Annotated in this window: 40 protein-coding genes and 2 tRNA genes (1 of these 42 running past the window's edge); 8 read left to right on the forward strand and 34 right to left on the reverse strand. The window is 55.9% G+C overall.

Features of this window, described 5'->3' with window-relative positions; all coding sequences use genetic code 11:
* The 5 genes from FDY93_RS12420 to FDY93_RS12440 form a co-directional block, all read right to left on the reverse strand.
* Positions 1–8674 (reverse strand): LVIVD repeat-containing protein (locus FDY93_RS12420; RefSeq protein WP_220446187.1); only part of this gene is annotated, 8674 nt, incomplete at its 3' end.
* 31 nt (positions 8675–8705) lie between these two features.
* Complete coding sequence (locus tag FDY93_RS12425; RefSeq protein ID WP_138236086.1) at positions 8706–9425, reverse strand: DsbA family protein; 720 nt, start codon at positions 9423–9425, stop codon at positions 8706–8708.
* 20 nt (positions 9426–9445) lie between these two features.
* Positions 9446–9952 (reverse strand): hypothetical protein, encoded by a 507-nt coding sequence (locus FDY93_RS12430; RefSeq protein WP_138236087.1) that lies wholly within the window; start codon positions 9950–9952, stop codon positions 9446–9448.
* Positions 9953–11170, reverse strand: a complete 1218-nt coding sequence (locus tag FDY93_RS12435) for a hypothetical protein (RefSeq protein WP_138236088.1) — start codon at positions 11168–11170, stop codon at positions 9953–9955.
* A 5-nt stretch (positions 11171–11175) separates the two neighbouring features.
* Positions 11176–16620: a thrombospondin type 3 repeat-containing protein gene (locus FDY93_RS12440; RefSeq protein WP_138236089.1), complete on the reverse strand. Its 5445-nt coding sequence runs from the start codon at positions 16618–16620 to the stop codon at positions 11176–11178.
* A 369-nt stretch (positions 16621–16989) separates the two neighbouring features.
* On the opposite strand from FDY93_RS12440, the gene FDY93_RS12445 reads away from it, so the two are divergent.
* Positions 16990–19938: an FG-GAP-like repeat-containing protein gene (locus FDY93_RS12445; RefSeq protein ID WP_171018977.1), complete on the forward strand. Its 2949-nt coding sequence runs from the start codon at positions 16990–16992 to the stop codon at positions 19936–19938.
* Positions 19928–21943, forward strand: coding sequence for a multiheme c-type cytochrome (locus FDY93_RS12450; protein WP_138236091.1), 2016 nt, complete (start codon positions 19928–19930; stop codon positions 21941–21943). The genes FDY93_RS12445 and FDY93_RS12450 overlap by 11 nt, the downstream gene beginning before the upstream one ends.
* Before the next feature lie 75 nt (positions 21944–22018).
* Here the strand turns inward: FDY93_RS12450 and aceF are convergent, their stop codons facing one another.
* The 7 genes from aceF to FDY93_RS12485 form a co-directional block, all read right to left on the reverse strand.
* Positions 22019–23656: a dihydrolipoyllysine-residue acetyltransferase gene (gene aceF, locus FDY93_RS12455; protein WP_138236092.1), complete on the reverse strand. Its 1638-nt coding sequence runs from the start codon at positions 23654–23656 to the stop codon at positions 22019–22021.
* Between the two features lie 27 nt (positions 23657–23683).
* The gene (gene aceE / locus FDY93_RS12460) at positions 23684–26353 is read right to left on the reverse strand and encodes a pyruvate dehydrogenase (acetyl-transferring), homodimeric type (RefSeq protein ID WP_138236093.1); all 2670 of its coding nucleotides are present in this window, start codon (positions 26351–26353) and stop codon (positions 23684–23686) included.
* A gap of 768 nt (positions 26354–27121) precedes the next feature.
* Positions 27122–27745 carry a class GN sortase gene (locus tag FDY93_RS12465; RefSeq protein ID WP_246068569.1) on the reverse strand — a complete coding sequence of 208 codons (624 nt, stop codon included), beginning with the start codon at positions 27743–27745 and terminating at the stop codon, positions 27122–27124.
* Positions 27742–30069, reverse strand: coding sequence for a marine proteobacterial sortase target protein (locus tag FDY93_RS12470; RefSeq protein ID WP_138236094.1), 2328 nt, complete (start codon positions 30067–30069; stop codon positions 27742–27744). Before FDY93_RS12470 ends, FDY93_RS12465 begins: the two co-directional genes overlap by 4 nt.
* 520 nt (positions 30070–30589) lie before the next feature.
* On the reverse strand, positions 30590–31693 hold the full coding sequence (locus tag FDY93_RS12475; protein WP_138236095.1) for a phosphoribosylaminoimidazolesuccinocarboxamide synthase: 1104 nt from the start codon (positions 31691–31693) through the stop codon (positions 30590–30592).
* A 118-nt stretch (positions 31694–31811) separates the two neighbouring features.
* A complete protein-coding gene (locus FDY93_RS12480; protein WP_138236096.1) occupies positions 31812–32924 on the reverse strand; it encodes an AI-2E family transporter in 1113 nt (370 codons plus the stop codon).
* Between the two features lie 78 nt (positions 32925–33002).
* Positions 33003–33275, reverse strand: a complete 273-nt coding sequence (locus FDY93_RS12485; RefSeq protein WP_138236097.1) for a sulfurtransferase TusA family protein — start codon at positions 33273–33275, stop codon at positions 33003–33005.
* Between the two features lie 175 nt (positions 33276–33450).
* Between FDY93_RS12485 and FDY93_RS12490 the strand changes: the two genes are divergently transcribed.
* Entirely contained in the window at positions 33451–34977 is a 1527-nt protein-coding gene (locus tag FDY93_RS12490; protein WP_246068570.1) for a M48 family metalloprotease, read from the forward strand.
* Between the two features lie 199 nt (positions 34978–35176).
* On the opposite strand, the gene nadA is transcribed toward FDY93_RS12490, so the two are convergent.
* From nadA to FDY93_RS12580, 18 genes are all read right to left on the reverse strand, one after another.
* Positions 35177–36256, reverse strand: a complete 1080-nt coding sequence (gene nadA / locus FDY93_RS12495; RefSeq protein ID WP_138236098.1) for a quinolinate synthase NadA — start codon at positions 36254–36256, stop codon at positions 35177–35179.
* 183 nt (positions 36257–36439) lie between these two features.
* Positions 36440–36515, reverse strand: a tRNA-Lys gene (locus FDY93_RS12500).
* A gap of 87 nt (positions 36516–36602) precedes the next feature.
* Positions 36603–36678: transfer RNA gene (locus FDY93_RS12505), tRNA-Lys, on the reverse strand.
* A 94-nt stretch (positions 36679–36772) separates the two neighbouring features.
* Positions 36773–37456, reverse strand: coding sequence for a 7-cyano-7-deazaguanine synthase QueC (gene queC, locus FDY93_RS12510; protein WP_138236099.1), 684 nt, complete (start codon positions 37454–37456; stop codon positions 36773–36775).
* 57 nt (positions 37457–37513) lie between these two features.
* Positions 37514–38203 carry a 7-carboxy-7-deazaguanine synthase QueE gene (gene queE / locus FDY93_RS12515; RefSeq protein ID WP_138236100.1) on the reverse strand — a complete coding sequence of 230 codons (690 nt, stop codon included), beginning with the start codon at positions 38201–38203 and terminating at the stop codon, positions 37514–37516.
* A gap of 265 nt (positions 38204–38468) precedes the next feature.
* A complete protein-coding gene (ybgF, locus tag FDY93_RS12520) occupies positions 38469–39260 on the reverse strand; it encodes a tol-pal system protein YbgF (RefSeq protein ID WP_138236101.1) in 792 nt (263 codons plus the stop codon).
* A 57-nt stretch (positions 39261–39317) separates the two neighbouring features.
* Positions 39318–39797: an OmpA family protein gene (locus FDY93_RS12525; protein ID WP_138236102.1), complete on the reverse strand. Its 480-nt coding sequence runs from the start codon at positions 39795–39797 to the stop codon at positions 39318–39320.
* Positions 39798–39933: 136 nt separating this feature from the next.
* Entirely contained in the window at positions 39934–41229 is a 1296-nt protein-coding gene (gene tolB, locus FDY93_RS12530; protein WP_138236201.1) for a Tol-Pal system beta propeller repeat protein TolB, read from the reverse strand.
* On the reverse strand, positions 41229–42014 hold the full coding sequence (gene tolA, locus FDY93_RS12535) for a cell envelope integrity protein TolA (RefSeq protein ID WP_138236103.1): 786 nt from the start codon (positions 42012–42014) through the stop codon (positions 41229–41231). The genes tolB and tolA overlap by 1 nt, the downstream gene beginning before the upstream one ends.
* A 19-nt stretch (positions 42015–42033) precedes the next feature.
* Positions 42034–42465, reverse strand: a complete 432-nt coding sequence (gene tolR / locus FDY93_RS12540; protein WP_138236104.1) for a protein TolR — start codon at positions 42463–42465, stop codon at positions 42034–42036.
* A gap of 35 nt (positions 42466–42500) precedes the next feature.
* Positions 42501–43193 (reverse strand): protein TolQ, encoded by a 693-nt coding sequence (gene tolQ / locus FDY93_RS12545; RefSeq protein WP_138236105.1) that lies wholly within the window; start codon positions 43191–43193, stop codon positions 42501–42503.
* A gap of 4 nt (positions 43194–43197) precedes the next feature.
* The gene (gene ybgC / locus FDY93_RS12550) at positions 43198–43602 is read right to left on the reverse strand and encodes a tol-pal system-associated acyl-CoA thioesterase (protein ID WP_138236106.1); all 405 of its coding nucleotides are present in this window, start codon (positions 43600–43602) and stop codon (positions 43198–43200) included.
* Between the two features lie 151 nt (positions 43603–43753).
* Positions 43754–44773, reverse strand: a complete 1020-nt coding sequence (gene ruvB, locus FDY93_RS12555; protein ID WP_138236107.1) for a Holliday junction branch migration DNA helicase RuvB — start codon at positions 44771–44773, stop codon at positions 43754–43756.
* A 16-nt stretch (positions 44774–44789) separates the two neighbouring features.
* Positions 44790–45401: a Holliday junction branch migration protein RuvA gene (gene ruvA, locus FDY93_RS12560; RefSeq protein ID WP_138236108.1), complete on the reverse strand. Its 612-nt coding sequence runs from the start codon at positions 45399–45401 to the stop codon at positions 44790–44792.
* Positions 45402–45815: 414 nt separating this feature from the next.
* The gene (gene ruvC, locus FDY93_RS12565) at positions 45816–46346 is read right to left on the reverse strand and encodes a crossover junction endodeoxyribonuclease RuvC (protein WP_138236109.1); all 531 of its coding nucleotides are present in this window, start codon (positions 46344–46346) and stop codon (positions 45816–45818) included.
* Between the two features lie 139 nt (positions 46347–46485).
* Positions 46486–47229 carry a YebC/PmpR family DNA-binding transcriptional regulator gene (locus FDY93_RS12570; RefSeq protein WP_138236110.1) on the reverse strand — a complete coding sequence of 248 codons (744 nt, stop codon included), beginning with the start codon at positions 47227–47229 and terminating at the stop codon, positions 46486–46488.
* 102 nt (positions 47230–47331) lie between these two features.
* The gene (gene aspS / locus FDY93_RS12575; protein WP_138236111.1) at positions 47332–49110 is read right to left on the reverse strand and encodes an aspartate--tRNA ligase; all 1779 of its coding nucleotides are present in this window, start codon (positions 49108–49110) and stop codon (positions 47332–47334) included.
* Positions 49111–49142: 32 nt separating this feature from the next.
* Entirely contained in the window at positions 49143–49424 is a 282-nt protein-coding gene (locus FDY93_RS12580) for an FmdB family zinc ribbon protein (protein ID WP_138236112.1), read from the reverse strand.
* Positions 49425–49719: 295 nt separating this feature from the next.
* On the opposite strand from FDY93_RS12580, the gene FDY93_RS12585 reads away from it, so the two are divergent.
* The 4 genes from FDY93_RS12585 to FDY93_RS12600 all read left to right on the forward strand — a co-directional run bounded on the left by FDY93_RS12585 (position 49720) and on the right by FDY93_RS12600 (position 54096).
* Positions 49720–50160, forward strand: coding sequence for an HU family DNA-binding protein (locus FDY93_RS12585; RefSeq protein ID WP_138236113.1), 441 nt, complete (start codon positions 49720–49722; stop codon positions 50158–50160).
* 157 nt (positions 50161–50317) lie between these two features.
* Positions 50318–52048 carry a proline--tRNA ligase gene (locus FDY93_RS12590; protein WP_138236114.1) on the forward strand — a complete coding sequence of 577 codons (1731 nt, stop codon included), beginning with the start codon at positions 50318–50320 and terminating at the stop codon, positions 52046–52048.
* A gap of 415 nt (positions 52049–52463) precedes the next feature.
* On the forward strand, positions 52464–53024 hold the full coding sequence (locus tag FDY93_RS12595) for a lytic transglycosylase domain-containing protein (protein WP_138236115.1): 561 nt from the start codon (positions 52464–52466) through the stop codon (positions 53022–53024).
* A 34-nt stretch (positions 53025–53058) separates the two neighbouring features.
* Positions 53059–54096, forward strand: a complete 1038-nt coding sequence (locus tag FDY93_RS12600) for a helix-turn-helix transcriptional regulator (protein WP_138236116.1) — start codon at positions 53059–53061, stop codon at positions 54094–54096.
* 197 nt (positions 54097–54293) lie between these two features.
* Here FDY93_RS12600 and FDY93_RS12605 read toward each other — a convergent pair whose 3' ends face one another.
* Entirely contained in the window at positions 54294–54605 is a 312-nt protein-coding gene (locus FDY93_RS12605) for a c-type cytochrome (RefSeq protein ID WP_138236117.1), read from the reverse strand.
* 231 nt (positions 54606–54836) lie between these two features.
* On the opposite strand from FDY93_RS12605, the gene FDY93_RS12610 reads away from it, so the two are divergent.
* Complete coding sequence (locus tag FDY93_RS12610; protein ID WP_171018978.1) at positions 54837–55646, forward strand: HupE/UreJ family protein; 810 nt, start codon at positions 54837–54839, stop codon at positions 55644–55646.
* 2 nt (positions 55647–55648) lie between these two features.
* Here the strand turns inward: FDY93_RS12610 and FDY93_RS12615 are convergent, their stop codons facing one another.
* The 3 genes from FDY93_RS12615 to FDY93_RS12625 form a co-directional block, all read right to left on the reverse strand.
* The gene (locus FDY93_RS12615) at positions 55649–56125 is read right to left on the reverse strand and encodes an Lrp/AsnC family transcriptional regulator (RefSeq protein ID WP_138236119.1); all 477 of its coding nucleotides are present in this window, start codon (positions 56123–56125) and stop codon (positions 55649–55651) included.
* Between the two features lie 102 nt (positions 56126–56227).
* Complete coding sequence (locus FDY93_RS12620) at positions 56228–57421, reverse strand: pyridoxal phosphate-dependent aminotransferase (RefSeq protein WP_138236120.1); 1194 nt, start codon at positions 57419–57421, stop codon at positions 56228–56230.
* A gap of 188 nt (positions 57422–57609) precedes the next feature.
* Positions 57610–57671, reverse strand: partial view of an autotransporter outer membrane beta-barrel domain-containing protein gene (locus FDY93_RS12625; RefSeq protein WP_138236121.1) — the 3' end only. Its footprint extends 2128 nt past the window's final position; 62 of the gene's 2190 nt are visible here — the last part of the coding sequence; its start codon lies off the right edge, out of view; the stop codon is at positions 57610–57612.

The following is a 57671-nucleotide window of genomic DNA, read 5'->3' on the forward strand; positions in this document are numbered from 1 at the left end:
GTGCCACTCGATCGGCGTTATCCACGATGAGATGTCCGAACTGCTGCAGTGGGTCGAGGACATAAATAGTGCCCGCCCCGGAAGCATCACCAGCTCCAGACGCGGCATTCAGTGTGCCCAAATACGCTGTGCGATCTGCGGTGTAAATACTGATACGACCGCCGGCACCTGCTGCATAGTCATCACTGCTACTACTCGTATTACGCTGACCACCGCCTACGGCTGAAATCAACCCGGTGTTTTGTCCACTGATTGTTTCCGCTTCAATATGCACGGAACCACCGGCACCCCCCCGATAGTAGCCCCGCTCACCAGCCGCAAGAATCTGGCCATTTAGCTCAAGACTCGCAGCAAAAATTTCGACGACACCGCCACCACGGCTTGGATAGGAGGCATCATATCGATAGCCTGCAGCGCCCGCGAAACGTGCGCGCTCGTAGCGTCCATAGACGTTATCCCGATGGCGACGACTACCGCCATGGCTGCCGCCCCAGGACGTATTCTGGCTGAATTCCGGACCGTAATAGTCGTTCGCCGGATAGCCTTTGCCGGTAACATCTATTTTTGCCAGTTCGCCGACAGAAATATCACCGCCAACCGATAGCGTCAGTGGGTAAACCTGCTTTATTGAGGCATTGGTATACGGCACAGTCAGGACGGACTGATCCTGTAAAACAATATTTCCGGGCAAATCAATAACGGAGCTTTCCAGTACAGCTTCGCCAGACAGGTGCAGGTTTTGCGCGGTTACTGCCAGGGAGATAACACTGGCACTTCCAGCTATCGCCAGATCGCCGGCAACTTCCAATCCACCGTCAAAGTAAACAGTCCCCGAAGTCACCGTGAGCTGGTTAATACTGACTTTGTCACTGAAGCGCAAAGTGCTAGTGCCCAGATTATCTAGAAGTAGATTGGTAAGCTGTGGGGTGTGACGCAGTGTCACTGCTGCACCGCCTTCGCCTGCAAGCTGAATCAATTCCTGGCTGATCTCGCCCGCAAGCAGTGAACTGTTCGCGGCAAACTGCGAATTTACCAAATCCAATACAACCAATCGGTCTTCACCAATATCCAGTGAACTACCGCCCAGCAGCTGCACGCTGGCAAAGGTTTGCACACCGATCAGCTCTTTCCCAAGCGCGGAGTAAAGATCATCGCTGGTGTGAATCTCCAGCATACCTTCGCGGTTGCTGACAATCTGGTAGTGGCTACTGCCGGTCTCACTGGCATCCAGGTCGACCCAGAGCCCGTCTACACCATAGTCATAGGCATTGTCGGAATCTTTCCAGGGGGTACCGCTGACTTCGATCTTCCAGACACCATTGGTGGGCTGGTACACATCGACGATCTGATGACGGCCCACTGAACGCAGTGGTGTACTGCCGGACTGAGCCACTCGATCGGCGTTATCCACGATGAGATGTCCGAACTGCTGCAGTGGGTCGAGGACATAAATAGTGCCCGCCCCGGAAGCATCACCAGCTCCAGACGCGGCATTCAGTGTGCCCAAATACGCTGTGCGATCTGCGGTGTAAATACTGATACGACCGCCGGCACCTGCTGCATAGTCATCACTGCTACTACTCGTATTACGCTGACCACCGCCTACGGCTGAAATCAACCCGGTGTTTTGTCCACTGATTGTTTCCGCTTCAATATGCACGGAACCACCGGCACCCCCCCGATAGTAGCCCCGCTCACCAGCCGCAAGAATCTGGCCATTTAGCTCAAGACTCGCAGCAAAAATTTCGACGACACCGCCACCACGGCTTGGATAGGAGGCATCATATCGATAGCCTGCAGCGCCCGCGAAACGTGCGCGCTCGTAGCGTCCATAGACGTTATCCCGATGGCGACGACTACCGCCATGGCTGCCGCCCCAGGACGTATTCTGGCTGAATTCCGGACCGTAATAGTCGTTCGCCGGATAGCCTTTGCCGGTAACATCTATTTTTGCCAGTTCGCCGACAGAAATATCACCGCCAACCGATAGCGTCAGTGGGTAAACCTGCTTTATTGAGGCATTGGTATACGGCACAGTCAGGACGGACTGATCCTGTAAAACAATATTTCCGGGCAAATCAATAACGGAGCTTTCCAGTACAGCTTCGCCAGACAGGTGCAGGTTTTGCGCGGTTACTGCCAGGGAGATAACACTGGCACTTCCAGCTATCGCCAGATCGCCGGCAACTTCCAATCCACCGTCAAAGTAAACAGTCCCCGAAGTCACCGTGAGCTGGTTAATACTGACTTTGTCACTGAAGCGCAAAGTGCTAGTGCCCAGATTATCTAGAAGTAGATTGGTAAGCTGTGGGGTGTGACGCAGTGTCACTGCTGCACCGCCTTCGCCTGCAAGCTGAATCAATTCCTGGCTGATCTCGCCCGCAAGCAGTGAACTGTTCGCGGCAAACTGCGAATTTACCAAATCCAATACAACCAATCGGTCTTCACCAATATCCAGTGAACTACCGCCCAGCAGCTGCACGCTGGCAAAGGTTTGCACACCGATCAGCTCTTTCCCAAGCGCGGAGTAAAGATCATCGCTGGTGTGAATCTCCAGCATACCTTCGCGGTTGCTGACAATCTGGTAGTGGCTACTGCCGGTCTCACTGGCATCCAGGTCGACCCAGAGCCCGTCTACACCATAGTCATAGGCATTGTCGGAATCTTTCCAGGGGGTACCGCTGACTTCGATCTTCCAGACACCATTGGTGGGCTGGTACACATCGACGATCTGATGACGGCCCACTGAACGCAGTGGTGTACTGCCGGACTGAGCCACTCGATCGGCGTTATCCACGATGAGATGTCCGAACTGCTGCAGTGGGTCGAGGACATAAATGGTGCCCGCCCCTGAAGTATCACCAGCTCCGGAGGCTGCACTCAGTGCGCCCAAATACGCTGTGCGATCTGCGGTATACAGACTGATACGACCGCCGGCACCCGCCGCATAGTCATCACTGCTATTACTGGTATAACGCTGACTTCCACCATCAACAGATATCTGAGACGTACTCAGGCCACTAACACTATCGACTTCTATATGTACGGAACCGCCGGCACCACCCCGATAATAGCCCCGCTCACCAGCCGCAAGAATCTGGCCATTTAGCTCAAGACTCGCAGCAAAAATTTCGATGACACCACCGCCACGGCTGGGATAGGAAGCGTCATACCAGTAGCCCGCAGATCCTGCGAAGCGCGCGCGCTCGTGCCGTCCATAAACGCTATCCCGATGACGGCGACTGCCGCCATGATTACCGCTTCTGGTCGCGCTCTGATTGAATTCCGGGCCATAATAGTCATTTGCCGGGTAGCCCTTGCCGGTGACATCAATCTTCGACAGCTCTCCAACAACAACGGAGCCACCGACGTAGAGTGAAGCCGCATACACTGTCTTCGATGAAGCGCTTGCATGGGGTACGGTTATTTCTGACTCCCCCTCCAGCTGCAGATTGCCGACAATATTGAATCCGGAATCAAGCGCGAGCGAAAGCCAGGCGTTGTTTAATTGCACATCCCCAAGAACAGTCACTGAAGGCGCTTTAATCAAAGATGCTGCTGTCGGTTTTTCGGCGTAATCGAGAGACAGATCTTGTAACACCAACTCAGAGGCAGAAGACAGACGACCGCCATCCCGAATCGCCAGTTGAACGACAGGCTCACTAATCAAAGAGCCAACAACCTGTCCGTTATCACTAATCGTCGAAAGCGCAATGTCCTGAACAGTCAACCGGTCAGCACCCGTATCAAGGGAAGCTCCGCCGGTTACTGTCAAACTGGAAAATACATATTCACCAACCAGCTCATTACCCAATACCGAGATCAGGTCGTCCTCGGTATGAATTTCCAGAGTGTTCTCACGGTTCTCAACAATCCGATAAAGAGGGCCATCGGATTCACTGGCATCCAGGTCTACCCACAGACCGTCAACGCCGTAATCAAAAGCGTTGTCAGAATCTCTCCAGGGGGTACCTTCGACCTCGATCTTCCATATACCGGCTAGTGGCTGGTAAACATCGACAATACGGTGGCGCCCAACGGTGCGCAGTGGAGTACTACCGGTCTGCGCTACATGGCCCGCATTATCAACGATCAGGTGGCCAAACTGCTGCTGCGGATCCTTGATATAGATAGTGCCCGCACCGGAGACATCACCTCCAGCCGATGCAGCACTCAAACTCCCCAGGTAATTACTACGATCCGTTGTATACATGCTGATACGACCGCCAGCACCCGCGGAGTAGGTATCAGAGCTGCTACTGGTATAGCGCTGGTCACCGCCATTGGCTGCAATCTCACCGCTATTCAGCCCGCTGAGACTTTGCACTTCGACATGCACGGAACCACCGGCACCACCCCGGTAGTAGCCTCTTTCACCGTTGGCCAGAATTTTACCGTTCAAGTTAAGGCTGGCAGCAGTAAGTTCGATTACACCGCCGCCTCGCCCCACATCACCACTCGAGTTATAGCCCGCGGCACCCCCAAAACGAGCGCGCTCAAACCGACCATAAGTATTATCCCGGTGACGACGACTTCCGCCGTGTCCAGATGCATGGTCAGCACTTTGTTTGAATTCGGGGCCATAGTAATCATTGGCCGGATATCCCTTGGCCGAAACATCAAGCGCTGCACCTTCGGCAACGGTGATATTTCCCGTAACATTCATTGCCAGCTGATAAATCCGCTTATTCGCGGCACTGGCATAAGGAACCGTCAGGATTGCGTCATTAATGGAAACATTACCACCCACTTGCAGCGCTTCGTCCAATGCAAGAATGACGGTGAGAGTGTTTTCTGGATCCACACCGGAAATATTGACATCACCGGCCACGGTCAACGACGGAGCATCAATGGTTGCCTGGCCGGCTCCCGTCAGGCTCATTTCAAAAAGCTCAATCGCCTGTTCAGTAACAATTCCTCCGCCCTGCGTAAGAGCCAGTTCGATCACATTCTGTGGAAGCGTGTCTGCGGAAATCGTCGCACTACTGATATCCGAGTCCGCAACTTGCACAACCTGGAGACGGTCCTCCCCTATATCCAGCCAGGCACCATTGCGGACACGCAAGCGGTCAAAGATATGAACACCTACCAGCTCGCTACCGACATACTCCACCAGATCATCTGATGTGCCCACAACGAGGGTATTGGTACCATTTTCCAGAATACGATAGCGCGGCGCTGCCTCTCGCTCAGCATCCAGAACGACCCAACGCCCATCTATCCCCCACAGGTAATCCGTGCTAGACGCTTTCCAGGGGTCGCCTGCGACAGTAACTTCCCAACTATTCTCAGACAGTTGAATGACAGACTCGATACGGTGGCGCCCGACGCCCGCCAAAGGCGTACTCCGGGAAGCCGCGGTTACTGAAAAGTTGTCTACGATCAGCTCGCCGTAGTTATCCCCAGGTTTTTGAATAAACACCGTACCGGCGCCCGCGGCAGATCCCGTGTCCGCACGCAGTGCCCCGGAAAAACCACTGTCATCACCGACATAAAGGCTGATACGACCACCAGCGCCATGGTCACGACGACCATTTGCACCACGAACCTCGATAGAACCTGTACCGGACAGCTGTTCGGCTTCGATATGCACCGAACCACCAGCGCCACCGCCGTCATAGTCTCCCAGAAGGCCATTTGCCCGAATAGCGGCGCTGCCAGTCAGCTCGATAGATTGGGCTTTAATCTTGACTACGCCGCCACCTGCCGAGGTGTTGGTGGCATTCTGATAGTCGCCGGAAGCGCCCGGGAGAACAGCCTGTTGATAGCGACCATACGCACAGGTAGCACTTGCGCTCTTGGTACGAAGACCGCCATGACAGGACCAGTTCTGACTATTTGCGTCTGGGCCACCGGTATACTGATCGAGATACCCCTTGCCATTGAGATCAATACTGCCACCATCGGCGATTTTTACCGCGCCCGCCACATCCAGCGCCAGCGGATAGAACACATCACCACCCGCATTGGGAACAGTTAACTTCGCTCCGGACTGGACGATGACATCACCGGTAACGGTTACGCCATTGGCACTGCGTACGATTAACGTAGTGTTGGCATCTACGATCAGATCCCCACCGACAACCAGTTCATCCACAAAAATACTGGAACTTCCTGCACCAGTTATCAACAGGTCGCCAGCGGACTCCAGCTTATAGGAAGAGACGAATACCGCATCGTCCATCGCGATACTTGCGGCGAGAAGGTCATCATCGAAGTAATCGAGGGTTACATCCGTCCATTCTTCGGCAATGGCATCCAGCGGGTTTACTTGATAACCAATTTCTCCCGTACTACCGAGATTACCCGCTAGATCCAGCGCTTCAACACGGAAGCTCAACTGGTCGATCACATCAGGGACCTTATAAACAAAGGTATAAGGAGGGGTGACGTCGGTATGAACCAGTTCGTTATTGGCAAAGAAATTGACAACAGCCACACGCACATCGTCCTCCACCTCAGCACTCACCCGGTAGGGTCGGCTCTGGAAAAGCTCCTTACCAAACTCGGGCTGCTCCCAGGAAATCGTAGGTGCAATACCAGAGATATCCTGAAGCTCCCGGTACTGGTTAATGTAAAGTCGGTTGCGCGCGGTACAATAGGCATAGCTAAGGTCCGCATCGACTCCGGAACAGTCGTAATCTCCGTACTGGCTCATATCAATTAACGCTTGATAGAGCGGATTGTTCGGGTCCTTGATATTGACGATCGGTAATGCGCTCGGAAATATAATCTCAGAGTAGAAAGCGTGATCGCCTCGCACTACCACATCATTGGGAAGAAAGTCCCGTGGTGTTTCGTTAACGACCGGTACAGTGGGATTGGAAAAATCAATACTCGGGTAGTATGAGCTTGATCCACCCGCAATAAATGCATGCTCTCCTTTGATAGCCACCTGAGTGGCACCAGAAACCGTCACACGTCCCAATTCCGTCGGATTGGTAGCCACGGTAACGCCCACCGCGATGACCACATCCCCCGATATGACGACGGCTAGTTCACCCTCAACGGCCACAGATTTTAGGACAGAACCAAGCTGAAGACTGCCCAGCTCTGCAGCAGACTGCGGAGACGAAATATCGAGAATAACCAGGCCACGGGTTTCCGTAGCGAGATAGGCTTTGTTGTTTTCCAGAGCAATATCATTCACCTGCCCCGCTGCGGTATAAGTCGCCACTACAAAGGGCGCAGCGGGGTCATTGATATTGACCATTGCCAGACCAGATTCTGTCGCCAGGTAGGCGATACCACCCGCAACCTTGACGTCCTTAGCCGCCGCAACCGAAAGGTTGCTTGCTACAAATGGCGCTTTCGGGTCAGAAAGATCAACAATACTGAGGCCTTTTTGCGTCGCTACGTAAGCGGTAGAGCCTTCAACAGCAACATTGTTCGCCTGGTTTGTCAGTTCAATATAGCCGAGTGGCTGTGGGGTAAAGGTAACAACGGTAACCTGGACATCTTCGGAGAAATCTCCATTGGTCACGGTAACCGTAGCAATGCCTTCCTGACCGGCAAACACGCGGCCAGGCTCTATGCCGAAGTTGGCGATGTTCAGATCATTTGAGGTGTAGTTAGTACCTCGGGAAAAATCGGTGATGTCCACCTGACTACCATCGACAAGCGTGGCAGTTACGCTCAGCTGAAGAGCGGATTCGGAATCAATCGTGTTGTAGAAAAGTACCGCGCTACCTGGGGTGACTTCAATTTGTGTGATCAGCGCGCTGTAATTGGCATCTTGGCTATCGGTTGGGTCTGAGCCGACGGTCAGCTCAACGCCATCGTTGAGGCCATCTCCGTCGGTATCAAAAAGCAATGGATCGGTAATGAAACCATCTTCACCGTCCACAGTTTCTTCCAGATCGTCGATACCATCATCGTCGCTATCAGAAAGTCGGGGATCGGTGCCGATATTGAATTCTTCTAGATTAGAAAGGCCATCTTCATCCAGATCCTCAAATGCATCGACCGGATCAGAAGGATTTAGTCCATTTTCTGCTTCCCATTGGTCTGGCATGCCATCGTTATCTGCATCACCACCAATAGTTACCCTGACCAAAACAAAAGCTGATACACCGTCCTTCCTGGCGATAACGGTAGAGGCTCCACTACCGTTAACGGTTATAAGTCCATTAGGAGTAACAGAAACGACTTTCGGATTACTTGACTGATAGTTAATACCAGACTCCGAATAGGTAACATCAACTTTTTTTTCCACGCCGGCGTAAGACGCCAGCACTTTTAGCTGATAGGTTTCTCCCTGTTCACTAAAAAATAGTTCTGGCGTATACCCACTAAAATCCAGCGATCCATCTTCATTTACTACATACGAAAAAGCACTAGCATTAGAAAACTCAATTGACTCTGGAATTGGATCTATTGATTGAAATACGAACTGCCCAACATCCACTCGCCCATTGGTTTCAACGCTAAAGTAGTCTGACTGAGCACTAAAGGTCGTACCGTCCACGTTACAAGTCGCTCGAGCGCGAACTTGCCCCATATTTGACGGGACATTTGGCATCGCCCAAGTTCCATCAGCGGACACACTGACAGTGCGATTGAGTATGCTGACCACACAATTTTCGCCCAGCTCGATCTGACTTTGCGCCCAAGTTAGTTCTGCCCCAAAAAACCCCATAAACATAAAGAGGCAGCGCTTAAAATACGGCACCATGTGCAATACCCATCCCTGAATCACGTGTTAATTATCTAACCAACTTGGCCGGACGTACTTGGCCATTAAAAAATACGACATCGCCTTTGAGCAGATCCGCACCGACAAGTAAAACAAGCTCTTCAAATAAATCTGGATCACTTTCGCGTTTAACCACAAACCAGGAATAACGCTCATCAAGAACCAGTTTATTTTCCAGATCATCAAGAGACACATTATCAGGAAAAATTAGTCCAAATTTTTCAGGGCTTCCCGCCCCAACACGAACCTCACTAAAAATTTCCCGATAACGCTCCCAGTCTATCCTTGTTATACCCTGAGGATTCCAAGAAAAACCGCTATCATTTTCATCCAACTTTGACTTAAGGAAATTCCAGCTGACGACCTTTCCGTCAAGCAAAATCTTAGGAACAAATGAAACCGATTCCTCTTCAAACTTCTCTATATTTGATTCCCACCTGGCATCATCGAAAGATCCCTCGCATCGAGGAATTTGTCCATTTATCGCAGATTCGATTACTACCAATAATTCGGAGCTAGAACATTCGTAAATCTTGCGAACATACTCTCTACTTCCCTCACCAAGAATTGGAGCCCAAACCAACTCCAAATCGTAATTACTGTCAAGCCGTTCATAATCTCTAAGAACCCGCTTGCAATATGGACAATACGGATCCAAATAAATTTTTAGCTCCGACGACAAGGCTGAGACTGAAAAAAGCGATAAAAAAATAAAATATAGTAATTTCAAGAGCTCTCCCCAGAAGCAACCTATGAACTCTTTATTTCTTTAACCGGAACCCCAAATTCCTGCGATATATTTCCGGCCAAAGATCTGGCCATCCAATATCCACTATCATCAAAAAAACGTTGCAGAGAAATAATTCTTCCTTTGCCATCCTTGAGGCTAACTTTCGTCACGGAACTCGCAAGCCGCCTATCTCCATACTCATTAATCGCTGCTATCTTGCTATACGTTCCTCGCTCAACAATGATAAATTTTATATCCCGCATATCGTATAGCGTAGAAGTTCCTACACCCAAAACCCCCTTCCTAACTACAAGACTTGTAGAACCGAAACTTAGATAATTGACAGTGGAGAGAGAAAAAAAAATACAAAGCAATGCTACCAAAATAAAAAATGACCATGAGAAGTAGCTACCATAGACTTTATAAATTTTCACCCCAGCCGGCGCAACAAAACATAAATAAAATAAGAAAACTAAAACCAACTTCGCCTTAGAAGAATCATTTTTATATAGCAGCTTATGAGGCATCTATTTACCTTTTATAAATTTTCTATACGAAGGGATAAGCACATTTTCTGTCAATAAGAGATAGGTTATATCTCTATTCAGATTCAAATATATATTGCCGGTGCGACGATCAAACACTAAAACCTGAAGCAACTTTCCTTGCTCACCAGATGAGCTTTCATCTGCAACTTCCGGGGACTGACTCGCATCGCCTACTTTCTGACCAACATCATAAACAACCAATGGTGGCTCAAAATTTTCGTCCATCCCCAAATACACATACGCAATATCGTCATACGCCAAGAAACCAAAGACCTCAACATCATCCAGGTACTTAAACTTATTAAAAAAGGCGGACGGAGAAAATGGATAAAAAGCCTCACTATTTTTATCTAATAGAGAGTTGATCCTTACGTAAAAATCCTGAAAACCACTCAACTTTTGATTTACATCAAAAGGCAAATCAATCTTTTCCAACCCGAAGTTTACGTCAGACAAATTTACTGAAATCGACTTTACCGTATCTAAATATAACGCCCGCTCTTTGGCGGAAAGAGGTTTTGCATCCACATATATTTCGATTGGAAGCTGATCTGATCCGGGCTTGTAAATATCTCCAGATGGCAAAAAATGCGCAACGAAGTCACTATCTTTAGATAGTCTACTTCTTGTTAAATTTAACCTTGCTCCGGATAGTTTTCTCGCCTGCATTAACATACCAAATAAGCGCACATCCTCACCCCCTCTCATGAGGAACGTACTTGGGTGACATCCGTCTTTCAGACAAATTGAAGCCTCAAAAAAGCTAACAGACCTCCCTCCACCAATCAACTGCACATCAAATATAGTGTAAATACCCCATTTGAATGCTTCAGAAAAGCTTACTCTCTCTAAATCTTTGAATCCTACTCGCTGTTTAGAAAACAAAGAAATTTCATTTTTAGCCAATTCTCGACTTCCATCCTTGCTAGATAGCAAATTGGCTGCTGCCGCAAATTTGCCATTCTTAAGCAGCGAATAGTATTCTAAAAGGATTTTATGATCGTCATTTGGAGAATTTTTAGATCCACCCATCAAATACGAGTCTTTATACTGTTTTACCGCAGGAAAAAAGATAGATATCTTGCCATCAACTAAACCTGGGTTATAGCTGTAGACTTCATTTACAAACCCTGCCCCAACACAAAACGGTGAAAAAAGAATAAAAGCTAACGGGAGCAATCGAAACCATATTTTCATTCCCATTACCCCTTACAATTTATAGAAGCTTTTTCAATTAAAACTAAGGATTCGGAATAGCTCCAATTGTAGCTATAGAAATATACATTCACGGCAACACTCATACTCCAGTTCGCTTTTACGGGGCCCACAGATCCGTTGCAATTTGCACCTCCACATGAATCAACATTTGCTCCAACAGACGCGCTACCGGTTACCGTACCTCTTATACTTCCCTTCGCACCTAAATCAAGCGCCCAGCAGTCATCAGATTCGTTGGGTTTTCCCCAAGCGTTGCAAGAACTACCGTTGGTCGAAGAGTAGGTAAATATTCCCGCAACTAAATCACCACCAACTCCCCCCGTAAGAGTTCCAGTAAGGCCGAGTCCTGCACCATAACATCCATCCTGATCTTCACACTGGCTAGACTTTTGCTCTACAGTTGCACTTCCCTCACCTTTACCTTCTACGATAATTCCAATTCTCGCCCTGATACTTAGTCGAGTTTTCTTACCAATATAAACGTCAGGTATTTTTCCTATACCGGGACCAAATGGTCCTCCACCCCAGGCCACCAAAGCAGTCCCATTTCCAGACTCTTTTGTATAAAGCCCTGTTTCGGGGTCACATTTACCACAACATTCGAATCCCTGCTCTCTCTTACCTGAAAATTCAAAGTTGGCTTGTGCTTTTAGGCCTGAAATGGCTCCTACACCCCGATTAACCATATCTGCTAATCTATTCCACTCGGGGTTTCCCTTTATCTCAATTACCTCTTTTTCGTCATCAATGTCACAATGGTTGCCGCATTTGCCATCTTTACACGTATAACAACCTGTGTCTGAACCTGGATTTGATCCTGCGCAACTTAGTCCATTTCTGTTTTCATTCGCGACAACCGAACCGTTCTTGCAAGTTTTACATTCCACATCGTCAACTTTATCTGGATGATCGATAGTTCCATCATCCTCAACCTCTCCATTTACACAGGCCTTGCAGTTGCCTGGATCCTCAGCGGCCGGATCTATCACGCAATTCTCTCCCGAAGGGTCGCACTCATCCGCGCCATCCTTTCTCTTCTTGCACTCGGGGCATCCACCGCCTCCAGCACCGCCACCTCCGCCACAACAGCCACTACCACTAGGCTGCGCACCACAATGCCAACCAGCACGAACAACACCAACGCCAGGATTCGAACGAATTGCCGTCCCGTCCTCACTAACTGTCCCAAGACCAATCGCAACAAATTCCTCAAGGTCGTGATCAAACGAGAACATCTCCACCTGAGCGCCGGGCGTGTGACCGTCGACATTGGGTAAGGTCAAACGCGCGGGCGGATCAAACAGGGCGTTTGTTGGTTGAATGGTGACAATAAACTGCGGTTGCATACCATTGGGTGGTGTCATTGGCACTTTCGAGCTATTTACCACCGTGACCGATACATAGCCCTCGCGTGAGCCATCCGGGAAGGTGACCGAGTTCGCGGGGACTTCGAGCTTGAATCCAGGTACTTCTGGCAGAGTCAGCTCCACATCTTCCTTGCCCGCCCATACCGCATTTTCGGTATTCAGCTTGACCATATAGATTGGGGAAGAAAGTGGATTGTCGACACCGGATACGGTAACGAGGTTGTAAGCCAGTGCCGGGTATTCGCCTTCGACAGTGGTCGTAGAGCCATCCGCGATCAGGTGAACTGGTCCAGCAGGCACTTCAGTGATTTTGAATTGCCCTTCTGCGTCGGAGACCGCCTGGCGAGTGGTGCCGTCTACTCGGATAGTCACACCCGGTAGCGGCGTGTCCTGGTTGTCCATGACTACACCACTAATGGAGGTATTACCGGCGTCGCCCGGTTTGAACGCAGAAGCGGTGAATCCAGCGGTGATGGTTTGTACTGTGCCGTCGACAACAGGAGCATCCAGCAGTGTCGCCTTGATACGCTGCTGATCCAGTCCGGTAACGCCCCCCATAACCAGATGCGCACTCGCCCGGCCATCGCCGTCGGTCTGGGTTTCAAAAACCGTGCTGTCATTCTGGAAGTGGCCGCCGCCGGAGGAAACTTCGAATCGTATCCGCGCTCCGGGCACAACATTAGCCCCCTCGTCGGTCACGACAACGACAAACGGGGCGGGCAGTGGCTGGTGGGTGCCGCCACGCTGGTTATTGCCACTATTAACGCTGAGCTTGTTGCCGATATTTCCTTCCGCGGAAGCGGAGAAGATCACCTCATCCTGGTAACCGACGACCTTTGCGCGGACTTTCTGGTTACCGACACCAGCCCGCTGGCCGAGCCTGAAGCGGGTAGTCGCTATCCCATCAGCATCGGTTTTCGCCAGCACACCGCGGCCTTCAAGGTCAGTGCCGATGCCAACTGCCCCGGAGCCCTGAGTAACCCGGAAAACCACATTCTTATCAACAACGGGGTTTCCAGCTCCGTCCAATACTTTCACCGCTAACGGATTTGAGATCTCTGTGTTTATTTTTGCCTTCTGATTGTTACCAGAAACCAATTCGAGCCTTTGTCCTGTCAATGGCTCGTACACCAACGTGAAGGTCTGGCTGGCACTATTGCCCACCTGATCAACCGCTTCTACGGTGATGCTGTTTTCTCCAACCTCCAGGGGCACATCTACCGCCTGGTAGCTCCGGTTGACAATGTCGGCGGCGATGCCGTTCACGGTTACCGTGGCTTCATCTTCCTCGATGGTGCCCCGGACAATATCGTTGACCAATCCGGTGATCGAGACCGCCTCGGTGTGAACCACCTGACCATCTTCGTGGGAATCGACCGTGATATAAGGCGGTGTCAGGTCCAATGCGATGCTAATTGACGCGGTTGAAACCGTATCTGAAGCATCAACCATACGGGCGACAACGGTGTTATGCCCTTCATGCAGCGAAACCTGGGCAGTGAATACTCCTCCTTCGAAGGGTACCGCCAGACCATTCACCGTAAACGCCACCGCATCGGGATCCACAACGCCCTGAACAGTGATGGGCGTGTGCCCCACCGTACTCAGCGTCGCCGGGCTGTTGATCATGACTACCGGCAGTTTGTGTCGGTTGGGGTCATCCGGGAATGCGTCACTATCGTTTTCTACACCGTCACCATCGCGATCGGAATCGGCATTGTCCCCAATTCCGTCATCATCCTGGTCGGCGCTTTCTGCCGGGTTTTCTGGGAAAACATCAAAATCGTTTTCTACACCGTCGCCGTCTCTATCGGTGTCGCTGTTGTCACCAATCCCGTCGCCATCCAGATCACTTGACTCTTCCGGATCCTCCGGGAAGGCGTCGTCTACGTCGACAACACCATCATTGTCGGTATCCCGCTGACTGTCATCACAGCCCGTTGCGTCAACAGGTGTTCCTGGTACAGTTGATGGACACTGGTCTTGGGAATCAAGAATGCCATCACCATCGGAATCGATATCAAGCTGGCTGGGAGAGCAGCCTTCACTGTTGGCCGCTTCGCCAGTAGGAGTTGCAGGACATTGGTCGTTGCCATTCGCAACGCCATCGCCGTCGTCATCTCGCTGAACCTCCGAACAGCCTTCAGCATCGACAGCTTCGCCCGCTTGAGTCGCAGGGCACAGGTCTTCGCCATCAGCAATACCATCTCCATCGCTATCTGTAGAGATAGAGATTGATGTATCGCCAATGTTGCCCGCCATATCACTCAAGGATGCTAGAAGATTGATTTGACCAACAGGTAAATCAGCAGGCAGAGAACAGGCCGCCTCGTTTTCAAAAAGGTCACAGCTGGCGGCTACCTTCACACCATCGACGGAAATCACCAGCGTTTCTGGATCCAGCGCCAGATTATCAGCGATAGAAAGCTTCAGCTCAGGGCGCGCCCCTGTTAACACAGCATTATTTTGCGGCGATATAAACGCAAGAACTGGCGCTGTCTGGTCAATATTTAATACATGACGATTTTCTGTGGAATTACCAGCGATATCGACAGCAGAAGCAGAAACACTCAGCTGCGCGCCTTCCTCGGTGACATCAATCGACTCCGGGCACTCCGCCACACCGCTCAGAGAGTCAGAGCACCTATAATTCAATGTGACCGGCTGGCTATGCCATCCGTTTGAGTTGGGTTCGAGAGAAGGCTCAACACTGATCTGCGGTGGCACCTTGTCAATACGTACAATTGCACTTGCCGTGCTCGTATTTCCGGCCAGGTCTCCTGCGATACCAGAGACTTCGTGATTGCCACCATCTTGCCTAATAGTGTAAGGCTCACTACAGGAAGCAACACCACTCATGGCATCACTACACTCAAAATGCGCCGTAACATTGGTGTTATTCCAGCCTGCCGCATTTGCGGATGGCTGTAACACTAGGCTAAGCTCCGGTGCAGTAAGGTCGATACTTGCACTGACTTCAACTTCCGCGGTATTTCCAGCCTTATCCCGTACCAAGCCTACAACCAATTGATCACGTCCTTCGACTTGCAGGCGCCGCTCCTGTGGGCACTCCAGAACGCCACTGAGTGCATCACTACAATTGAATCTATACTCCACCTCGGTACTATGCCAGCCGGCCGCATTGGGCTCCGGCGCAGCAGTTACGAGTAATTGCGGAGCAGTTTTATCTAAGTTTATAGTCCCACTAGCACTAGCACTGTTACCGGCGTGGTCTTCAGCAGTACCAGAAATCTGTTGGTTAGCACCCTCTTCACTGACCAGAATTGGCTCAGGGCAAACTGAAATGCCAGTTCCCCCATCTGCGCACACAAAGTTCACAGTTGCATCTGTATTGTGCCAACCCTCTCCGTTCGCCGGCGGGTTTATCTCCAATGAGATCGTTGGTGGCGTTCGATCCACGCCCACTACCTCGACACGTAAAGCACTGCCAAGCGGGCTATAAATCTTGACTTCAAGTGTGTTTAATTCAGCTAGCGAAACAGGGAATTCAAAGTAACCAGTTCTGTCTTTATTTCGCCATTGCCCCCAAAAACCGGACCAACCGCGGATAAAATCTCTGGTATCGACGATTCTCTTGCCATTGAGTTTTACATACCCCGCAGTCACTCGCCGATAGTTCGAAGGGCCATTTTGTATACGTAAGGTATATGAAGATGACGTATCTGCTACGGCAAAGGTACGGCTTGCGCCAAAACCGCCCCACTTTTCGAGAAGCTTCCCAACGCTTATAAAGCGATCATCTCTCCAGCCCAAAGCATGTCCATTAGACTCGCCCCAGCGACGCCCGCGCGGGGGATGGCCAAAATCTTCACCGTCTTCATCATCGAAATAGAAAAGTCGATCATGAACAAAGAGTTCCGGACCAAATATTGATGACTCAGCAGAATCTGCCATTGCGAAAGGCGACAGGGCCGCCAGTATCAACCCCAGTACGGCAATAAAGCCCTTGGATTGAAGCACCAAACTGGAAATAGCTGTGCCACGATCTGCATCATTATGGATCAGCGAGAAAATAGAGGAATTAAATTGAGCGAAACGCATAGATCTATCGGCTGCTTCATTCCGGGGGCAGTGACCCCTGGTCACGCACACTTGTATACATATTGGGCACAGTCCGTCAGATATATGCCCAAAGATTAGCGATTAGAAAATTACAGCCGGCAGGAAAAGGATCATCCAGGCACACCAATCCAACTGGCAACAACAACCTAATCCGTTAAAAAGCAAAATTTCCGTACAAAAACAGCACTATATCGTCCCGTTCTCACGGAGGTTTACTTCTTGTCTTTACCTCAATGAAGCAGCGATACTATAGCAATACGTTTTTATAAACAAATTGAATAATGCCGAATGCGGCCCGCGTTCATTCGGTCTTGGAAAATGAAACGAAAGTACCAAATTAGAACACCAATGCGTGAGTATGTATTTACTTATCTGTCAGTCCCCATAGTTGCAGCGTCGGCACTGCTATTTATCGTATTTCAATTAGTAAACCAGACCGCACTAAACCGACCGCTGGTATCGCTTGCTAATGAAAGCGAAGTACATAGTAAGTCAGCATTCCCAGAATTAATTTCTGATATTGATCATCCAACCCTCCAACAACCTCGACTTCGCGAGGAATCCCGGGCGCGAGGGATAAATTACTCACACCTGCAACAGAGCCATGGAATTGCCGGTCTGGATGAAACCCTCGGTAGTGGTCTTTGCGTATTTGACTTCAATAAAGATGACTCACCTGACTTATTTGTCGTAGGTGGCAGCGGTCACACTCGATTTTATGGCCGGGATTCCTGGTGGGCGCAAAAGCAAGGGAGCAGACTCTATAAAAACGACGGTCTCGGCCATTTCGAAGACGTGTCGGCACTACTGGATTTACCAGCCGACACTTGGGGAATAGGATGCAACTCTGCAGATCTCGATCAGGATGGTTACAGCGATCTCATATTAACGAGCAGAGACTCGGTATATCTGCTGCACAATCAACAAGGAAAAAATCTAAAAAGCATAAAGTTATATCAAAACGAAATAATCTGGCCAACCAGCGTGTCTATCGCCGATGTCAACTCTGATTCCCAGCCGGATATTTATATTGCCAACTACCTAAAGTACGACAAGACCGCAAAGCACTTTGAAGGCGCCAGTGGATATACTCAGGTAACACCAGCAGCATTTCGGCCGGGTTTTTATCAAGGGCAGAGTAATTTGCTGTTCATCAATAAGGGGCAGCTGCGGTTCGAGGAGTCGGCCTCAAGGTTCAATCTGGACAAAGGCGACGGCCGCTCCCTATCGGCTCACTGGCTGGATGCAAACAAGGACAGGTTCATTGATTTGCTTATCGTCAATGACCAGGGTTCAACAACTCAGCTATACCTGAATAACGACGGCAAAACCTTTACCAAAGCGGACCCATCGCGACATATTGACCTGCCCAGTGGCACTCGCAGCGCCGCCATAGAGGATATCGATGGCGATGGGGATGCCGACCTTGTTTTTTCCACCATACCTGGTGAAAGCCCGGTAATCCTCGCCAATGAAAACCAGAAGTACACCAACTTGACCTGGACAAAGGTGCAGTCCGGACAAAAGCTGACCGGAACATCTGGTTTTGGAGTCTCAATAAAAGATATCAACAACGATGGCTATCCAGATCTTCTGTTTGCCAATGGCTTCCAGCACCCAGACAGCGATTCGTACTATGTTCCGCAAGGACAAGCGAATTCATTATTGCTCAATGATGGCAATGGCAATTTTTCGCTGTGGACCCCAGGCAAAAATCTGTTTAGCAATACGCTTTCCAGCAGGAGCCTGGCATTTGCTGATTTTGACAGGGATGGCGATAGCGATTTCGTTATAAGCAACAATAACGGCCCTATTGAGCTTTATGTAAACCACACCCCTAATCCCAATTGGATTGGTTTCACTGGCGACTCTACCAGACTACTGAATTTAAAGTACATTCGTGTTGAAACAGATAGACGATCACTGACAAGGTATCCGGATACTTCAGGGTTTCTCGGGTCGGGTAGTGTGCAATTTTCCATTTCTCTAATGAAAGGCGAAACTGTTAAGCAGGCATTGGCGCACTGGTACGGTCATTCAGAAACTCATTTGAAAGGGCCTGACACTGGCTACTACTACCGTATTGAAAAAGAAGCACTCACGCGCATGCCGCCCCCGAAACGTCAAGTTTCGACACCACCAGAACCGCTTCAGCTGACCATATGGAAAATTCTGGGAGAACAGTCCGACCCATCCGCTGTTGCTTCAAGTTACGAAAACTTCAACAAGAGCGAAAAACTCCGGCTACTGGAAGTTATCCGTAACAACAAGCCTATTAATTACCTGGCAACGGTGCAACGAGCACTGGAAAGCAGTGATATTGAAATAATTAAGAGCGCCATTGATATCCTTTTCACTACTGAAAGTGACAGTAGCCTACACTGGTTGTCTCCTCTCTTCTCTCATCAGGACCCTGGTGTGTTATGTCACTTATCCAATGGCTTTCGCCATCTTTTCATAGAAGAGGAGGCTGCGATACTAAGGAAAAATCTCTGGATACCTAGCTTAATTAGACTATTGGAAGATCCCTCTGCGGAGGTGCAAGTTTGCGTACTCGGTGCACTGGGCGAAAGTAAGAGTTTTCGCGCTGTAGCCCCAATAATTCGTCTAATTGATGCCACAACAGACGTAGAGGTATTGTATGGTGCTTATGCCGCGCTGGGGGAGCTACGTAGAACCCATTCAGCAGATACAATGAAACGGCATTTACGGGATTCCCAACAGCGAAAGAAACTGGAACTCGCTCTGCAAAAGACATTGGGAAATCTCGATCACAGTGAGGGCATTTCAACATCGGAGCAGCCAGTAGTGCCCCCCTCTCCTCCAGCAATAACTAAACTTCGCCAGGGGTGTATAAAGCTGAGCAACGAAAAGCTCAAGACTGCCCACCCCAAGCAGTTCGCCAACCTGTTTAATACATGCAGCCAATTGCAGCTAAGCTCGTGGCTGACATTGAATCGAGAGTTCAATAGTGAAAATTATTCGCTATTTATCGACAACCACTATATTTCAGAGCAGGTGTTATCCACCTTCCTGAGTTCACTATCCAGAAACCCTCCCTCCGGGTTTAGTGACCTGATGGACACAAAAATCAAAAAACGCTCACCCAAAAGAGCTACTTATATTGAGGCGCTCAAGGACTACAAGGTTTCTTCCAGCACACTGGCCATACTTGAAGAGATACTGAGAGACCCGAAAGAACCCACAAAGAACCGCAGGCTTGCCGGCGATATTTTGATCCATCACAAAAGTGCGCTCGTCTTGAGCTACAGTGAAGCATTATTCTATGAGCACTAAACAATCCCTTCTTGAAAGGGAGTCTTCCAGCTTTTATCCGCTAGCTTCCGCTTTCATCATTTGTTGCCTGTCCGGACTGGCTATTTTCGCACTCCCCAAAATCCTGGTATTCAACCAGATCAACATTCTTGCGCATATTCTGGCTGGCTGCGTTTTTTCAATTTTTATCCTCGCCTATGGGTTCCTGCATTTCAAACGCACTTTGGGAGTGAGAAAACCGCTGATCATTCTCAGCGGTGTCGCCGCCATCTTGACCATCTTTGTATATATATACACAGGACTCTCCCTGGCGATTAAGGGACATCAGGAGGCTTCCCCCTGGATAGCCTACTTGCACAAGCTTGGTAGCATCGTGCTGATTTCTCTCGTTGCACTCCATATCGTTCTTCATCGCGTGCTCAGATATAAGAACCGGCCAAACGAGAAACGCAACTATACTTATAATTTGGGAACGCTTTTCAGCACTCTGAAGTCGTCGGCTGTTTACGCGCTATCTGTTGGTTTTTTGTCCATAATTTACACCTGGGTAGAACCTCCCCTGCAGGTAAAATCCATGGATGAGGGCTATACCACGCCATATGGAGACCACCCCTTTCGCCCCAGCCAGGCTGAAACGACTACCCGAGAATTTATCCATCCCAAGCAAATTGCCGGTGCCGCAGAGTGCGCGTCTTGTCACCAGGGTATTGCCAGAGAATGGTTCAGCTCTGCCCACCGCCAAGCTGCATCCGATCCTGTCTACATGAAGAATGTCACCCTGCTTGCCGATGAGCGCGGCATAGAAGCCACAAGATACTGCGAAGGCTGCCATACCCCCATTGCGCTGCTTACCGGTGAATTGACACCGGGAGGTGAGCACGGTGGGATTCCCGGATCTATCGGTCACGCGGAGGGCATAACCTGCCTGGGCTGCCATGCCATGGCGGATACCGTACATCTGGATGGTGTTGCCAGCTATCTATATCAGCCCCCGGAGCCCTACCTGTTTGCCAACAGCGATTCAATGCTGCTCAAGGGAGTCAGCCAGTACCTCATCAGAACTTCCGCAGGCCAGCACAAATCGGATGTTGCTGCGCCGGTACTCCGGGAACCAAGGCAGTGCGCTACCTGCCACATCCAGTTTATGGACAAAGACATTAACAACTGGGGCTGGGTAAAAATGCAGGATGAATATACATCCTGGTTGAGCAGTCCATTCTCTCGGCAACATCAGCAGACCTTTGCATCCGAACACGCCATGCGATGCCAGGACTGCCATATGCCGCTGGTGAAATCCAATGATCCATCAGCCAACAGCGATGGCATGGTTCGCTCGCATCGCTTTCTGGGGGCGAATACGATGCTGCCGCTTCTTACTGGCGATACGGATCAACTGGAGCTCACCAAGGCCTTCCTGCAGAGCAATAAATTGCGAGTTACCATTGAAAAACCGAACCGTACTCAGGCAGTGCAAACGGAGGTAAGCCTGGACGAGCGGCTGAGAGAGCACAGAGAAACACCGTATTACTACTACCTGGGCGAAACGGTTAATCTCAAAGTCCTCATCAACAATATTGGCGTCGGTCACGAATTTCCCGGTGGAACTATTGACCTGAACGAAGCCTGGGTTGAACTGCTGGTACACGATGCTTCCGGAGAACTCGTGCACTCGAGCGGCGGACTGTCGGAAGATGGCCATCTAGATCCCGAAGCTCACGCGTATCGCAGTATCCCGGTTGATCGTTACGGTAAACAAGTGTGGACGCACGAACTGTTCAACATGGTCGGCGAGACATACAAGAACGTTATCGAGCCCGGTGGTTCTGACGTTGCAGAATATGCGTTTGTCGTACCGAGTTGGGCCAAAGGCCCGCTGGTGATCGATGCAACCGTAAAATATCGAAAACTAAATCAGCGCTATGCGAAGTGGGCCCTGGGAGACAAGTACCAGGAGTTGCCGATCGTTGATATGGCCAGAGATACACTGCTGCTGGAGTTGCTGCACGAAAAAGAAGTGACGAATTAAGTAGCTTCAGCGTGCATAAAAAAGCCGATGGTATATCAATACCATCGGCTTTTTCGCGACTGCAGCCTATTGAAATTACAGCAGCAGCTTGCGCACGTCCGCGAGTACCGCAGCCAGATAGGTCAGGAAGCGTCCGGCATCACCGCCATTGACTGCGCGGTGGTCGTAGGACAGCGCCAGCGGCAGCATCTGCCGTGGCACGAATTCCTTGCCGTTCCACTCCGGGCGCACCGCCAGCTTGGACACACCGAGAATACCCACTTCCGGCGCATTGACGATTGGGGTAAAGCCGGTGCCGCCGATGGCGCCGAGGCTGGAGATGGTGAAGCAGGCACCCTGCATGTCGCGGGGCTTCAACTTGCCATCGCGTGCGGCGAGCGCCATGGTGGTCGCCTCTTCCGCCAGCTCGTAGAGTCCTTTCTTGTCCACGTCGCGGATTACCGGGACCACCAGCCCTTTGGGGGTATCCACCGCCATGCCGATGTGTACGTAATCCTTGTGCACGATATGTTCGCCATCGTTGTGCAGGGATACGTTGAAGCTCGGTACTTCGCGCAGGGCCGCAGCAGCGGCTTTCAGCAAGAAGGGCACGGGGGTGAGTTTCACACCGCGTTTTTCCGCTTCTGCTTTCATGGATTTGCGGAATTCTTCCAGCTCAGTGATATCCGCATCGTCGAACTGGGTAACGTGGGGTACGTTCAACCAGTTGCGCGACATATTGGCCGCAGTGATCTTGTGGATTTTGCTCATCGGCTCGGTGCGCACCGGGCCGAACTGGCTGAAGTCGATCTCGGGCATCGGCGCGATACCGATACCGCCGCCAACACCGGCGGAACCGCTTTCCGCTTTTTTCACCTGTTCGCGGATATACGTGTTCAGGTCGTCCTTAGTGACACGGTTGCGCGGACCTGTGGGCTTGACCTTGTTCAGTGTCACACCCAGTTCGCGCGCCAGCTTGCGCACCGCGGGGCCGGCGTACACTTCCGCGGAGGGGGAGTGATCCCGCTCCAGATGGTGGTCTTTTTGGGGCGCTGCCGGCGGCTCTTGCGACTCCACAGGTGCCGGCGCAGCAGCCGGGGCCGGAGCGGGCGCAGCTGCTGCCGGCGCTTCAGCAGCGCCAGCCGCCTGGGCCTTCATCACACCGATCACGTCACCGGTGGAAACCTTGTCGCCCACTTTCACGGACAGGGACACGATGGTGCCCGCCGCCGGAGAGGGAACGTCCATGGAAGCCTTGTCGCCTTCCACCACGATCAGGGAATCGCCCTCGCCCACTTCGTCGCCGGCGCCAACGGAAAGTTCGATCACATCCACGGAGTCGGCACCGCCGAGGTCCGGAACTACGATGTCCATCTCTTTGGCTTCGCCTGCGGGCGCTGCTGCAGGCGCCGGAGCGGGTGCAGCGGCGGGAGCTGGTGCCGGTGCGGCTTCGGCGGCTGGCGCCGCTTCTTCCGCTTTCTCTTCCGAAGAGTCACCAGCCACTTCAATTTCGCCGATCACATCGCCTTCGGAGATCTTGTCACCCACCTTGACGGAGATGCTCAGGATCTTGCCGGCGAGCGGCGCAGGCACGTCCATGGAGGCCTTGTCGCCTTCAACGACAATCAGCGCATCCTCTTCCGCCACCGTGTCACCCACGGCAACGGCAATTTCAATAACATCGACCTGATCGGCACCGCCGAGATCGGGCACTTTAATGACTTGTTTTGCCATAACTCTACCTTCCTTACTCAGCGGGCGTTAAACCAGGCGCGGATTCACTTTTTCCGCGTCGATGTTCAGTTTCTTGATGGCATCCGCCACTTCACTGGCATCGATCACACCCTGCTTGGCCAGGCCGGCCAGCGCGGCGATGGTTACGTAGTTGCGGTCCACTTCGAAGAAGCGGCGCAGCTGCTCGCGGCTGTCGGAGCGGCCGAAACCGTCGGTGCCAAGCGCAATTACGTTGCCGTCGATGAACTCGCGCAGCGGCTCTACGTAGGCGCGGATGTAGTCGGTGGAGATAATCACCGGGGTCTCGTTGCCTTCGAACTGCTCGCTGATCCACGCTTTGCGCGGCGCCTCGGTCGGGTGCAGCATGTTCCAGCGCGCCACGTCCTGGGCCTCGCGGGAGGCTTCGTTGGCAGAGGTCAGGTTCCACACGTCGGAGGTCACACCGAACTGGTCAGCGAGGATCTCGGCCGCCGCGATGACTTCGCGCAGGATGGAACCGGCGCCCACCAGCTGTACATGCTTCTTCGCTGCCTTGCCTTTACCGGCCTTGCGCGAGTTGCCTTCCAGCTTGTAGATACCGCGGATGATGCCCTCTTCCACGCCCTGCGGCATTTCCGGTTGCAGGTAGTTTTCGTTTTCGATGGTGACGTAGTAGAAGAGGTTCTTCTGTTCTTCGTACATCTCCTTCAGACCGTGGCGGACGATGACCGCCAGATCGTAACCATAGGCCGGGTCGTAGCTCTTACAGTTGGGGATGGTGCCAGACAGCACGAGGCTGTGGCCGTCCTGGTGCTGCAGACCTTCGCCGTTCAGGGTGGTGCGGCCGGCGGTGGCGCCTACCAGGAAGCCCCGCGCCTGCATGTCGCCCGCGGCCCAGGCCAGGTCGCCGATACGCTGGAAACCGAACATGGAGTAGTAGATGTAGAACGGCACCATCGGCACGCCGTGGTTGCTGTAGGCGGTCGCCAGCGCCATCCACGCGGACATGGCACCGGCTTCGTTGATGCCCTCTTCCAGCACCTGGCCTTTCTTGTCTTCCTTGTAATACATGATCTGGCCGTGATCGACCGGGGTGTATTTCTGCCCCTGGGAGGAGTAGATACCCAGCTGACGGAACAGACCTTCCATACCGAAGGTACGGGCTTCGTCGGGCACGATCGGCGCCACGTTCTGGCCCATATTCTTGTCTTTCACCAGCACCGACAGCAGGCGCACGAACGCCATGGTGGTGGAGATTTCGCGATCGCCAGAGCCCTTGGTAACGGCACTGAAGGCGTCCAGTTCCGGAATCTGCAGCTTCGCCACTTCGGTGCTGCGGGACGGTACCGGGCCGCCCAACGCCTTGCGACGCTCGGCCATGTATTTCATTTCCGGGCTGTCGGGAGACGGACGGTAGTAGGGAACTTCCTCGATTTCCTTGTCGGTAATCGGGATCGCGAAGCGGTCGCGGAAGCGCTTCAGCGCTTCGGTGTCCATCTTCTTCACGTTGTGGGTATCCATCGCCGCTTCACCGGCGGCACCCAGGCCGTAGCCTTTCACGGTCTGCGCCAGGATTACGGTAGGCTTGCCCTTGCTCGCCATGGCTTCGGCGTAAGCGGCATAGACCTTGTAGGGGTCGTGGCCACCGCGATTCAGCTTCATGATCTCGTCGTCGGACATGTCCTTGACCATTTCCAGCAGCTCGGGGTACTTGCCGAAGAAATGCTCGCGGGTATAAGCGCCGCCGTTGGCCTTGAAGTTCTGCATCTCGCCGTCGACGGTCTCGTCCATGACTTTCTGCAGCAGACCTTTGTCGTCTTTTTCCAGCAGCGGGTCCCACAGGCGCCCCCACAGGACCTTGATCACGTTCCAGCCGGCACCACGGAAGACACCTTCCAGCTCCTGCACGATCTTGCCGTTGCCGCGCACCGGGCCATCCAGACGCTGCAGGTTACAGTTGACCACGAACACCAGGTTCTCCAGGCCCTCGCGACCTGCCAGCGCAATCGCGCCCAGGGATTCCGGCTCGTCACACTCGCCGTCGCCGAGGAAGGCCCACACCTTGCGATCGCCGCGCGGAGACAGACCGCGGGCGGACAGGTAGCGCATGATGTGCGCCTGGTAGATCGCCTGGATCGGGCCAAGGCCCATGGACACAGTGGGGAACTGCCAGTAGTCCGGCATGAGCCACGGGTGCGGGTAGGAGGACAGACCCTGGCCGTTCACTTCGCGGCGGAAGTTATCCAGTTTGTCTTCATCGAAGCGGCCTTCAAGATAAGAGCGGGCATAGATACCCGGCGCGCTGTGGCCCTGGAAGAAGATCAGGTCGCCGCGCTCTTCGCCCTCGTTGCCGCGGAAGAAGTAATTGAATGCAACGTCGTACAGGGTGGCCGCGGAGGAGAAACTCGCGATGTGGCCGCCCAGGCTGTCGCTGTTGGAGTTGGCGCGCACCACCATGGCCAGCGCGTTCCAGCGGATCAGGGAGCGGATTCGACGCTCCATGAACAGATCACCCGGCATACGCTTTTCCGCCTGTGGCGGAATGGTATTGCGGTAGGGGGTGGTGATGGCCGCCGGCAGCTGAACGCCAATATTGGTGGCGCGGTCAGACAGCTGCTTGATCAGGAACGCTGCGCGCTCCTTGCCGCTGTGGCGGATTACCGCCTGCAGCGCGTCAAGCCATTCCTGCGTTTCCTGAATGTCGGTTTCTTCGTGCATCAAATGCTCCTCGGCGAAAGTACGACGTCGAGTCGGTGTTTTTTATGGTCAGAATTTTGCCGCGCAACAGTACCTCAAGCGCGGGAGTTTACCCCGGCCCCGAGCCCTCACTCGCCAATTCACCGCCCTAAATGGCGGAAAAGCAGCGCGTACTGCTCAGAGATTCAGCACTGGGAGCGCGTTCAGTGGAACTGTGCGATCTGATTACCGCCGGTCAGGAAACTCTGGTGCATTAATGGGACCTGACTCAGAGACTCCTGAAAACCGGCTCGACATGAATTCGGCATTGAATTCGAAAGTGCATACGGGGCCAGTCAATTGGCTCGCGGATCAGACTCAGCACCAGCAGTGGTGTGGCTGTCCTCAATTAACAGACCTGCGCAAGCAAGCGAGGCGATTGTAGTATTACTACAAGCGATTTACCAGATAGGACGATTAGTAACAAATAAAACCAAATTGCAAAACAAATATTTGCTTAAACACCAGAATTCCGAAACCAATTGGGGATAATTTGCGTAATCCCGCTACAAAATAAAGTCCAGATTTTCAGTTTCGGTCACGAATTTTGCCCAAAGCCCGGTAGTACACCGCGTCAACATGAACGGGAGTACCTGTTCGCTGAACCAGCGGGTGACGACAGAGTAAGCGGTGGAGGCACGCGCCTGCGGCAACTGCACTCCATATCCCTCGCGGTCATGCCCAACGCTGACATCTGCAGAATACCCAGCCGCACCTTTCATCCATTCATTATTTTGTCGGCCACAAATATTACAGCTCCACAATATGGTCGGTCGCGGTATCGGGCGCAGATTCCGCATAGACCAGATACCGCAGGGGGCCACCGGCATCCAGCGCATCAAACGGGTAGCAAGTCACCAGAATCAGGTCCGGCACGTCGCCCGCCTGTGCAAATGCCGGCAGCGTACCGCTGCGACTATCCGCTACCTGCGCGCCCAGCACCCGAAAACTGCGCCAGCGGCCGTCGCGCCCCTGCAGCTGTATCGGCATATTTGGACGCAAAGACCTGAGCCCGCGAAAGTGCGTGTCGCGGTGGGCGGCGATCACGGTGGTTGTTTGCGCGGTACTGGAGCCCGGCAACCCCGAGGTTTCATAAAGCCCGGGACCGAAGGCCAGAGCCTGGCCACTGATACCCTGCAATACCACCAGTGGTTTTTCATCCCCGAGTTGCAGTTGCGCCACCGGCCAGGTGTCCGCCCAGGGCCAGGGCTTGTGCACTTCACCGCTTACGAGCTGGCGCTGCCAGGAATCGCTGATCAGGTACTGAGCCAGTTCCGCCTTGAGCAGTACCCAGGTGCCACTGCCGAGCTGCCACAACCCGGCACCAATCAACAAGGCAGGCAGCCAGCGCATAAGCTTGCCGAGAGAAATCACTGCACGCGCTCCTGACGCGGCACATTCCGGCCGCGCAGGTCCGGCAATACGCCGCGCAGCCAGCGGCGCAGGTTGCGCTCCACTGCGCCCCGCCACTTGCGCAGCAGACCGCCCAACGCGAGCAACAGCGTCGCCAGCAGCCACTGTCCATAAATACCATTGGCGGTTGCGGGGTAAGTGAACGGTTGCTGCACCTGGCCGTGGGCCACTGCATTTGGCACCGGACTGGACTTGAGGGGTTCCGAAACCGGGCGCACCGGTGTCTGCTCCACCGCAACAAAACTCGTGTAGGGGCTGGCCAGTTGATGTTCGAGCGCCAAGTGCAGGATCTGCTGGCGCAGCGGGTCTTCCACATCCTGATCTGTCGACTGGCCGCGCTCGCGTTGCTCATCCCTGAGCGCGGCAATTTTCTCCCGCGCCCACAGGCTACCGATACCCTTGCCGCTGATGTCCACGGTGAGCTGTGACAGCGACAGGTTGCGGATAAAACGTTTGCCGGCGAGACGGCCACTTATACGCACCTCTCCCGCACCACTGTGCCCCAGCGCATTCCCGTCGAACCGCGCCACCAGTTGCACCGGTTCACCGCGATAGAGATCCGGCAGGCGTCGGGGATAGCCCTCGACCTTGATTCCCTGTGGCCACTGCACCTGCAGGTCGGTGACCAGCGGGCTTTCCAGTTTGGTAAACAGTGCCGCCATTTTGCTCTGCACTTCGTTCAAATCACCGATCTGCACAAAACTGCCGCGGCCGTACTGCGCGGCCTTGGTCATGAAGAAGCTATTGGGTGCGGAGCCGATGCCCACGGTAAACAGGCGCACTTCACCGAGACGTTGGCGGATCAATTCAAACAACGCGTTTTCATTGCCCACGGCACCGTCGGTGATAAAAATCACCTGCCGCACCAGTTCGCCAGGCTCGTCGCTCAGTTGCTGCGAGAGCGCTTCTTTCAGCGCCGGCGCCATCTCGGTACCACCGCGGGCATCGAGGGATTCCACCCAGTCCCGCGCGCGCTGGATATTTTCCGGCGTGGCGGCGAGCGGGCGCGGATACAGGGTGTAATAGTCGCTGTTAAATTCGATCACGTTGAAGCGATCCATGCCGTCGAGACGCGACAGGGCTAACAGCAGGCTTTCCTTGGCCTGGCGGATGGAGTTGCCGCCCATGGAACCGGACGTATCCACCACGTAAACCACCTCCCGCGGCAGCTTGCGGGAATGCGCATCGCCCTGGGGCGGCAGCAGCAACAACTGTAGATACTGCGAGGAATCCGTCGCAGATTGCTCGGCAAACATCGCCGCCGCCGGCATCGCCGATGCCTGCGGTCGCCAATAAAGCGCAAAGTCCCGGTCCATGGGCACGCTGTCCTGCTTCAGGCGGATGTTGTAGCGGTGGTCGCTCTCACTGCGGAAATCGATCTCGTGGTATGGGCTGTAAATGTCCGCGAGCGGCAATCCCATGCCGAGGTCAATGTGGATTTTCATCTGGTGGCTCCCCTGCTCCGCCAGTTCGTTCATTGGCATCATCACCGGAGAAATCTGGTCCGCGTCCGGCACCTGATCGGTGGGCAGCGACCAGCCGTGGGGGTTGAGGCTTACCTGCTGTTCGGCGACCACCGGCACGCCCGGCATATAGCGCGGGGTCAATGTGCTGGGCAGACGCAGGCTGAACTGGCCGCTGTCGAAGCGCAGGTTTTGCAGGTAGCGGATTTCCACGGCAATTTTTTCACCTGGCGCGATATTCGCGACCCGGCTGGTAAACAGATTCGGGCGCTGCTGCTCCAGCAGCGCCGCGCGCTTTCCCGCTTCCCGCGCTTCTTTGTAAATCTTTTGCGCCTGCTGGCGCTCGCGCACCTCGCCGACGATACGCCGCTCGCCCACCATTATTTCCATGCCATTTACCGCGGCATTTTCCGGCAGTGGCAGTACATACACCGCTTCCTGCCAGTCGTTGCTGGTGTTGGAAAACTGTTGCTGCAGGGTTACTTCCGCCACCAGGCCGCGCACTTTGATATCCACTTCGGTGCCGAGGTGGATGGCGGGGATGTAGCGGCCTTGTTCGCCGGTCTGGAACAGGAGGTCGCCACTGCCGGTGTCGTTGATGCCCACGCTTTCAAACTCTGCACCTCGCTCTGCACTCCCCTCAATTTCCAATTCCTGCGCTTTTGCCCCTAGTGCGGCAAACAGTACGGCGATCGCGGTTACCAGTAACAACAGCCAGCTGCCGGTGCGGTTTTTGCGGTAGCGCCGGCGGTAGTATTCCTCGGTGGGGAGAATCAAAAGGTCGCGCTGGATGCGCGGTGCATGGAAAAAGGGACGGTTCACTGGTGCCTCCAGAGTTTTCATCAATGGAGACATTTAACTGGGGCAAGTGGGCGGCAGAGGGGCTCGATCTGGGCAGGGTCGGGATCAATTGTGGCGAATTGTGGCGGTGCCACTTTCTGGGTTAACTCCGTAGGAAGATCGTTGGCGGCAGACCACCGGGGAGGGCGTTTCAGGACCGCTGTGAATACATCCCTGTACGCTTCGTCGGCAACGTCCCTGTTGCCGACGATCCTGAAACGCCCTCCCCGGTGCTCTGCCTTATCGACGAGTTCAGTTTACTGATCCACCTTGGTTAAATAGTCAAATCGGACATACGACTCTTCAAGAGAAGCCAAAGTGCTGGGGGCGGGTTTTCAGGAGCGTCGCAAACAGGATGTTTGCGCCGCAGCGCCCAGGGATGGGTTCACAGCGGTCCTGAAAACCCGCCCCCAGTGCTTTGGCGCCACAGCAGCAATTCACCCGCACCCGAAAAAAAGAAACCGGCACAGAGGCCGGTTTCAAAATTTTCTTGTGGGAAAAGTCAGTCAATCAGACCATATTCATCCCGCAGAACCTGAATAATTTCCGCTTTCGGATTGTCAGAAATCTCCAACTTACCTCCAATAATTTTCTCGGCGATACCCACGTAAGTCGCCGACAGGTCCATCAACATAGACTCCGGCAGTGCGTTGTCGCGAGCCAGCGCTTCTCTCTCATCCATGCGATCCTTGTTCAACAGAATGTCCGGATCTGGGAAGTAGCTCAGCAGCGCCTGGCGGAAGCCCTCTTTGGAGTTTTCCAGCACCTTGCCGTTGCGATAGGCCTCGCCATCCCAGATACGGGAAGAGTCCGGCGTACCCACCTCATCCATGTAGATCAGCTTCTCGTTACCTTCCGCATCCGTCACATAACCGAACTCGAACTTGGTATCCACGAAGATCTGATCCAGCTCCGCCAGCGCCGAGGAAATCACCTCGAAACCCTCTTTCAGCAGTTTTTCGTACAGCGCTATGTCGCCCTTACTGCGGAAATTGAACGCCTCGAAATTGTCCTCAATATTCTTGCGGGTGATATTCACATCGTCTGCTTCCGGAACACCGGGAATGCCTTTCAGAATGCCCTTGGTGGAGGGTGTAACCAGCAACTCCGGCAGCTTCTGATCCTTCTGCAATCCATCCGGGATCTCGATACCACAGAACTCGCGCTCGCCCTTGCTGTAGGCGCGCCACATGGAACCGGTGATGTACTGGCGCACGATGGCTTCAATTTTGACCGGACTGGCCTTCTGTACGATCCATACACCCGGATGGGGAATATCCAGGATATGACTGTCCGCCAGTCCCTGCTCCTTGAACAGCTTGAACCAGTGGTTGGAGATCGCATTCAGGGCCGCGCCCTTGCCCGGTACACCCAACAGGCCGCCCTCGCCGGTCCAGATACAGTCGAAGGCGGAGATACGGTCAGAAATCACCATAACCGCCAGCGGCGCGTCCGCGGCTACCGGGTAGCCCTTCTCCTCGATCAGGCGGCGGCTGTCCGCTTCGGTCAGCCAGTACACGGAGCGGACCTTGCCGCTGTGTACGGGCTTGTCGGTGCGGATCGGTAAATCGTTGTTCACTGCCAGTACTTTGTCAGCAAGGCTCATGGGTCTTTCCTATGGCTGGTTCAACGGCCGGGCCACGCAGCGCGCGACGGCGAGAAATGAAGCGCGGGATATTAGTGCCCCGGGCGGGAGAATGCCACTCCCGCCCGGGGCCTGCGGATTAATTGCTGGCGTCGGTGCTCTCGCTGGCGGCCAGCAGTTCGCGTTCCTGCCACGCCGCCTGGTGATCCGCCGTGGGCCAGGCGTTCATGATGGCCTTGGCAAGGGTAGCCAGGGGGATGGCGAAAAACACACCCCAGAAACCCCAGATGCCGCCGAACACCAGTACCGCGAGAATAATCGCCACCGGGTGCAGGTTGACCGCTTCAGAAAAGAGGATGGGCACCAGCACATTGCCGTCCAGCAGCTGGATGATGCCGTAGGCGAACATCAGCCAGAAAAACTCGCTGCTCCAGCCCCACTGGAACAGACCGATGGCCGCCACCGGAATGGTCACCGCCGCCGCGCCGATATAGGGGATAAGCACGGAAAGCCCCACCGCCACCGCCAGCAGCAGCGCGTAATTGACGCCAAGAAGCAGGAATGCGATGTAACTGACCAGCGCCACAATAGCGATTTCGATCACCTTGCCGCGCACGTAGTTGGCCACCTGGTCATTCATCTCATGCCAGATCTGGCGCAGCATGGGGCGCTGGTGGGGTAGAAAGGAGGCACACCAGGCGAGCAGTTTGTTGGAGTCCTTAAGAAAGAAGAACACCAGAATGGGCACGACAACCAGATAGATAAGCACCGCTGCCAGCACCGGAATGTTGGCCAGAGAAAAGGTCAACACCGTCTGACCAAAGGAACCCAGCTCGCTGCCCAGGGTATTGAAGATTTCGTCGATCTGCTGCGCAGTAACCAGGCGCGGGTACTGCTCCGGCAGCAGCAGCAACAGCTCCTGGCCGCGATCGATCATGTTCGGCAGCTCGGCGAACAGGCGCACGGTCTGGCGCCAGATGATCGGCATCACCACAAACATCAGCCCTGCGATGGCCCCCACCAATACCAGGCAGGCGATGGTGACCGCCAGCCAGTGCGGCACCTTCCAGGATTCCAGCCGCTGCACCATTCCCTGCAGCAAAAACGCGATAACCAGGGCCGCCAGCACCGGTGCCAGCACCCCCCCCAGGGTCGCCAGAACAACCATGGCGGCCAGCAGCAGCAGTACCAGCAGTACCACCTCTTCCTGGCTGAAATAGCGATTTACCCAACCCCTGACGATCGCGAACATAAAACGACGTTACCTGACTGTGGATATGTGAACTTGCATGGACGACAGCGCGGCGTATCCCGCTTTTGTACGACCGCTTCAGATGGCGGCGAGCCAGTAGTGGAACTCGCCCCCCGGGCACTCGGCACGCAGCAAAGGTACACCACTCAGGCGGCAAAAGCTGCGAATATCCTCGCGGGACGCGGGGTCGGTGGCGATCAGGTGCAACAGGGAGCCCGGCGCCAGTGTTTTCAGCGCGCGGCGCATGGCCAGCAGTGGTTGCGGGCACGGGAGTCCGCGGGCATCTACCCTTAAAGCTGAATCCCAGTTGAAGTCCGGGGCTTCTGCGGCGCGCTTGACTGATTCGGTCATGACTCCCCGGTTTCCGGTGGTAAAGAACAGTAAACGCCGCGAATTATACCGGCGCCATCGGGTCAATGGGCCGATCAGTAGAACCTTTTCCCGGGGAACTGCTCAAAACCTCGACAGTCCCACAGGGTTACGTATAGTGTTAGCCACAGGCAACCTGGCAGTCCCAGTAAATGATATGACCGAATTTTCCACCACGATCAGGCGAACCACAGGGCGCACCCCGCGCCACAGCGGGTGCTGGCAGGGCCTGCGTCGGAGCGTCGCCGGCATGGCCACCGGCCTGCTTCTCGCAGGCGCTTCCGTTGGCGCCACCGCGCAGGACGACCACCAGCACATCCAACTGCCACAACTCGGAGACACCAGCAGTGGCCTGGTCTCCCGCGCGCGCGAAAACGAGCTGGGCGAGATGTGGCTGCGCATGTTCCGCAGCCAGGTGCGCACCTCCAGCGACGCCCTGCTACAGCAGTACGTGGAAAACTCCCTTAAAGTCCTCGCCGAATACAGCCCGCTGGAAGACAAGACCCTGGACGTCGTGGTAGTCAAAAATGACACCATGAACGCCTTCGCGGTACCCGGTGGTGTGGTGGGTGTACACACGGGTCTGTTTCTGTTCGCGGAGAATGAAGACCAGTTCGCCTCGGTTCTCGCCCACGAACTCGCGCACTTGAGCCAGCGCCACTACGCCCGCTCGCTCGAGGCCCAGCGCAACAGCACCCTGCCCACCCTCGCCGGCATGCTCGGCGCCCTGGTGCTCGCCGCCACTGCCGGGGGCGACGCCGGTATCGCCGCAATGACCGCCACCCAGGCCGCTGCACTCGACAACCAGCTGCGCTTCTCCCGCCAGAACGAGCAGGAGGCAGACCGCGTGGGCATCGAGACCCTGGCCAAGGCCGGCATGGACCCACAGGCGGCCGGCGAAATGTTTGAACAAATGCTGAAGGCCACCCGCTATTACCGCCGCCCGCCGGAATTCCTGCTCACGCACCCGGTGACGGAAAAGCGGATTGCCGACGCCAAGCTGCGCGCCAATCGCATGGAAAAGGTGCCACTGCGGGACAGCCGTGAATACCACCTGATGCGCGCCCGTATTCGCGTGGCCGCCGAGGCCACACCACAGCAGGCGGTAAAGCGATTCCAGGCGGAACTGCGAGGGGTGAATGACAACGAAGACGCCGCGCGCTACGGCTTGGTGCTCGCCCAGACTTCAGCGGGCAAACCCGACGAAGCGCTGGAATCTCTGCAGCCGTTGCTGGACAAAGAGCCGGATAAAGACGCCTTTATCCTCGCCCGCGCCGACATCGACCTGGCCCGTCACGACTACACCAGTGCCACCCGGCGGCTGGAAAAAGCCGTGGAGAACAATCCCAAGAATCACGCCTTGATCATGGGTTTGGCCAACGCCCACTTCAAAGCAGGCAATTATCTGGCCGCCGAGCGCATCCTCTCCAAACACAGCCGTGAGCGCCGCAAGGACCCGGCAGTGTGGTACCTGCTGGCAGAGACCCACGGTCTGGCCGGCGATATCGTCGGCGTGCACGAGGCCCGTGCCGAGTACTACATCCTGAACGGCGTGTTCGACAAAGCCCTGCAGCACCTGCGCCACGGCATACGCCTGGCAAAGAACGACTACCAGACCCACGCGATTCTGGAACAGCGGATGAAGGATGTGATCAAGATGCAGGAGAAGGCAAAAGAACTCTGAACCAGAGTATTGGAGAGCTTCTTCTGGAATGAATTAGGTTGAATCGAAGGCAAAGTGCCGGGTATCTGTTTTTGAAAGCGTCGGCGACATGGACGTCGCCGACGCAGCGTACAGGGATGTATTGAAGGGGGGCGCCTAGCCCGGTTCTGAAAATGTCCACCCAGTGATCCGCCGCCACTGAGCCCCCTACAAAGCTCCCTCAATCCAGCGGCTTGCGGAAATCCAGCATACGCTGCAGCGGCATCATCGCGCGTTTGCCCAGTTCCGGATCGACAAGGATTTCATTGTCGCCGCGCTCCAGCACTCCACACAGATTTTCCAGCGAGTTCATCGCCATCCACGGGCAGTTGGCGCAGCTGCGACAGGTGGCACCGGAGCCGGCGGTGGGCGCAGTGATCAACTCCTTGTCCGGACACTGCTGCTGCATCTTGTAGAAAATGCCCTGGTCAGTAGCCACGATAAACTGCTTGTTCGGGCGGGTTTTGGCGGCGTTGATGATCTGGGAAGTCGACCCAACCACATCCGCCAGCTCCACCACCGCAGCGGGCGACTCCGGGTGCACCAGCACCAACGCGTCCGGATACAGCGCCTTCAGGTCGGCAACCCCCTTGGCCTTGAACTCCTCGTGCACGATGCAAGCGCCGTCCCACAGCAGCACATCGGCACCAGTCTGCTTCTGCACATAACTGCCCAGGTGCTTGTCCGGCGCCCACAGGATTTTCTCTCCCTGGGAATCCAGGTAGTCCACCACGTCCAGCGCAATACTGGACGTCACAACCCAGTCAGCGCGGGCTTTGACCGCCGCAGAAGTATTCGCATATACCACAACCGTGCGGTCAGGATGCTGGTCGCAAAATGCAGAGAATTCTTCGATAGGACAACCCAGATCCAGCGAACAGGTCGCCTCCAGGGTAGGCATCAGCACACGCTTGTTGGGAGTGAGAATCTTGGCGGTCTCACCCATAAACTTCACCCCGGCAACGATCAACGTGTCCGCCTGATGCTGAGCGCCGAAACGCGCCATTTCCAACGAGTCGGACACGCAGCCGCCGGTCTCCTCCGCCAACTGCTGGATCAGCGGATCGGTATAGTAGTGCGCAACCAGCACTGCATTCTGCTCTTTCAACAGACGCTTGATGCGCTCGCGCCACAGCTCCAGCTCTTCCGGGCTGTACTCGTGTGTCGCGGGGTGTGTCATATGCTCCTGCACGAATTCGCGGGCATCAATGGCATTCGGCGCGGGGCTGCTGGTGGCAATTTTTTCGCTGCTGTCTGTCATGCTGTGATGGATCTCTGTCACACGGAAAGGCCGGCATTATACCGGTCTGCAGAAATTTCGCTGAATTCAGCACCGGCAATGGCGGCTTCCACTGAAATTCTAGGGTGGAATAGGAATGGGAACGACGCAGCACAGAATATCTGTGGAGTCCAAATCGGCTCTTTGCGTGAGAAAACTGGGGAATGGTGGGTCGTGCTGGATTCGAACCAGCGACCAATTGGTTAAAAGCCAACTGCTCTACCAACTGAGCTAACGACCCTTTGGCAGCCGGGCGTGAAACAGCCCTGACTGAAAGTACACGACAAATGGCCTGGTAGAGAGCGATTTGTCATGGGCGCGGAGAATATGGTGGGTCGTGCTGGACTCGAACCAGCGACCAATTGGTTAAAAGCCAACTGCTCTACCAACTGAGCTAACGACCCTTAATCCCCTCGCCTTGAGGAGCTGCGTATCTTACGGATCTAATCCGAAAACACAAGTCCCGATCATAAAAAAATTTCCAGCAAATATAAGGGCTTAGCGATGCCCGGCGTAGATGGTCGGATCATCCAGGCCGGCCTCGGCAAAACCCGCGGCGCGCAGGCGGCAGCTGTCGCAGCGGCCGCAGGCGGCGCCATCAGGCCGGGCCTGATAACAGCTCACGGTCAGACTGTAGTCCACGCCGAGCTCTGTGCCCCGCGTGACGATATCCGCCTTGCTCATTTTCATCAGCGGCGCGTGAATCGTGAGTTTCTTACCTTCCACCCCCGCACGTGTGGCAAGGTTTGCCATCTTTTCAAACGCGTCGATGTACTCGGGGCGGCAATCCGGGTAACCAGAATAGTCAACCGCATTCACACCCACAAAAATATCCTGTGCACCGAGCACCTCCGCCCAACCCAGGGCGATGGAGAGGAACACGGTGTTGCGCGCCGGTACATAAGTAATCGGGATACCACTGGTCTCCTCTTCCGGCACGGCGATGCTGTCGTCGGTAAGCGCAGAACCTCCGATAACCCGGAGGTCCAGCTTTACCACCTTGTGTTCCACGGCCCCGAGGTCTACCGCCACACGCCGGGCGGCGGCAAGTTCCGCACTGTGGCGCTGGCCGTAGTCAAATCCGAGTGCATAGCATTCGTAGCCGTCACGGCTCGCCATGGCCAGAACCGTGGCGGAATCGAGTCCGCCGGACAACAGAACGACTGCTTTTTTGTTACTCATAAATCCATCCGAATTCTTCTGGCGAACTTCCAGCGAACATGGGCAAACCACTCGCCATCACACGCCGGGTACATCGCCCCACAGCAGCTTGTGCAACTGGATCTGCATGCGCACAGGCAGACCGTCTTCCAGTATCCACTCCGCTAACTGGCGCGGGCTCAGCTGCTCGTAGCTGGGGGAAAACAGCACTTCACCCACCCGCTCGGCCAGGCGGTACTGGTCCAGGGTAAACCTGGCCCAGTCGTAGTCACCACGATCACAGATCACAAACTTGACCTGATCTGCCGGACCGAGCAGCGGTATATTTTCCAGGCGATTGCGCGACTGCTCCCCGGAGGCGGGGGTTTTCAGGTCCACTACCCGGGATACCCGGGCGTCGACCGCATCCACCGGCATGGCGCCACTGGTTTCCAGTGACACCCGATAACCGGCGTCGCACAGCGCCGTCAGCAGCGGCAGGCAATTGGGTTGGGCCAGCGGCTCACCACCGGTAACACAGACGTGGCGGGCGGGATAGCTCCGGACCTTCTGCAAGATGTCGGCCAGCGTCATGCGCTCGCCACCGTAAAAGGCATATTCCGAATCACAGTAGGTGCAACGCAGCGGACAGCCGGTGAGGCGCACGAATACCGTGGGCAGGCCGGAGTCGCGCGCCTCGCCCTGCAGAGAATAGAAAAGCTCGCTGATACGAAGAGACTCTTCAGTCAGGTCAACTCCGCTCAGATCTGTCTTTGTCTCAGCTGTCATTCGCAATCCGCATCCCGCTCAGTGAACATCTCACACCGCCTCTGGCCACGGCTTCAACCCGTGAAGCGTCCCAGACACATATAAAAACGCCCGGGTGGCGTAACCACCCGGGCGCGGGATCATAGATTCTTTTTGATCACAAAACCAGCACCGACTGATGGCACCCACCAACAGTACTCAAGTCTGAGCACTGCCTGCGTCACCCTCTCACTTGGAGCAGCAACCGGATTGCGGTGGCTTTACCGAGGTCGGACATGTATCGGTTCTAGTTGAAATTTTCCTTCAGGTACTGCTTTGCCAGTCCTGAGGCGCGGGCGTCGCTGGACGCCACCTGTTGCAGCAATTCCCGGGCCTTGGCATTGTCGCCCAGCTGATGGTAGACGGTGCCAAGCTTGTAGCGCCCATCCCAGACCTTGCTGGAATTGGGGTAGCTCTCCAGCAACGCGACAAACCAGGTGCGCGCTTCTTCCACATTGCCCTGCACCAGCGCTATTTCACCCAGCCAATAATTGGCATTGGGTGCATATTGCCCGTTCGGGAAATCATTCAGCAGGCTTTTGAACGCCTTGCTGGCACCGTCGTAGTCGCCGTTGCGCGCAAGATCAAAGCTCGCCTGGTAGCGATCCCGCTCGTTTTCACTGGCCTCCGCAGCGCCGCCGTTTGTCGGCAACTGGGGCGGAACCTCTGCACCAGCCTCTTCAGCGCCGCTGGCGCCGGACTCTGGAGCATCAGTGGCGGGAGCCGTGCCACCCAACTTGGAAATTCTGCGGTCGAGATCCATATAGTCCTCGGTGCGCTGTTGGCGCAACCGCTTGACTTCATGTCTCAACTCCTCCACAGCGCCCCGCAATTCCTGCACTTCCTGCTGCAGTATCTGCATCTGGTAGTAGGCGTCCGCCTGCGGGTTAGCCTGCAGGCGGCCGGCTGAGGCATCCGTACGGCTCGCAAGCTGTGGATAACTCGGGGGCGGCGGAGTTGCATAGCCCCGGTCCGTGGTACTGCCGTTGGACAGATCCACTACCGGAGCCTGCGCATACGAGGTCGATGCCGCAGCCATACAGGCTGCGGCAACCGCGATACTTCTAATCAGAAAAGACAAGTGCATGCTTTCAGATTAGTTGATAACCACACGGCGGTTCATGGCGCGATCGCTCTCGCTGCTGCCCTCAGAGGCAGGGCGCTCTTCACCGTAGCTGATTACTTCCAGGTTGGCGGCATTCACGCCCTGCAGCACCAGGAAGTCGCGAACAGCGTTGGCGCGACGCTCGCCCAGAGCCAGGTTGTACTCACGAGTACCCAGCTCGTCAGCGTGGCCTTCCAGACGCACGGTGCCAGCAGCGCCGCGCATACGGTCCGCGTGCTTGATCAGCAGCTCGCGGGTGGAGGGCTTCAGCAGTGACTGGTCGAAGTCAAAGTAAACTACGTTATCCAGAGCAACCGGTGCCTCAACAGTAGTGGTATCTTCCACTACTGGCGGCGGGGTCTGGTCGAGCTGGTTGGCGCTCGCGCTGTCGTCGGTATCGGTGCTGGAACAACCAGCCATAACGGCCAGTACGCAAGCCAGGCCCAGGCCGGTTTTAACTGATTTGAACATAAACAACTCCGCTTTAAGTGTTATCGAAAAATTCTGTCAGACTTACCACCCGGTTACTTTACCGGGCTTTACCTTTTTCTTATTTGTTTGATTTCACACCCGCAGCAAGAACATAAGGCCCGCTGCAGGTACTGCATCAATCAAAGTAAGGCGACCACGCCGGCTCGCGGACATTTCCCTGTTGCGAAGGCAGGCTGTATTTGACTCCGGCATCCAGCGACACCGCTGCCAGAATACCCTTACTCCCCCGCTTGGTGGCGTACATCAGCATCGCGCCATTGGGCGCAATACTTGGGGATTCGTCCAGGCGCGTCTCCGTAAGGACACGCATTCTGCCGGAAACGATATCCATCGTAGCGATGGTGAAAATCCCGCTGCTACGATGCACCATTACCAGCGTTTTGCCATCGGGAGAGACCCGCGGACGCGCGTTGTAGTCGCCGTCGAAGGTTAAGCGGTCTACTTGACCCGTGGCAAGAGTCAATTGGTAAATTTGTGGTTTACCTCCCCTGTCGGAAGTGAAAACCAGCGACTTTCCGTCTGGCATCCAGTTCGGCTCGGTATCAATGGAGAAGTGGCGGGTCATACGGGTGAACTGGCCGCTTCGCAGATCGAGCACATAGATCTCCGGGTTGCCGTCTTTCGACAGCACCATCGCCAGCCTGGTCCCATCCGGCGACCAGGTCGGCGAGCTGTTCAGCCCTTTGAAGTTGGTGAGCTGCTGGCGCGCACCGGTGCGAATGTTCTCGCGGAAAATGGCCGGGCGTCCGGTTTCAAAGGAGACATAGGCCACTTCCTGGCCGTTGGGTGACCAGCTCGGCGACATCACCGGCGTCGAGAAGCGGCGGATCTGACGGGCGCGCGCGCCATCGATGTCGGACAGCATCAGCGCATAGCTGGGCTCGCCACCGCGAGAGGTCTCCTGCACATAGATCATCTGAGTGCCGAAAGCGCCGCGAATGCCCGTAATGGCCTCGTAGATTTCATCCGCCGCGCGGTGGGCGATATCCCGCAGCTGCTGTGGGCCACCGGTCACCTGTTTGGTGAACATCTTGCTCTGGCCGAAGATATTCACCAGATCAAAGCTCAACAGGTAACCACCGGACTGGGGCTGTATGCGCCCGGTAACGACATACTCGGTACCCAGCACACGCCAGTCGCGGAAACTCACCTCTTCCGGCGTCTTCGGGAACGACAGCATGTCTTCCCTGGGCACCGGTGCGAACAGCCCGCTGCGGCGGAGGTCGGCAGCGACAATTTCGGAGACATCCTCCGGCAGCACGCCGGTACCGGACCAGTCAAACGGTGCGACCGCAATCGGGGTCGGGTCCTGATTGCCATCGGTAATCTCCACCACCAACTGTGCCCGGGCGGACACCGCCAGCGCGCAGCTGATTAGGGTGGCAAACAACAGTGAGAAGGTTTTTTTCATCATTGGCGCAGGCCTTCGACTCTGAATATCAGTTTGGTTGTTCGGATCTGGCGCTCGAACAGTGACGGCTCCTCGCGGGCCACTTCGGCCACCTCCGGAAATACTTCCACTTTTTTAACGGCGGTCAGTACCGACCTGTCCACAGCGGCATTGCCACTGCCCCGGGTGATGGTGGATGCCACCACCCGGCCTGTGGGCACGAAATTGATCTGGACTTCCACCACCATACCATTGCGGGCACTGGGCGGGCGGCTCCACACCGCTTCGATACGCTGCTGAATGGCCTGTGCCACCGACATGACGGCGGCGGCATCACTGCTGGCGTCATGGATCTCTTCCTCATCTTGCAGCGCATCCTCAAATGCGCTTTTGCGCTCCTGCTCAAGCTTTTCCTGGCGCTCTTTCTCCTTGCGCTCCTTCTCTTTACGAGCCTTTTCTTCCGCCGCCTTCTTCTTGCGCGCGGCCTCGTCAGCCTTGCGCTTTTTGTCTGCCTCTTCTTTTTTCTTACGCTCGGCGGCGGCCTGGCGTTTCTTCTCTTCCGCCGCCTTCTGCTGGCGCTCCAGCTCCTGCTGACGGCGCTGTTTCTCTATCAGATCCACCTTCGGCGGCGCCTTGCGCTCCTGGGTGGACTTGGATTCAAGCTGCACCAGCTTCGCCTGCACGAATTTGGGCATAGGCTTGAGCTCTTTCTTGTGCTCTGCCTCCCAGCCAAAGGTCAACACCGCGATCAACAACGCGTGCAGGGCAACACTGATAACGATAGCCGGGCCGTAAGAGCCGTTCATAGATTCCTCTCGCCCCGCATCACTCGGACGGCGGCTCGGTAACAAGACCGACGCTCGGCGCGCCCGCCTGCTGCAGGTGTGTCATGGCACCCACGATCAGGCCGTAGCGGGCATCGGTATCGCCCCACACCAACACGGGAGTTTTCGGCTTCTGTCGCAGCACCTTGGCCACTGTTTCCTTGATTTCCGGCAGTGGCTTGGCGACTTTTTCGTCCTCTCCCAGGTTCAGGTAGTAGGTGCCATCTGCTTTGACGGACACGATCAGTGGCTCGTCGTCAGTATCCTCGATAGGCGCGGATGGCGCGTCGGGAAGATCAACTTTCACCCCCTGCATCAGCAGCGGCGCGGTCACCATGAAGACGATCAGCAATACCAGCATCACATCGATGTAAGGCACCACGTTGATCTCGGAGACCAGCTTGCGCTTTGGGGCTTTGCGGAAATTGCTCATGATTCGACTCCTGGCACAGCGTCGCTGTTGGCGCCTCAGCTGGCGGCGTGCACTTTGCGGTGCAGGATGGAGGAGAATTCTTCAGCAAAGGTCTCGTAGCTGGACAACAACCACTCGGCCTTGGCGGAGTAGCGGTTGTATGCCATTACCGCGGGAATAGCGGCAAACAACCCCATGGCGGTCGCCACCAGCGCCTCGGAAATACCCGGTGCCACAGTGGCGATGGTGGCCTGGTGCATAGTCGCGAGGCCGCGGAAGGAGTTCATAATGCCCCATACGGTACCAAACAACCCGATGTACGGACTGACAGAACCCACGGTGGCAAGGAACGGCAGGTTCATCTCCACCTTTTCCTGCTCCCGCGACATGGCTACGCGCATGGCGCGCTCGGTGCCTTCCATCACGGCCGCCGGGCTGCTTTTACCCTGTTGGCGCAGTCGGGTGAACTCGGTGAAACCGGCGCGAAACAGAGACTCGACACCATCGATCCGGCCCCGTTCCGCCGCCGCATTGCCGTCGCGGAACAGCTGGTTCAGATCCGATCCGGACCAGAACTTGCGCTCGAAGTTGATCATCGCTTTGCGCGCGCGCGATAAGTAGGTCCCGCGCTGGATGATCATCACCCAGGAGATGACCGAGGCCAGCAGGAGCAGCAGCATTACCAGCTGTACCAGCAGACTGGCGCTGGAAATCAGCCCCCACAGAGATAGTTGTTCACCGGCATTCATGTCGTTAACTCGCTGCCTTCAATGCTTGATAAATGGGTTCGGGTAGAGCGCAGGGTTTGCGGCTGGCGTCGTCGACGCAGGCCACTTTGACCACACCCTCGCAAATAATTTCATCGCCGCGCCAGATTTTCTGTTCAAAGGTAATGGCGGCGCGCCCCAGTTTGCCGATGGCGGCACTGGCGTGCAATTGGTCATCCAGTATTGCAGACTTTCGATACTGAACCTCCGCTGAATGAACCACCAGTAACAGCCCCTGCTGAGGCATTGCCGGCTTATCATAGCCGAGTGAGCGGACCAGTTCTGTGCGGGCCCGCTCCATATACTTCAAATAATTGACGTAATAAACGATGCCACCAGCGTCGGTATCTTCGATATAGACACGGATGGGGATGTGGAAGGGTTCTGACACTTTCTGTCCTTAAATCGCCGACCGCGAACTCGGTTTTATTGGTCTTCTGCGGTTTTGGGGCCACCGGTCCACCCGCAAGGAACCTCTGGAAACCTAGCGAGCGGTGGCGACCAACGATGGGACAACATGCTACAGGATGACGACCGCTTCGTCAGGTGCGGTCGGGCTTCGGGATACCAAAATGTTCGTACGCCAGCGCCGTCACCAGCCGCCCCCGCGGGGTGCGGGTGATATATCCCTGCTGGATCAGGTAGGGCTCGAGCACGTCCTCGATGGTGTCTCGCTCTTCGCTGACCGCGGCGGCAAGACTGTCGACCCCTACCGGGCCGCCGTCAAATTTCTCGATCATGGTGAGCAGCATACGGCGGTCGAGCTGATCGAATCCGCGGGCGTCCACGTTCAGCATGTTGAGCGCGCGATCGGCGATATCCACACACACACGACCATTGCCTTTTACTTCGGCGTAGTCGCGCACCCGGCGCAGCAGGCGGTTGGCAATACGCGGCGTACCGCGGGCGCGGCACGCGACCTCTCGCGCCCCCCCCTCATCCATCTCCACGCCCATGAGTCGCGCCGAGCGGGCGACGATGCTGGTGAGGTCGTCTATGTTATAAAACTCGAGCCGCTGCACGATACCGAAGCGATCCCGCAGTGGAGAGGTAAGCAGGCCCGCACGCGTGGTGGCTCCCACTAACGTAAACGGCGGCAGATCCAGTTTGATCGAGCGCGCCGCCGGTCCTTCGCCGATCATGATGTCGAGCTGATAGTCCTCCATTGCCGGATACAGCACCTCTTCCACATGGGGACTGAGGCGGTGGATCTCGTCGATGAACAGCACATCCCCCGGCTCGAGATTGGTCATGATGGCGGCGAGATCGCCGGCCTTTTCCAGCACGGGGCCAGACGTCGTCTTGATCGCCACACCCATTTCCGCGGCGATAATGTTGGCGAGCGTGGTCTTGCCGAGACCGGGGGGGCCGAACACCAGGGTGTGGTCCAGCGCCTCTTTGCGCAGCTTCGCGGCCTGGATAAAGATCTCCATCTGCTCGCGCACCACCGGCTGACCGACGTAATCGGACAAGGATTTGGGGCGCACGGCGCGGTCGTACTGATCTTCCTGGCCGGAAGGGCCTATGGGTTCGGGGGCGATGAGACGGTCGGCTTCAATCACTGGATGCACTCAATTATCAGGCAGGGGCCATGCTCTTCAGGGCGATACGGATCAAGCTGGCGCTGTCGGCGTCGGGCTGCTCCTTGGCGGCGCGGGAGACCATTTTGGTGGCATCCGTGGGCTTGTAACCGAGCGCAACCAGAGCACTTTCCGCCTCGCCCGCATGGTCCAACTTGGGTTCGGCATTCACCGCCAACAGCGGGATGTCGCCGAGATCACCGGCCTGCGGGGTGAGCTTGCCGCGCAGCTCGATGATCAGGCGCTCGGCGGTTTTCTTGCCCACACCGGGTACTTTTACCAGCGCCCCCACATTATCGTCCGCCACACAGCGCGCCAGCGCGGCGCCATCGAGGCCGGAGAGAATTGCCAGCGCCATTTTCGGGCCGACGCCGTTGACCTTGATCAGGATGCGGAACAGCTGGCGATCCGATTCGCGGATAAAACCAAACAGCTGCTGGGAGGTTTCCGACACCGCCAGATGGGTATGCAGCTGCACGCTGCCGCCCAGTTGCGGCAATTCGAAGATGGTGGTCATGGGAGCCAGCACTTCGTAGCCGACACCCTGCACATCCACCAAAAGTTGCGGCGGCTGAACCGCGGCCAGTTTGCCGGTAAGTCTTCCAATCATTGTTGTTCCAGTATCAATTCTTTTATGCCGGGGCCCTCGCTCTTTAGAAACCCCAGTGGCGGTACTGCTACCGATATTTGTTTGCGAGACACGCCGTGAACCCATCCCTGGGGGCTCTTCCGCGAGGTCCCTCTCGCGGAAGGTCTCGCAAACAAATATCGGTAGCAGCACCTTCGCTTCTTAGCACAATGCCATGTAAACCCAAAGGGTATTTCCCGTGAACGCCAAGTACAGTGCACTACGACGCTAAGGCTTTGATACCGGGGGCACCTTTGCGGGACCGTCTGCGGCCTGGATGGCCGCAGCCGAGCCCCCAGGGATGGGTTAAGGGGGGGCGCCTAGCCCGTGTCCCGCAAAGGCGTCACCGGTAGCAAAGCCGCCACCGGCCCTCCCAACAGCGAACCACGAAGCCCGCTAAGAAATACTCAACCTTCCGCGCCGGAACCGGGCCCGGCTTCCGGTAGAGGACTGGATCAATGTCTGCATCGTGTGCAGATGACAGAGTGCCACCGCCAGTGCATCCGCGGCGTCTTCCTGCGGCGAGGCGGGGAGTTTCAATAGGGTTTTGACCATGTGCTGGACTTGTAACTTGTCCGCCGCACCACTGCCCACCACCGCCTGCTTCACCTTGCGCGCTTCGTATTCCGACACCGGCAGACCTGCGTTGGCAGCGGCGACGATGGCGGCGCCCCTCGCCTGGCCGAGCTTCAGGGCCGAACCCGCGCTCTTGGCCATGAACACATTTTCAATGGCCATCTGCTGTGGCTGGTACTGCTGGGCAATCTGGCTCACTGCGTCGAAGATGAGTTTGAGCCGCTCCGGCAACGGGGCATCCGGTATGCGGATCACGCCGCTGGCCACATAGCGGGCACTGGAGCGCTCCACGTCGATCAGGCCATAGCCGGTCTTGCGTGAGCCGGGGTCTATCCCCAGAATTCGGGTCACGGCTGCCTGCCCCCTGTACATTTATACAATTCCGGCGGGAAGTGTCCCAAGGCGATTGCGGGGCGTCAAGGCGAAAGGGGCAATCCCCGGAAACAAAAATGCCCCGACTGGCGGGGCATATCAGGGGCGCGAAGCAGGATTACCCGAGTTCGGCCATTACCTCTTCCGGGATATCCGCATTGGTGTAGACGTTCTGCACATCGTCCAGGTCTTCCAGCATATCCACCAGTGCCAATACCTTCTCCGCACCCTCTTTATCCAGCGCGATGGTGGTGGAGGGGATCATGGCGATTTCCGCGCTCGCTGGAGCGAAGCCCGCTGCGGTCAACGCCTCCTTTACCGGCATGTAATCGGTAAACTCGGTGGTTACCTCGATGCTGCCGTCGTCATTGGTGACGATATCTTCCGCACCGGCTTCCAGCGCCGCTTCCATCAGTGCATCTTCATCCACACCCGCGTCGTAGAACATCTGCCCCTTGCGCGAGAACAGATAGGCCACGGAGCCGTCGGTACCCAGATTGCCGCCACGCTTGCTGAAGGCGTGGCGCACTTCACTTACGGTGCGGTTGCGGTTGTCGGTCAGGCATTCCACCAGCACCGCGACACCGCCAACGCCATAGCCTTCGTAGATGACCGCCTCGTAGTTATCGCCGTCATTGGCGCCAGCACCGCGGGCAATCGCTTTGTCGATGGTGTCGCGCTTCATGTTCGCGCCGAGGGCCTTATCGATGGTGGCACGCAGGGTGGGGTTGTCATCCGGATTGGCACCGGCCTTGGCGGCGACGGTCAGTTCGCGAATGATCTTGGTGAAAATCTTGCCCCGCTTGGCATCCTGGGCAGCCTTGCGGTGCTTGATGTTGGCCCATTTACTGTGTCCAGCCATCAATTTTTCCTCCGTCGTCTCCCTGTAGGAGCCTGCTTGCAGGCGAACATTCGCAGTGCGAAATTCGCCTGCAAGCAGGCTCCTACAGCGGTTTTCTACAACTTAACCTACCTGCTCTTCTTTACTGCGCAGGCGAATGCTCAGCTCGCGCAGCTGTTTGGCATCTACCGCGCCGGGGGCGTCGGTCATCACACAGGCAGCACTCTGGGTTTTCGGGAAGGCGATGACGTCGCGGATGGAGTCGCTGTTGGTCATCAGCATCACCAGGCGGTCGAGGCCGAAGGCAAGGCCACCGTGGGGCGGCGCACCGTATTTCAGTGCATCCAGCAGGAAGCCGAATTTTTCGCGCTGCTCTTCGGCGCTGATGCCCAGGGCGCGGAATACGGTCTGCTGCATTTCCTGATTGTGGATACGGATGGATCCTCCACCCAGCTCAGTGCCGTTCAGCACCATATCGTAAGCGCGCGACAGGGCCTCCAGCGGGTTCTTCTCCAGCTCCTCCGGTGCGCAGGAAGGTGAAGTGAACGGGTGGTGCAGCGCGGTAATACTGCCGTCGTCGTTCTCTTCGAACATCGGGAAGTCCACCACCCACAACGGGGCCCATTCGGCGACGTACAGGTTGAGGTCTTCTCCCAGCTTGCAGCGCAGGGCGCCGAGAGCTTCGGATACAATTTTGCCCTTGTCGGCGCCGAAGAAGATCAAATCGCCGTTCTCCGCCCGCAGACGGTCGAGAATAGCTGCGCGCACATCGTTTGGCAGGAACTTGACGATGGGGGACTGCAGGCCGTTTTCCAGGTCGGACTTGTCGTTGACCTTGATATAGGCGAGACCCTTGGCACCGTAGATACCCACAAACTTGGTGTAATCGTCGATCTGCTTGCGCGTCAGTTTGTCGTTGCCACCGGGCACTTTCAGCGCAGTGACACGGCCTTTCGGGTCGTTCGCGGGGCCGGAGAACACTTTGAAGTCCACATCGGTCATCAGGTCCTTGATGTCCACCAGTTCCAGCGGAATGCGCAGGTCAGGCTTGTCGGAGCCAAACTTTTCCATCGCCTCGCTGAACGGCATACGCGGGAACTCCCCCAGCTCAACGCCTTTCAGCTCCTTGAACAGCTTGCGGATCATGCCCTCGGTGATGGACATGATGGCGTTTTCATCGAGGAAACTGGTCTCGATATCAATCTGGGTGAATTCCGGCTGGCGGTCTGCGCGCAGGTCTTCATCGCGGAAGCACTTGGCGATCTGGTAGTAGCGGTCGTAACCGGACACCATCAGCAGCTGCTTGAACAGCTGGGGAGATTGCGGCAGCGCAAAGAATTTGCCGGCGTGGGTGCGGCTTGGCACCAGATAGTCGCGGGCCCCTTCCGGCGTGGCGCGGGTGAGGATCGGGGTCTCGATATCCAGGAAGCCCTCGCCATCCAGGTAGTTGCGGATGGCATTGGTGATCTTGGAGCGGAACCGCAGGTTGCGCTGCATCTCACCGCGGCGCAGATCCAGGTAACGGTATTTGAGGCGCACATCCTCGCCAACGGCCGTGTGCTCGTCCAACTGGAACGGCGGGGTTTCGGCGGAGTTGAGAATTTCCAGCTGCTGGCCGTAAATCTCGATCTCGCCGGTGGCCATGTTCGGGTTGACCGCTTCCGGGGCGCGCGCGCGCACTCGCCCGGTGACCTTGAGCACGAACTCGCTGCGCACGCGGTCCGCCAGTTTGAAGTGTTCGGCGGCATCCGGATCAAACACCACCTGGGCAATACCATCGCGGTCGCGCAGGTCGATGAAGATCACCCCGCCGTGATCGCGGCGGCGGTCTACCCAGCCACACAGGGTTACTTCGCGGTCAATATCGGCGGATCGCAGGGCGCCACAGTAATCGGTGCGCATGGAGTCTTATTCCCTTAGTCAGTAATGTTGAATCAGCTTGCTTTGGCGGAGCCGGAGGCGCTGCTGCCTGTGTTGGCTGCCGGCTTGTCCTTATTCGGCTTGGCGGCGTCGCCCGCCAGGTTCTTCTTGCTGCCGGTCTTGAAATCGGTCTCGTACCAGCCACCGCCCTTGAGCCGGAATCCGGCTGCGGAAATTTTCTTGCTCAACTCCGCCTGGTTGCAGGCGGGGCAATCGGTCAGTGGCGCATCGCTCATGCGCTGCAGGGCTTCCATCTGGTGGCCACAGGCCTTGCACTGGTATTCGTAGATAGGCATGGCTTTTACCCGAAATCTCACGGCATTCAAAGGGGCGCAGATTATACATGAGCCCCCCGGAGGGAAGAAGTTACCGGTGTATGGGAACCCCGCCCGGGCATCAGAAGGCTAAATTCCGGCCAAAACCCTGTAAAAATGCACTTTTTTTCCAATTTTTCCCGATGCGCGCGGATAAAAACTGGATATACTCAGTCCAGTACTTGGGAACACCCTGTCGTACTGGAGAATCCGACCGATTTCCGGAGCTCCCGAACCACTTTTATTGGAAAAACACTGATACAAAAGGAAGCTAACGATGGCCGCACGCAAGACCGCCGCAGCTAAGAAAGCCCCCGCCAAGAAAGCCGCAGCCAAAACCGCAGCGAAAAAGGCTCCAGCCAAGAAGGCCGCAGCCAAGGCCGCTCCGGCCAAGAAAATGGCTGTAGCAAAAGAAAAATTCACAAAAACCCAGGTACTGAACCACATTGCCGAAGCCACCGAGCTGTCCCGCAAGCAGGTTCAGGCGGTACTGGACGAGCTGACCAACGTGATTGAAAGCCATGTGAAGAAGAAGGCCGTGGGCGAATTCGCCCTGCCGGGTCTGCTGAAAATCACCACCGTGAAGAAGCCGGCCAAGAAAGCGCGCAAGGGCATCAACCCCTTCACTGGCGAAGAGACCATGTTCAAGGCCAAGCCCGCGAGCATCCAGGTAAAAATCCGTCCGCTGAAGAAGCTGAAGGAAATGGCCGAGTCCTGATTCTCGCCGCCTTCAGCCAAGAAACCCCGCTTTTGCGGGGTTTTCCGTTTTTGGGGCAACGATGCCCCAGCTTCCAACCGGGCAACCCTACCAAAACGCCGTTGCTACGGCGTAAAATGGCCGCCCCCTGAAATTCAACGACCAAAAAGAAAGCCCTATGCGCGCCTCCCGCTATCTGATCGCTACCCAGAAAGAAACCCCCAATGACGCCGTGGTCATCAGCCACCAGTTGATGCTCCGCGCCGGCATGATCCGCCGCCTGTCCTCCGGTCTCTATACCTGGCTGCCCACCGGCCTGCGTGTTCTGCGCAAGGTGGAGCGTATCGTGCGCGAGGAAATGGATCGGGCGGGTGCGCTGGAGGTGCTGATGCCGGTAGTGCAGCCGGCGGAGCTGTGGGAAGAATCCGGCCGCTGGCAACAATACGGGCCGGAACTGCTGCGTATCCAGGATCGCCACGACAACCCTTTCTGCCTGGGCCCAACCCACGAGGAAGTGATCACCGATCTGATCCGTACCGAGATCAGCAGCTACAAGCAGCTGCCGGCGAATTTCTACCAGATCCAGACCAAGTTCCGCGACGAGATCCGCCCGCGTTTCGGCGTAATGCGCGCGCGTGAATTCACCATGAAGGACGCTTATTCTTTCCACCTGAGCGCGGATTCCCTGCAGGAAACCTACGATGTGATGCACGATGCCTACTGTCGCATCTTCGATCGCATCGGCCTGGATTACCGCCCGGTGTTGGCGGACACGGGCTCCATCGGCGGATCCCACTCCCATGAATTCCACGTACTGGCCCAGAGCGGCGAGGACGATATCGCGTTTTCCACCGTGAGCCGTTATGCGGCGAACGTGGAGCTCGCGGAAGCCGTGGCACCCGCCGGCGAGCGCCCGGCGCCGTCGAAAGACATGGCGGAGCTGCACACTCCGGGGCAGAAAACCATTGCTGCACTGGAGGAGGCCTTCGGTATCGCGGCGAATACCTCGGTGAAAACCCTGATTGTGCTGGGCGAAACCGAGGAAGAAGGCGCGGAAGCGCCGCTGGTGGCGCTGGTGCTGCGCGGTGATCACGAGCTGAATGAGCTGAAGGCAGAGAAACTGCCGGGCGTTGCCAGCCCGCTGCAGTTCGCTCCGGAAGCACGTATCGCCGCGGAGCTGGGCTGCGGTATCGGTTCATTGGGCCCGGTCGGCCTGACGATTGATGTGATCGTGGATCGCGCTGCGGCGCATCTGGCGGACTTCGTGTGCGGCGCTAATAAGGACGATTACCATTTGACGGGCGTGAACTGGGACCGCGACGCGGCGCTGGCTCGCGTGGAGGACCTGCGCAATGTGGTGGCGGGCGATGCGAGCCCGGATGGCGAGGGTGTGATCGAGATCAAGCGCGGTATCGAGGTGGGGCACATTTTCCAGTTGGGGAATAAGTACAGCAAGGCGATGAATGCCAAGGTGCTGGACGAGAACGGCAAGGAGCAGGTGATGGTGATGGGCTGTTACGGCATCGGGGTTTCCCGTGTTGTGGCGGCGGCCATTGAGCAGAACCACGATGATGCGGGCATCATTTGGCCGGAGGCGATTGCGCCGTTCCAGCTGGCGATTGTGCCGATCAATATGCAGAAGAGCGAGGCGGTTACCTGGAAGTGTGAGCACATCTATGAGGCACTCACTGCGAAGGGTATCGATGTGCTGCTGATGGATGAGCCGAAGGCGCGCCTGGGTGCGATGCTGGCGGATACTGAGCTGATGGGCATTCCGCACCGCATCGTGGTTGGCGACCGCGGCCTGGAAGGCGGCAAAATCGAGTACAAGGGCCGTCGCGATTCTGAGAATTCAGAGTTTTCTGCGGATCAGATCGTGGACATCCTGCTCGAGAAAATTTCGCACTGATCTTGGCAGGCTCTTCGTAGCCCGTCTTCCTTCGTAAGCAGGTGCGGTGGCGGCCGATCACTGGGTGAAAGGTTTCGAAACCGCTGTAAATACATCCCTGTACGCTGCGTCGGCGACGTCCCTGTCGCCGACGCTTTCGAAACCTTTCACCCAGCACTCGGCCTTCGCGAAGAGTTCACAGTTTTGTTCGGCTCGCTCTATGCGGAGTACAACACTCTGATGCGAAGGGCCTGATACCGGGTATACCTTTGCGAGACCTTCCGCGAGAGGGACCTCGCGGAAGAGCCCCCATGGATGGGTTCACGGCGTGTCTCGCAAAGGTATACCCGGTAGCAGGGCCGCCACCGAACTATAAAACGAAGCACCAATCACTGCCCCTGCCCTTCCCCCCAACCTTCCCGTAAAATCCCACCCCATGATAAGAGCAATCCTCACCACACTCCTGCTGTGCCTGTTCAGCACTGCCGCATCTGCCCAGGTCAAAGAGGTGGATCCGCAGCTGTTGTTGGCACTCAAGGAAGCCGTCACCGAAGCCGACTCCTTCGTCGATCGCTTCGATGCCGAGGTGTGGTTGATGGCCAAGTCCCAGCCGCTGGCGCGCTATATCAAGGATCCCCAGCGGCGTATGCACGTGCTCAAGGCGATCCACCGCGAGGCGACGCGCGCGGGGCTGCAGCCGGAAATTGTACTGGCGGTGATCCAGATCGAAAGCGCGTTTGACCCCTACGCGGTCTCCCGCGTAGGCGCCCAGGGTATGATGCAGGTGATGCCGTTCTGGAAAAACGAGATCGGTCGCCCGGACGACAATCTCATCAATATGGATACCAACCTCCGCTACGGCTGTACCATCCTCAAACACTATATCCAGAAAGCCAAAGGCAATATGGCCAACGCCCTCGCCTATTACAACGGTAGCTACGGCCGGCACACTTACAGCAGCAAAGTGCTCGACGCCTGGGCTGATCGCTGGCGCTGAGCGGCCGCGAAAAACCGATGTTGCGAGGTACCAGATGACCCACAGTTTCTTTGCCGGCGCCGCCTGTGGACTGCTGCTCCTGGCGGCGGCGAGGCTTGCCATCGGGCAGCGGCAGCGGGACAACCGCTGGTTGTTGATCGTGATTTTAGGGGCTTTCTTGTATCTTCTGCGCCCCCTGCTGAACGACCTGAACTCTCTACTCGACCTGCTGATTGATCTCCCGACCACACTGATTCCCGGCGCCTTCTGGCTGTTCACTCATCAGCTCTGCAGCGAGCGCGAACCGTTTCCGTCCTGGGGATGGGGAGTGATCGGTGCCGAGTTGCTCGTAGATTTGGCCAGCCAGCTGCATATCCACACGTTTTTTTACCTGCTCGCACAACCCTTCAAGCTGGGCTTGATCGGCGCCGGACTGGTGACGCTGTTGCGGCAACTGCATTGCGACCTGGTCGCCGAGCGGCGCATGCTTCGCGTCGCCCTGCTGATTGCCATCGGCAGCTATATGGTGATCGTGGTATGCGCGGAATTTCTGTTCTCCTATCTGCCCGTCCCCAGTGGTATTCCGACCCTGCACGCGCTGATGGCCAGTATCCTGGCATTCAGTGCATGCCTGTGGTTACTGGCGCTTTCTCCGGGCGCACTGGATGAGTCCCTGCCACCACCGTCGGCAGCCCCGGACAACCAGGGGAAGACGCTCCTATCCGCGCCGGAACCGCTGGAAGAGCATCAGCGCCAGCTGCTGGAGCAGCTGCAGCAACACATGCAGAACGGCGGCTACCGGTATACCGGATTAACCATTCGCGAGCTGGCAGAGAAACTGGGTGCGCGGGAGTATGTGTTGCGGGCGCTGATCAACCGGCATCTCGGTTATCGCAATTTCAACGAATACCTGAACCAGTACCGTATAGATGAGGCGAGCCGGCGTCTGGCAGACCCCAACGAGATACACCTGCCGGTACTCAGCATTGCGCTGGATATTGGTTATCGCTCCCTCAGCCCATTCAACGCGGCATTCAGGCGCCGACACGACATGACGCCGACAGAGTACCGGCGGGAACGGATACCGGCGTAAAAATTACTGAATCGGATGACGTAATCTACTGGCGATAAAACCCGTTCAGGGTTTTTGAGAGGAAATACCCGCCAAATTTTTTCTACGGCCACGAGCCGGAATACGCCCTGTCGGCCACACTAAAATTTGCAGGACCTGTTCTGCAGGCAATTAGCCCAGTCACCATCTCGCCCGCAGATCAGGTTCCTGCGATCCCATCAGGGTTTGGGCGACGACATGAACTTGATCAGCGCCTTGTATTCATCGTCACTGCAGTCAGGACACATACCGCCGGGAGGCATAGCGTTGAGCCCGTTCTTGACGGAGTTCAGAAGGGCGTCCATACCCTTGTCCATGCGCGGCTTCCAGGCTTCCACGTCGTGTACTTTCGGTGCATTGGCCACACCAGTGGCGTGACAGATATGGCAGTACTGGTTGTACTTGTCTTCCACCGCATCCGCCGTGGCCAGACCGCTCCCAACCAGGCTGCCAAATAGAAAAATAGCCGCTGAGCGCATCAGAGTTTTCATCGCATTGCTCCCTTGTTTCACTGAATGTATTCGTGGTTACCCGGTCAACCTTATCAATCCAGAACAGAGTGTAGATTCCTTTCAGCGCCAAAAACCACAATTTTCTTGCCCTTATCTCTGCCTATCTGCCGCAAACCCGCTTTTCCAACCCCGACGCGTTGCCATTCGTGGTCTATTCTCATTGGCACGAGAAATTTTCCCGATACAACAGCCGTACGCCGGAGTTCTCCCATGACTCTGCATTGGATCAAAAACCGCAGTATCCGTATTGCCCTTGTCGGTACCCTGTTGTTTGGTATCAGCTTCCTGACCCAGGCACATGAACTGCGCCCGCCCCTGCTCAGTCCCTTCCAGAGTACCGTGCCCAACTTCGACGTCCCCTCTACAGATTCCATCTACAGCCGCGACGAGATAGCGCAGTGGCCGGTTTCCGGAAAAAACGCGGGTATGTACTTCGCTCTGGGATTCACGCACATGCTGCTAGGGATGGACCATTTGCTGTTCGTGCTCGCGCTGGTAGTGCTAGTGAGCGGCTGGCGGCAGCTGATTACCACCATTACGGCGTTTACTCTCGCCCACAGCGTTACCCTGTCGCTGGCGGTACTGGGGATAGCCGGGCTTCCGCAGGAGCCGGTGGAGGTGGTCATTGCGCTCAGTGTCGCATTTGTGGCGGTGGAGATCTTGCACAAGCTGGAGGGACGCAAAACCCTGACCATTCGCAAACCGTGGCTGGTGGCGTTTGGCTTTGGGCTATTGCACGGGTTCGGATTTGCCGGCGCGCTTTCGGATATCGGCCTACCCGATCATGCAATCCCACTGTCGCTGGCGGTGTTCAATCTGGGGATAGAAGTAGGACAGCTAGCGTTTATCCTGGCGATCGGTGCGCTGGGCCTGGTGTTGCGGCGCATGCCGTCGGTACACCAGTGGGAAGTCCGCACCGGCCACTCCGCCACAGTGGCTTCCGCGTTACCGGTGGCTTACCTTGTGGGAGGGCTTTCAGTCTGGTGGTTAATGGGGCGCACGATTGCGCTCGTAATATGAGATTACTCCTGAAACAAAAGCTCCAGCGGATAGCCGGTAAAAGGTTTGGTCTTTTCGATCACCAGGTGTGATGTCATACGGGTGATCGCCGCATCCTCGTCCGCCAGCAGCTGCTCAGACACACGGTTGAAGTCGCCCGCATCCGGACATACAAAACGCAGCATGTAATCGAACTCTCCCGACATTTTGACGCAGGAGACGATCTGCTCAATCTTGTTGATGGCGCGGCGGAAGCTTTCACTGGTTTTGGAATCCTGACGCTTCAGCGCCACGTTCACGTAGAACTCCGCATGGCGCACCTTGTCGAGATTGACCTCCGCCTGAAACTCGCGGATAAACTTTTCACTGGTGAGTTTTTTAACCCGCGCCAGACAGGCGCTCTCAGACAGTCCGATTTCATCCGCGAGATTGAGATTGCTGATGCGGGCGTTGGTCTGCAGGACTTCGAGAATCTTGAGGTTGTGACGGTCTATTTTCACGTGATTTTTACGCTTTTATACAGCTGAAGGAGTTGTCGGGAACAGTTGGCGACTTAGGATAGCGGCAAACGCCCCGAGCGGAAACCGGCAGTGGCGATGCACTTATCCAGCCTTCAGACAACCACATGTTACAAACCGCTCAATCCTGTCCAGAGCCCGCGAAATCTCTGCCTCATCCGCCGCCAGAGTGAGGCGCACATGGTTGATGGCACTGGGACCAAAAGGCTTGCCCGGCAACACCGAGACCCGCTCCGCGTCCAGCAGCGCCTCGGCAAACGCCTCGCCACTTTCCGCCACCGCGGAAACATCCACCATCACGAACATGCCCGCATCCGGTGAATTGCAACTGATCCCGGGAATCCGGTCGATACGCTCGACAATCAGGTCGCGGCGCTTTTCGTAGGCATCGCGCATCTGCTTGACGAAATAGGTATCAAATTCCAGCGCAAAAGCGGCAGCCTCCTGGATAAATTGAGGCACGCCGAAGATGGTGGCACCGGCGTATTCGATCAGGCGCTCCACCAGCTCCCCCTGAGCCACAGCCCAGCCGAGACGCCAGCCGCTCATGGCGTGGGATTTGGACAGGCCGTCGATCACGATCACGTTATCCAGATGCTCCGCGGCGGTGCGCAGCGAAGTATGGCGGCGGGCAAATGTGATCATCGAGTACATCTCGTCGGAGATGAGCCAGATATTGCGCGCACGGCAGTAGGCGGCGAGCTCCCGCAGCTGCTCGGGTGTCGCCATGGCGCCGGTGGGATTGACTGGAGTATTGATCATGACGGCGCGGGTGTCTGCACCGATGGCTTGCTTGATGGATTCGATATCAAAGGCGAAGCCCCGTTCGGGCGGACAGGCAACTTTTCTGACATCCAGTTGCAGCGCGTCGGTGATCGGTACATAGCCGATGTACATGGGCTCGGGGATAACGATCTGTTCACCGGGATTGAGCAGGCAGGACAGGACGGCATAGATGGCGTTGGTGCCACCGGGGAAGACGACGACATCCTCCGGGCTGCAGGGGTGTGGGCTGACGCGGCTTTCGATGTCGGCAATCGCACGGCGCAGCATGAGCTCGCCAGCCGCCGGGGAATAGTGGGTGCGGCCGACGCCGAGGCGGGCGCGGGCGAAGTCGAGGATGGGTTCGGGGGTGTCGAAGTTGGGATCGCCGACGCACAGGAAAATGACGTCTTCGCCTTTGTTGGCGAGCGCGTGGGCGCGATCACTGACCGCCCATACGTCCGCGTCGGCGGAGTGAAGGGCCTGGCTCTGCTTGCTAAAGCGCGGGGTGTACATCGTCGGAGTCCATCTTTCGCGGTTGTTATCAATGGTTCTAAGGTAACAACCGGCGGGGTAATCCATGCCGCTTCGCGGTAGCTGTTTTCGCAGCAGGCAGGTCATTTTGCATTGATCGCCGCAGAAAATGCGGAAGCAGCCGGAGTTTTAAGCTGGGCGAGGGGCGGGAAAGCACTGGGCGTATCCCCCTAAAACCGGTAGTTCAGGCTCAATCCGCCCACGGTGTCTTCCGGCCGCACAAGCAGGTCCG

Source organism: Microbulbifer harenosus, assembly GCF_005771435.1.
GTDB classification, from domain to species: domain Bacteria; phylum Pseudomonadota; class Gammaproteobacteria; order Pseudomonadales; family Cellvibrionaceae; genus Microbulbifer; species Microbulbifer harenosus.

Excerpts from the sequence above, each read along its gene's own strand:
- tolB (WP_138236201.1), bottom strand. The coding sequence starts at position 41,229 with ATGAAAAAAACCTTCTCACTGTTGTTTGCCACCCTAATCAGCTGCGCG.
- FDY93_RS12525 (WP_138236102.1), bottom strand. The coding sequence starts at position 39,797 with ATGTTCAAATCAGTTAAAACCGGCCTGGGCCTGGCTTGCGTACTGGCC.
- FDY93_RS12485 (WP_138236097.1), bottom strand. The coding sequence starts at position 33,275 with ATGACCGAATCAGTCAAGCGCGCCGCAGAAGCCCCGGACTTCAACTGG.
- FDY93_RS12445 (WP_171018977.1), top strand. The coding sequence starts at position 16,990 with ATGCGTGAGTATGTATTTACTTATCTGTCAGTCCCCATAGTTGCAGCG.
- FDY93_RS12480 (WP_138236096.1), bottom strand. The coding sequence starts at position 32,924 with ATGTTCGCGATCGTCAGGGGTTGGGTAAATCGCTATTTCAGCCAGGAA.
- FDY93_RS12595 (WP_138236115.1), top strand. The coding sequence starts at position 52,464 with ATGATAAGAGCAATCCTCACCACACTCCTGCTGTGCCTGTTCAGCACT.
- FDY93_RS12570 (WP_138236110.1), bottom strand. The coding sequence starts at position 47,229 with ATGGCTGGACACAGTAAATGGGCCAACATCAAGCACCGCAAGGCTGCC.
- FDY93_RS12490 (WP_246068570.1), top strand. The coding sequence starts at position 33,451 with ATGACCGAATTTTCCACCACGATCAGGCGAACCACAGGGCGCACCCCG.
- FDY93_RS12585 (WP_138236113.1), top strand. The coding sequence starts at position 49,720 with ATGGCCGCACGCAAGACCGCCGCAGCTAAGAAAGCCCCCGCCAAGAAA.
- FDY93_RS12430 (WP_138236087.1), bottom strand. The coding sequence starts at position 9,952 with ATGCCTCATAAGCTGCTATATAAAAATGATTCTTCTAAGGCGAAGTTG.
- FDY93_RS12600 (WP_138236116.1), top strand. The coding sequence starts at position 53,059 with ATGACCCACAGTTTCTTTGCCGGCGCCGCCTGTGGACTGCTGCTCCTG.
- FDY93_RS12450 (WP_138236091.1), top strand. The coding sequence starts at position 19,928 with ATGAGCACTAAACAATCCCTTCTTGAAAGGGAGTCTTCCAGCTTTTAT.
- FDY93_RS12475 (WP_138236095.1), bottom strand. The coding sequence starts at position 31,693 with ATGAGCCTTGCTGACAAAGTACTGGCAGTGAACAACGATTTACCGATC.
- FDY93_RS12580 (WP_138236112.1), bottom strand. The coding sequence starts at position 49,424 with ATGCCTATCTACGAATACCAGTGCAAGGCCTGTGGCCACCAGATGGAA.
- aspS (WP_138236111.1), bottom strand. The coding sequence starts at position 49,110 with ATGCGCACCGATTACTGTGGCGCCCTGCGATCCGCCGATATTGACCGC.
- FDY93_RS12435 (WP_138236088.1), bottom strand. The coding sequence starts at position 11,170 with ATGAAAATATGGTTTCGATTGCTCCCGTTAGCTTTTATTCTTTTTTCA.
- FDY93_RS12440 (WP_138236089.1), bottom strand. The coding sequence starts at position 16,620 with ATGCGTTTCGCTCAATTTAATTCCTCTATTTTCTCGCTGATCCATAAT.
- queE (WP_138236100.1), bottom strand. The coding sequence starts at position 38,203 with ATGACAGCTGAGACAAAGACAGATCTGAGCGGAGTTGACCTGACTGAA.
- FDY93_RS12620 (WP_138236120.1), bottom strand. The coding sequence starts at position 57,421 with ATGTACACCCCGCGCTTTAGCAAGCAGAGCCAGGCCCTTCACTCCGCC.
- FDY93_RS12590 (WP_138236114.1), top strand. The coding sequence starts at position 50,318 with ATGCGCGCCTCCCGCTATCTGATCGCTACCCAGAAAGAAACCCCCAAT.
- aceF (WP_138236092.1), bottom strand. The coding sequence starts at position 23,656 with ATGGCAAAACAAGTCATTAAAGTGCCCGATCTCGGCGGTGCCGATCAG.
- ruvA (WP_138236108.1), bottom strand. The coding sequence starts at position 45,401 with ATGATTGGAAGACTTACCGGCAAACTGGCCGCGGTTCAGCCGCCGCAA.
- ybgF (WP_138236101.1), bottom strand. The coding sequence starts at position 39,260 with ATGGCTGCGGCATCGACCTCGTATGCGCAGGCTCCGGTAGTGGATCTG.
- tolQ (WP_138236105.1), bottom strand. The coding sequence starts at position 43,193 with ATGAATGCCGGTGAACAACTATCTCTGTGGGGGCTGATTTCCAGCGCC.
- FDY93_RS12610 (WP_171018978.1), top strand. The coding sequence starts at position 54,837 with ATGACTCTGCATTGGATCAAAAACCGCAGTATCCGTATTGCCCTTGTC.
- nadA (WP_138236098.1), bottom strand. The coding sequence starts at position 36,256 with ATGACAGACAGCAGCGAAAAAATTGCCACCAGCAGCCCCGCGCCGAAT.
- queC (WP_138236099.1), bottom strand. The coding sequence starts at position 37,456 with ATGAGTAACAAAAAAGCAGTCGTTCTGTTGTCCGGCGGACTCGATTCC.
- tolA (WP_138236103.1), bottom strand. The coding sequence starts at position 42,014 with ATGAACGGCTCTTACGGCCCGGCTATCGTTATCAGTGTTGCCCTGCAC.
- aceE (WP_138236093.1), bottom strand. The coding sequence starts at position 26,353 with ATGCACGAAGAAACCGACATTCAGGAAACGCAGGAATGGCTTGACGCG.
- tolR (WP_138236104.1), bottom strand. The coding sequence starts at position 42,465 with ATGAGCAATTTCCGCAAAGCCCCAAAGCGCAAGCTGGTCTCCGAGATC.
- FDY93_RS12605 (WP_138236117.1), bottom strand. The coding sequence starts at position 54,605 with ATGAAAACTCTGATGCGCTCAGCGGCTATTTTTCTATTTGGCAGCCTG.